42 protein-coding genes are annotated in these 48591 nt (G+C 67.3%); 13 read left to right on the top strand and 29 right to left on the bottom strand.

Translation table 11 applies throughout. The annotated features are described in order from the left end of the window. Together DMB80_RS22995 and DMB80_RS22990 are read right to left on the bottom strand one after the other, a co-directional pair. Positions 1–143: 2-oxoglutarate dehydrogenase E1 subunit family protein (locus DMB80_RS22995; RefSeq protein WP_420812214.1), on the bottom strand; the 143-nt coding region annotated here is incomplete at its 3' end. A 267-nt stretch (positions 144–410) separates the two neighbouring features. Continuing rightward, on the bottom strand, positions 411–1154 hold the full coding sequence (locus tag DMB80_RS22990; RefSeq protein ID WP_046362654.1) for a hypothetical protein: 744 nt from the start codon (positions 1152–1154) through the stop codon (positions 411–413). A gap of 154 nt (positions 1155–1308) precedes the next feature. Between DMB80_RS22990 and DMB80_RS22985 the strand changes: the two genes are divergently transcribed. Together DMB80_RS22985 and DMB80_RS22980 are read left to right on the top strand one after the other, a co-directional pair. After that, on the top strand, positions 1309–2580 hold the full coding sequence (locus DMB80_RS22985) for a multidrug effflux MFS transporter (protein ID WP_052765192.1): 1272 nt from the start codon (positions 1309–1311) through the stop codon (positions 2578–2580). A 65-nt stretch (positions 2581–2645) separates the two neighbouring features. Continuing rightward, positions 2646–4328 carry an MFS transporter gene (locus DMB80_RS22980; RefSeq protein ID WP_111511976.1) on the top strand — a complete coding sequence of 561 codons (1683 nt, stop codon included), beginning with the start codon at positions 2646–2648 and terminating at the stop codon, positions 4326–4328. On the opposite strand, the gene DMB80_RS22975 is transcribed toward DMB80_RS22980, so the two are convergent. The 4 genes from DMB80_RS22975 to DMB80_RS22960 all read right to left on the bottom strand — a co-directional run bounded on the left by DMB80_RS22975 (position 4325) and on the right by DMB80_RS22960 (position 11219). Further along, positions 4325–5716 (bottom strand): NAD(P)/FAD-dependent oxidoreductase, encoded by a 1392-nt coding sequence (locus DMB80_RS22975; RefSeq protein WP_111511975.1) that lies wholly within the window; start codon positions 5714–5716, stop codon positions 4325–4327. The genes DMB80_RS22980 and DMB80_RS22975 overlap by 4 nt on opposite strands. Positions 5717–5743: 27 nt before the next feature. After that, positions 5744–7102 carry an FAD-binding oxidoreductase gene (locus tag DMB80_RS22970; protein WP_111511974.1) on the bottom strand — a complete coding sequence of 453 codons (1359 nt, stop codon included), beginning with the start codon at positions 7100–7102 and terminating at the stop codon, positions 5744–5746. Beyond that, complete coding sequence (locus DMB80_RS22965) at positions 7099–10530, bottom strand: TM0106 family RecB-like putative nuclease (protein WP_111511983.1); 3432 nt, start codon at positions 10528–10530, stop codon at positions 7099–7101. Before DMB80_RS22965 ends, DMB80_RS22970 begins: the two co-directional genes overlap by 4 nt. Before the next feature lie 116 nt (positions 10531–10646). Then, entirely contained in the window at positions 10647–11219 is a 573-nt protein-coding gene (locus DMB80_RS22960) for an LppP/LprE family lipoprotein (protein ID WP_111511973.1), read from the bottom strand. A gap of 79 nt (positions 11220–11298) precedes the next feature. Between DMB80_RS22960 and DMB80_RS22955 the strand changes: the two genes are divergently transcribed. Continuing rightward, positions 11299–12999 carry a DEAD/DEAH box helicase gene (locus tag DMB80_RS22955; RefSeq protein WP_111511972.1) on the top strand — a complete coding sequence of 567 codons (1701 nt, stop codon included), beginning with the start codon at positions 11299–11301 and terminating at the stop codon, positions 12997–12999. A gap of 6 nt (positions 13000–13005) precedes the next feature. Continuing rightward, complete coding sequence (locus DMB80_RS22950) at positions 13006–14139, top strand: acyltransferase family protein (protein ID WP_111511971.1); 1134 nt, start codon at positions 13006–13008, stop codon at positions 14137–14139. On the opposite strand, the gene DMB80_RS22945 is transcribed toward DMB80_RS22950, so the two are convergent. From DMB80_RS22945 to pcaH, 7 genes are all read right to left on the bottom strand, one after another. Further along, entirely contained in the window at positions 14126–14692 is a 567-nt protein-coding gene (locus DMB80_RS22945) for a TetR/AcrR family transcriptional regulator (RefSeq protein WP_111511970.1), read from the bottom strand. The genes DMB80_RS22950 and DMB80_RS22945 overlap by 14 nt on opposite strands. Next, on the bottom strand, positions 14689–15930 hold the full coding sequence (locus DMB80_RS22940; protein ID WP_111511969.1) for a cytochrome P450: 1242 nt from the start codon (positions 15928–15930) through the stop codon (positions 14689–14691). Before DMB80_RS22940 ends, DMB80_RS22945 begins: the two co-directional genes overlap by 4 nt. 252 nt (positions 15931–16182) lie before the next feature. Beyond that, positions 16183–16728, bottom strand: coding sequence for a hypothetical protein (locus DMB80_RS22935; RefSeq protein WP_111511968.1), 546 nt, complete (start codon positions 16726–16728; stop codon positions 16183–16185). 321 nt (positions 16729–17049) lie between these two features. Beyond that, the gene (pcaDC, locus tag DMB80_RS22930; protein WP_111511967.1) at positions 17050–18207 is read right to left on the bottom strand and encodes a bifunctional 3-oxoadipate enol-lactonase/4-carboxymuconolactone decarboxylase PcaDC; all 1158 of its coding nucleotides are present in this window, start codon (positions 18205–18207) and stop codon (positions 17050–17052) included. Continuing rightward, complete coding sequence (locus DMB80_RS22925) at positions 18204–19415, bottom strand: lyase family protein (RefSeq protein WP_111511966.1); 1212 nt, start codon at positions 19413–19415, stop codon at positions 18204–18206. The genes pcaDC and DMB80_RS22925 overlap by 4 nt, the downstream gene beginning before the upstream one ends. Beyond that, positions 19412–19972, bottom strand: coding sequence for a protocatechuate 3,4-dioxygenase subunit alpha (gene pcaG, locus DMB80_RS22920; RefSeq protein WP_111511965.1), 561 nt, complete (start codon positions 19970–19972; stop codon positions 19412–19414). Before pcaG ends, DMB80_RS22925 begins: the two co-directional genes overlap by 4 nt. Beyond that, the gene (gene pcaH, locus DMB80_RS22915; RefSeq protein WP_240431346.1) at positions 19969–20727 is read right to left on the bottom strand and encodes a protocatechuate 3,4-dioxygenase subunit beta; all 759 of its coding nucleotides are present in this window, start codon (positions 20725–20727) and stop codon (positions 19969–19971) included. Before pcaH ends, pcaG begins: the two co-directional genes overlap by 4 nt. 179 nt (positions 20728–20906) lie before the next feature. Here pcaH and DMB80_RS22910 point away from each other — a divergent pair, with 179 nt between their 5' ends. Then, positions 20907–21653, top strand: a complete 747-nt coding sequence (locus tag DMB80_RS22910; RefSeq protein ID WP_111511963.1) for an IclR family transcriptional regulator — start codon at positions 20907–20909, stop codon at positions 21651–21653. A gap of 17 nt (positions 21654–21670) precedes the next feature. On the opposite strand, the gene DMB80_RS22905 is transcribed toward DMB80_RS22910, so the two are convergent. Beyond that, positions 21671–22846 carry a 4-hydroxybenzoate 3-monooxygenase gene (locus DMB80_RS22905; RefSeq protein ID WP_111511982.1) on the bottom strand — a complete coding sequence of 392 codons (1176 nt, stop codon included), beginning with the start codon at positions 22844–22846 and terminating at the stop codon, positions 21671–21673. 225 nt (positions 22847–23071) lie between these two features. On the opposite strand from DMB80_RS22905, the gene DMB80_RS22900 reads away from it, so the two are divergent. Genes DMB80_RS22900 through DMB80_RS22885 form a run of 4 tightly spaced genes read left to right on the top strand, consistent with a single transcriptional unit; the run spans position 23072 to position 27489 of the window. Continuing rightward, on the top strand, positions 23072–23353 hold the full coding sequence (locus DMB80_RS22900) for a hypothetical protein (protein ID WP_240431345.1): 282 nt from the start codon (positions 23072–23074) through the stop codon (positions 23351–23353). Next, on the top strand, positions 23353–24882 hold the full coding sequence (locus DMB80_RS22895; RefSeq protein ID WP_111511961.1) for a solute symporter family protein: 1530 nt from the start codon (positions 23353–23355) through the stop codon (positions 24880–24882). The genes DMB80_RS22900 and DMB80_RS22895 overlap by 1 nt, the downstream gene beginning before the upstream one ends. A gap of 40 nt (positions 24883–24922) precedes the next feature. Continuing rightward, positions 24923–26524: a thiamine pyrophosphate-dependent enzyme gene (locus DMB80_RS22890; protein WP_111511981.1), complete on the top strand. Its 1602-nt coding sequence runs from the start codon at positions 24923–24925 to the stop codon at positions 26522–26524. Between the two features lie 29 nt (positions 26525–26553). Next, positions 26554–27489, top strand: a complete 936-nt coding sequence (locus DMB80_RS22885) for a malate dehydrogenase (protein ID WP_111511960.1) — start codon at positions 26554–26556, stop codon at positions 27487–27489. A 14-nt stretch (positions 27490–27503) separates the two neighbouring features. On the opposite strand, the gene DMB80_RS22880 is transcribed toward DMB80_RS22885, so the two are convergent. Then, the gene (locus tag DMB80_RS22880; RefSeq protein ID WP_111511980.1) at positions 27504–28262 is read right to left on the bottom strand and encodes an IclR family transcriptional regulator; all 759 of its coding nucleotides are present in this window, start codon (positions 28260–28262) and stop codon (positions 27504–27506) included. A 158-nt stretch (positions 28263–28420) separates the two neighbouring features. On the opposite strand from DMB80_RS22880, the gene DMB80_RS22875 reads away from it, so the two are divergent. Further along, positions 28421–29911 carry an aldehyde dehydrogenase family protein gene (locus DMB80_RS22875; protein WP_111511959.1) on the top strand — a complete coding sequence of 497 codons (1491 nt, stop codon included), beginning with the start codon at positions 28421–28423 and terminating at the stop codon, positions 29909–29911. An 82-nt stretch (positions 29912–29993) separates the two neighbouring features. On the opposite strand, the gene DMB80_RS22870 is transcribed toward DMB80_RS22875, so the two are convergent. From DMB80_RS22870 to DMB80_RS22860, 3 genes are read right to left on the bottom strand one after another with little or no spacing between them, the layout of a single operon-like run. Continuing rightward, positions 29994–30641 (bottom strand): 3-oxoacid CoA-transferase subunit B, encoded by a 648-nt coding sequence (locus tag DMB80_RS22870; protein ID WP_111511958.1) that lies wholly within the window; start codon positions 30639–30641, stop codon positions 29994–29996. Beyond that, the gene (locus DMB80_RS22865) at positions 30638–31294 is read right to left on the bottom strand and encodes a 3-oxoacid CoA-transferase subunit A (protein ID WP_111511957.1); all 657 of its coding nucleotides are present in this window, start codon (positions 31292–31294) and stop codon (positions 30638–30640) included. Before DMB80_RS22865 ends, DMB80_RS22870 begins: the two co-directional genes overlap by 4 nt. Beyond that, positions 31294–32508 carry an acetyl-CoA C-acetyltransferase gene (locus tag DMB80_RS22860; protein ID WP_111511956.1) on the bottom strand — a complete coding sequence of 405 codons (1215 nt, stop codon included), beginning with the start codon at positions 32506–32508 and terminating at the stop codon, positions 31294–31296. The genes DMB80_RS22865 and DMB80_RS22860 overlap by 1 nt, the downstream gene beginning before the upstream one ends. A 73-nt stretch (positions 32509–32581) precedes the next feature. On the opposite strand from DMB80_RS22860, the gene DMB80_RS22855 reads away from it, so the two are divergent. Next, a complete protein-coding gene (locus tag DMB80_RS22855) occupies positions 32582–33487 on the top strand; it encodes a LysR substrate-binding domain-containing protein (protein ID WP_111511955.1) in 906 nt (301 codons plus the stop codon). Between the two features lie 174 nt (positions 33488–33661). Here DMB80_RS22855 and DMB80_RS22850 read toward each other — a convergent pair whose 3' ends face one another. From DMB80_RS22850 to DMB80_RS22835, 4 genes are all read right to left on the bottom strand, one after another. Then, on the bottom strand, positions 33662–35320 hold the full coding sequence (locus DMB80_RS22850) for an AMP-binding protein (protein WP_111511954.1): 1659 nt from the start codon (positions 35318–35320) through the stop codon (positions 33662–33664). After that, positions 35215–36135 carry an NAD(P)H-dependent flavin oxidoreductase gene (locus DMB80_RS22845; protein ID WP_205538859.1) on the bottom strand — a complete coding sequence of 307 codons (921 nt, stop codon included), beginning with the start codon at positions 36133–36135 and terminating at the stop codon, positions 35215–35217. The genes DMB80_RS22850 and DMB80_RS22845 overlap by 106 nt, the downstream gene beginning before the upstream one ends. Positions 36136–36264: 129 nt before the next feature. Then, positions 36265–36951, bottom strand: coding sequence for a TetR/AcrR family transcriptional regulator (locus tag DMB80_RS22840; protein WP_111511953.1), 687 nt, complete (start codon positions 36949–36951; stop codon positions 36265–36267). Beyond that, positions 36948–37859 (bottom strand): fumarylacetoacetate hydrolase family protein, encoded by a 912-nt coding sequence (locus DMB80_RS22835; RefSeq protein ID WP_111511952.1) that lies wholly within the window; start codon positions 37857–37859, stop codon positions 36948–36950. The genes DMB80_RS22840 and DMB80_RS22835 overlap by 4 nt, the downstream gene beginning before the upstream one ends. Positions 37860–38038: 179 nt before the next feature. Between DMB80_RS22835 and DMB80_RS22830 the strand changes: the two genes are divergently transcribed. Further along, a complete protein-coding gene (locus DMB80_RS22830) occupies positions 38039–39427 on the top strand; it encodes an alpha/beta hydrolase family protein (RefSeq protein ID WP_111511951.1) in 1389 nt (462 codons plus the stop codon). On the opposite strand, the gene DMB80_RS22825 is transcribed toward DMB80_RS22830, so the two are convergent. The 7 genes from DMB80_RS22825 to DMB80_RS22795 all read right to left on the bottom strand — a co-directional run bounded on the left by DMB80_RS22825 (position 39378) and on the right by DMB80_RS22795 (position 47486). Next, entirely contained in the window at positions 39378–40172 is a 795-nt protein-coding gene (locus tag DMB80_RS22825) for a DUF1906 domain-containing protein (protein ID WP_111511950.1), read from the bottom strand. The two genes, DMB80_RS22830 and DMB80_RS22825, sit on opposite strands and share 50 nt — an antisense overlap. A 59-nt stretch (positions 40173–40231) precedes the next feature. Beyond that, complete coding sequence (locus tag DMB80_RS22820) at positions 40232–43051, bottom strand: MMPL/RND family transporter (RefSeq protein WP_111511978.1); 2820 nt, start codon at positions 43049–43051, stop codon at positions 40232–40234. A 77-nt stretch (positions 43052–43128) separates the two neighbouring features. Continuing rightward, positions 43129–43563 carry an MmpS family transport accessory protein gene (locus tag DMB80_RS22815; RefSeq protein WP_111511949.1) on the bottom strand — a complete coding sequence of 145 codons (435 nt, stop codon included), beginning with the start codon at positions 43561–43563 and terminating at the stop codon, positions 43129–43131. Next, complete coding sequence (locus DMB80_RS22810) at positions 43560–44045, bottom strand: MarR family winged helix-turn-helix transcriptional regulator (protein WP_240431344.1); 486 nt, start codon at positions 44043–44045, stop codon at positions 43560–43562. The genes DMB80_RS22815 and DMB80_RS22810 overlap by 4 nt, the downstream gene beginning before the upstream one ends. A 121-nt stretch (positions 44046–44166) precedes the next feature. Further along, positions 44167–45534: an FAD-binding oxidoreductase gene (locus DMB80_RS22805; protein ID WP_111511948.1), complete on the bottom strand. Its 1368-nt coding sequence runs from the start codon at positions 45532–45534 to the stop codon at positions 44167–44169. Between the two features lie 10 nt (positions 45535–45544). Further along, a complete protein-coding gene (gene tap, locus DMB80_RS22800; protein WP_111511947.1) occupies positions 45545–46780 on the bottom strand; it encodes a multidrug efflux MFS transporter Tap in 1236 nt (411 codons plus the stop codon). A 28-nt stretch (positions 46781–46808) separates the two neighbouring features. Then, positions 46809–47486, bottom strand: a complete 678-nt coding sequence (locus DMB80_RS22795; protein ID WP_111511946.1) for a sensor domain-containing protein — start codon at positions 47484–47486, stop codon at positions 46809–46811. A 128-nt stretch (positions 47487–47614) separates the two neighbouring features. On the opposite strand from DMB80_RS22795, the gene DMB80_RS22790 reads away from it, so the two are divergent. Further along, positions 47615–48445 (top strand): uracil-DNA glycosylase, encoded by an 831-nt coding sequence (locus tag DMB80_RS22790; protein ID WP_111511945.1) that lies wholly within the window; start codon positions 47615–47617, stop codon positions 48443–48445. Positions 48446–48591: the final 146 nt, after the last annotated feature.

The following is a 48591-nucleotide window of genomic DNA, read 5'->3' as shown; positions in this document are numbered from 1 at the left end:
GGACCGGACGAGCGGGTGGACGACCCGTTCGCGCGGGCTGGGGCACTGGAGGCGTCGGTGGTGGGCTCGGGGGAGTAGTCGACGAGGAACTCGTGCCAACTCGGGTCCACCGACGAGGGATCCTCGCGGAACTTGCGGTACATCTCTTCGACCAACCACTCGTTCTGACCGAATGGTGAAGGTGAATTCACGGCTGCTGTTCGCCTCAATTCTTCGTTTCCGGCCAGTGCTCCGCGGCAGCCGGCCACCCCTTGATTGAACCCGGTGTGCGGTCACCCGCAATTCCGCCTCGTCAAGGCTAGCGCTTCGGCGACCGGCGGGACCAGGCAACGTGGGTATGGGTCGTTGTGGTCATTACGGACATGGCCGACCGGTGAACGACCGGCGACGCGCCGGTGCGCCGGCGCCGCTCAGGTGGGCGGCGCGGGCAGCAGATGTAACGGTGACGGCCAGCGCGGGGGCGGTGGCCCGAAGGCACTGTGGGCGTTCTGCACGATCTTCTTGCTCATCATCCGATTGCCGACACCCCCGACGACGGCGCCGATGCCGACGGGCAGCATCTTGCCGAACATCATCGCGCCTCTCTTGAGCGTGTAGCGCTTGACGAAGTACTTCAGCAGGCGGTTGTTGAGCTGTGACACCGCAGGCAGCGGCAGCGACGCGGCACCGTCGGACAACCAGCCGCCGCTGGTCCGTCCGCGGCCGAGCAGATCAGCGATCGCGCCCTTGCTGTCGTCACCGACGAGCACGGCCAGCACGAGGGCGCGGCGCCGCTCGCGTTCTTCGGCGGGTACACCGTGCACTTCGGCCACCGCCAGCACGAACACCGCGGTGGCCTCCAGGAACACCACCGTCTCCCCGGCGACCGCGGACATCGCGACCAGGGTGCCGATGCCGGGGAAGGCGGCCGCGGAGCCGACCGCCGCTCCGCTGGCCATCACCGCGGCCACGTAGTGCTTCTCCAGCTTGGTGATGATCTCGGCCGGGGTGGCCCCTGGGTTGCTCTCGCGCAGTCGCGCCACGTAGGCGCGGACCGCCGGACCCTGCACCCGGGCGCCGCGTTCGATGATCTGGCTGAGCGCCTTCGCGGCGGCGCTGGGATCGTCCTCCTGGACTGCGGGCTCTTTGCTCTTCGCCCGTGACCATGCACTCATCGATCGGCCTCTCGTCGAGTGGACTCGTTCCCAGGTTAATGCCTGGAAACACCTGGGAAACGATTCACCACCCGTCCGGGGTACCCAAAGGTGACGGCGATCACTGTTCGCCGAGAGGGGAAGAATTCACTGGGAAGCCGCGCTAACCAATTGCATGGCAGTATCCCCAGACGTGGACCTGACGCCCCTCGAGACCGACGCGAGTCGGGGAGTGGGTGAATCGCCGGCGACCCCTCCCAGCCGCCTGAAGATGATCGTGGTACTCGGCCTGCTGGTCGCGCTCGGCCCACTGACCATCGACATGTACCTGCCGGCGCTCCCGAGGATCGCCGACGAGCTGTCGGTGACGTCGTCGGTGGCGCAGTTGACGTTGACGGGCACGCTGGCCGGTCTGGCGCTGGGCCAGCTGATCATCGGTCCGCTGTCCGACTCTCTGGGCCGTCGCAAGCCGTTGATGGCCGGCATCGTGCTGCACATGCTGGCCTCGCTGCTGTGTCTGTTCGCGCCGAACATCGCGGTCCTGGGTGTCGCCCGCGGCCTGCAGGGTGTCGGCGCGGCTGCAGGCATGGTGGTGGCGATCGCGGTGGTGGGCGATCTGTATAAGGACAACGTGGCGGCCACCGTGATGTCGCGGCTGATGCTGGTGCTCGGTGTCGCGCCGGTGCTCGCACCGTCGCTGGGCGCGGCGGTGCTGCTCAACGCGTCCTGGCATTGGGTGTTCGCCGCCCTGGTCGTGTTGGCCGGCGCCATCTTGGTGATGGCCGTGCTGGCCCTGCCCGAGACGCTGCCCGTCGCGCACCGGCGACCGTTGAAGGTCGGCGGGATCGCCCGGACCTATGTCGAGCTGCTGCGTGACACCCGGTTCGTGATCCTGGTGTTGGTCGCGGCGCTCGGTATGAGCGGATTGTTCGCCTACATCGCGGGCGCCTCGTTCGTCCTGCAGGGCCGGTACGGCATCGGCCAGACGGCATTCGCGCTGGTGTTCGGCGCCGGCGCGATCGCGCTGATCGGGTCGACGCAGTTCAACGTGGTGCTGCTGCGCCGGTTCTCCCCGCAGCGGATCATGGTGTGGGCGCTGGCGGCAGCGTCGCTGTTCGGTGTGGTGTTCGTCGCGCTGGCCGCTGCGCACGTGGGCGGGCTGGCCGCGTTCGTCGTGCCGGTGTGGGCGATTCTCGCCGCGATGGGGCTGGTGATCCCGAACGCACCCGCGGTCGCGCTGACGCGGCATCCGGATGCCGCGGGCACGGCAGCGGCACTGCTCGGCGCGGTCCAATTCGGCCTGGGTGCAGCTGTTGCGCCCCTGGTCGGGGTGCTGGGCAACGATGAGCTGGCGATGGCCTCGGTGATGGCCACCGGCGTGGTGGTCGCGTTGGCGGCGCTGCTGCTGACCGGAGCGCACCGCGCACCTGCACCCGACTTGTCGTGAATGGCGCCGATCCGTAGCGTCGGCGCGGTCCATCTCCCACCTGTCATTGCGGATTGTCTTAGACCATGCTCGATTTCGTGACGCCACGCGCCCCAGGGGCCAATCCCTGGCACGCCCTGTGGGCGCTTCTCGTCGGCTTCTTCATGATCCTGGTCGACGCGACGATCGTCGCCGTCGCCAATCCGGCGATCATGGAGGCGCTCGGCGTCGGATACGACGCGGTGATCTGGGTGACCAGCGCCTACCTGCTGGCCTACGCCGTGCCGCTCCTCGTGTCCGGTCGCCTCGGTGACCGCTTCGGTCCGCGCAACGTCTACCTCGTCGGATTGTCGGTGTTCACGCTGGCCTCGCTGTGGTGCGGATTGTCCGGCAGCATCGGCATGCTGGTCGCCGCCCGGGTGCTGCAGGGCGTCGGTGCCGCGCTGCTCACGCCGCAGACGTTGTCGGTGATCACCCGGACGTTCCCCGCCGAACGGCGAGGCGTCGCGATGAGCGTATGGGGTGCGACGGCCGGGGTGGCCACGCTGGTGGGCCCGCTGGCCGGAGGCGTGCTGGTCGACCACCTGGGTTGGCAGTGGATCTTCTTCGTCAACGTGCCGGTGGGCGTGATCGGTCTGGTGCTGGCACTGCGGCTGGTGCCGTCGCTGCCCACCCAGAGCAAACACGTCGACCTGCTGGGCGTGGCGCTGTCCGCGGTCGGGTTGTTCCTGATCGTCTTCGGTCTGCAGGAGGGGCAGGCCCACAACTGGGCGCCCTGGATCTGGGCGGCGATCGGGGTCGGGATCGCGGTGATGGCCTGCTTCGTGATGTGGCAGTCGGTCACCCGCGGCGAGCCGCTCGTACCGCTGGCGATCTTCGGCGACCGCGACTTCTCGATGTCGAACCTCGCGATCGCGACGATGGGGTTCGTCGCGACGTCGATGATCCTGCCGCTGATGTTCTACGCCCAGGCCGTCTGCGGTCTCACGCCGACGCGAGCGGCGCTGCTGACCGCGCCGATGGCCGTGGCGACCGGCGTGCTCGCGCCGATGGTCGGCAAGATCGTCGACCGCGCGCACCCGCGCCCCGTGATCGGATTCGGGTTCTCGGTGCTGGCCATCGGGCTGACCTGGCTGGCGATCGACATGACCCCGACCACGCCGATCTGGCGACTGGTCGTGCCGCTGACGCTGATGGGCGTGGGCATGGCGTTCATCTGGTCACCGCTGGCGGCGACGGCCACCAGAAATCTGCCACCGCATGTGGCCGGGGCCGGCTCCGGGGTCTACAACACCACCCGCCAGGTCGGCTCCGTGCTGGGCAGTGCGGGGATGGCCGCGTTCCTGGCGGCACGGCTGGCGGCGGAGATGCCGGGCGGGGCCGGCGGCGGGGGAGCATCGGAGGGCGCGGTGGCGCAGCTGCCGGGCTTCCTGCACGCCCCGTTCTCGGCGGCCATGTCGCAGGCGATGCTGCTGCCGGCGTTCATCGCGCTCTTCGGCGTCATCGCAGCGCTGTTCCTCACCGGCGGGGTGGGGCGGCGGTGGGCGCCGGCTGAAGACACGCGAGCGGACGCCCGAACCGACACCGGCGAGGACGGGGATTGGGTTGATGACGACTGGGTCGATGACGACGACTACGTCGAGTACCTCGTCAACCGGGATGTCGACCGGGATGTCAGCCGGGAGCCTGACCGCGACACGTCCGACACTGATGTGCTGGACCGGGTCCTCGCCGAACCCGACAGCGGAGGGCGCCACGCGCGCGGCTAACCGCTCTCCATCAGCGCGCTCAACTGGTCGTTGGTCTTGGTCAGCGCTGTGGTCAGGGCGCCGAACGCGCGATCACGCACGCGAATCTTGTCGCCGAAATCAGGGAAGAGGTCGCGCAGCACATTGAGCCGGGAGGTCTTCAGCCAATCCATCAGCTCCGGGTCTTTCAACCAGCGCACCTGAGCTTTGTTGTCCGACAGCAGGATTCGTAGCCAGTCCAGCGGAGCGTCGGGGTGCGTGATGGGTGCGCACAGGTCGTTGCGGACGGCGTCGTCGGCGTAGGCGGCCTCCACGTGGGCGATGAACGCCGAACTGAACACCTGCTGGCATCCCCGCACGCTCTGCAGCGTGATCCGGTCGCCGTCGAACACCGGCACCGACTGCGGACGGGGCAGTCCCTGCGTCGTGCAGTCCACGTACAGCGACGGCGTCGATACCTCGATCTCTCCGTCGCGCAACACGATTCGGTCGTGCTCGGCGCGTTCGAGGTGGCCGAGCCGGACCACGTCGTCGATCAGGCGAAGCTGGTCCAGCTCACGGGAAGACACGATCGCGCAGTGATACATCGTCGGCGTGACGGCGGGGTCGAGCCGGAACAGGGTCGCGTCCGCTTCGAGGCGGGCGAACAGGTCGTCCACCGAGGTCGCCTCGGCGATTGCGGCCATCCGCGAGGCGATCGATTCGCGAAAGCTCTTCACGAACTGCCCGCCGGGCTGGATGTGGGCCCGGTTCATCAGCCACGAGTCCCGCGGCATGATCCACCGCACGTTCTGCGGGGAGACACCGGAGCGCAGCAGCCACAGACAGCAGTCCATGCCGGTCTTGCCGCCGCCGACGACCGTGTAGTGCCCGCGGCCGGCCGCGCGGCGCGGCAGATCGTTGGGGGTGATCGCCTCGATGCCGTCGGCGACCGAGAACGGTGCCGAGCGCATCGACTGCACCACGGTCAGCAGGTAGGTCGCGTCGACCACGCGGCGACGCACCGTCACCTGGTGTTCGGTTCCGTCGAGAGTGCGAAACCTGTTGTCGCCCACATGGTGCGAGGACGGGAAGTAGTGCAGCCGGCCGGTGGGCAGCATCTGGTGACGCATCACCTGGTCGTAGTAGGAGCACACCTCGTGGCCGGTCGCCAGCTCGAAGAACCCTTCGTTGGGCCCCGACTGGTCGATCCAGTCCTCGTTGCCCAGCGCCCGCGAATTCACCCCGTAGTAGGACGAGGGCTGGTGCAACCGCACGAACGGATACACCCAGTTCCAGTGCCCGCCCGGCTGGTGGTTCTCGTCGACGAGCACGACCGTCGCATCGGTTTCGGTCAGCAGCGTGTCGACGAACGCCATCCCCATCGCGCCTGCGCCGATCACCAGGTAGTCGGCCTCGATGCTCGTCATCGCCGCCACGCTACGGGACATCGGCGCTCAGCCGAACAACACCGCGGGGTTCAGATACCCGGTGGGGTCGAAGGCGGCCTTGACCGCCCGCATCGCGGCGATGTCGGCGTCGCTGCGCGACATCGAGACGTAGTCCCGTTTGCGGGTGCCCACACCGTGCTCGGAGCTGACGTTGCCGTCGTGGCGGGCGATCAGCGCCATCATCGCGGTGTAGAGCGCGTGCTCGGGCTCGCCGGTCAGTGCACACCGCACGATGTTGAGGTGCAGGTTGCCTTCGCCGACATGCCCGAACAGCACCGGGATCGCGTCGGGCGCATGCTCGGCGACCAGCGCCACCGCGTCGGCGGCGAACGCCTTGATCGACGAGAGTGGCAGCGACACATCGAATTTCAAGGGCGGACCGTAGACGCCGAGCACGTCGGCGACCGCCTCGCGGACCTGCCAGAGCCGCTGCTGCGCTCCCGTGTCGACGCCGACGGCGGGTTCGCCGACCAGGTCGGCGTCGGTCAGAGCGTCGGCCAGCCGCTCGGTCAGGTCGGTCTCGCCGGCCAACTCGATCAGCAGCAACCAGTCACCGTCGACGGGGGCGGCGACACCGACGTGTTCGGCGGTCAACGCGCTGGCCCGGGCGTCGATGAGCTCCAGTGCCGCGATGCCCGCCATGTCCCGGAACACCCGTGCGGTCGCGAGCAGCGCATCCAGATCGGCGTAGCCGCAGATCGCCGTGACGCGGTGGCCGGGGGCGGGGTGCAGCCGCAGGTCCAGTCCGGTGATCACCCCCAGCGTGCCCTCGGCGCCGACGAACAGAGACGCCAGGTCGTATCCGGTGTTGTCGCTGCGCACCTGGCTGTGCCGGTGCACGATCGACCCGTCGGGCAGCACGACGTCGAGGCCCAGCACCTGTTCGCCCATGTTGCCGTAGCTGACGGTGCGTAGCCCGCCCGCATTCGTCGAGGCCATCCCGCCGACGGTCGCCGAGTCGCGGGCGGCCAGGTCGACTCCGAACACCAGGCCGGCCGCTGTCGCGGCCCGCTGCACCTCGGCCAGCGTCACCCCGGCGCCGACGTGCACGCGGCGCTCCGCGGTGTCGACGTCGCCGATCTCACGCAGCCGCTCCGTCGAGAGCAGCACGTCGTCATGCTCGGGCACAGTGCCCGCCACCAGCGATGTGCGCCCGCCCTGCACGGTCACGCTCACCCCGGCGTCACGGCACGCGGTTAGCACCGCGGCCACTTCGTCGGCGGAGCCGGGACGCACCATCACTGCCGCCCGGCCCCGGTAGCGCCCGGTGTAGTCGGTGCTGCGGCCGCTCAGCACGTCGGCGTCGGTGCTCACCTGCGAGGCGCCGACGATCGCCGCGAGCTGTTCTGTCAGCGCTTCGGTCATGGGCCCGGTGTATCACATGCGGACAGCGACAGGAACGCGCCCAATTCGACCAGGCGATCGGGCGTACCGGGCAGGTATCCGGTGAGCTGCGGTGACCGTACGATCACGGCCAGGTACTTCGCCCGGCTGACCGCGACGTTGAGCCGATTCCTGTTGAGCAGGAAGGCGATTCCGCGAGGAGCCTCGTCGATCGAGGACGCCGTCATGGACACGAACACCACCGGCGCCTGCTGACCCTGGAACTTGTCCACGGTGCCCACTCGCACGTCGGGATATCCGGCGGCGTCGAGGTGGTTGCGCACCTGCACGACCTGCGCGTTGTACGGGGTGACGACGAGGACGTCGCGCTGCGCGAGCGGGCGCGTGCCGTCCTCGTCGGTCCACTCGGCGCCGAGCAGGTCACCGATCGCGGCGACGATCGCCGAGGCCTCTTCGGGGCTGTCGGTGACGTTGCCGTGGTGGGGGACGGCCAGCGTGCGGATACCGGGCGCGACGCCGGCGAGCGTGCGCGCGGCGGTCACCGGTTCGTGGGACTGCAGCCGGTTGTCGTAGGACAGCCGCGACACCCCGCGGCACACCTGCGGATGCATCCGGTAGGAGCAGTGCAGGAAGTAGCCGCGCTCAGGAGGCAGGGTGTGGTGGCCGTCGACGAGCCACGCCAGTGCCGAGCCGTCCACCGGTTCCGGGTGGGTGCCCTGGCTGACCTGCGGCAGCTGTTGCGGATCGCCGAGCAGCAGCAGACTGCGCGCCGCGCGGGCCACCGCGATGGTGTTGGCGAGGCTGAACTGGCCGGCCTCCTCGACGACGAGCAGGTCCAGCGAGCCGGCCGGCACCTTGGTGGCGCTGGCGAAATCCCACGCGGTGCCCCCGACCACGCAGCCCTTGTGACCGGCGATGAAGTCGGCGAACTGCGGGTTGGTGATCTCGGTCCAGGCGCCGTCGCCGGAGCTGAGCTTCTTGGCCACCCGCGTGCCGTCGACACCGGCGCGCAGGATGCCGGCGAACAGGTTCTCCACGACCGCGTGCGCCTGCGCCACGACCCCGACCCGCCAGCCGTGGTCGTCGATCAGCCGGGCGATCACCTGGGCGGCGGTGAACGTCTTGCCCGTGCCGGGCGGACCGTGCACCGCGAGGTAGGACGCGTCGAGATCCAGCAGCGCGGCCGTGATGTCGTCGACGACGACGCCGGAGTCGGGCAGCGCAGCGCCGCTGCGGGTGCGCGGGGCGCGGCGCAGCAGCAGATCGGTCATCGCGCCGGGGTGCACTCGGGGCAGCGTGGCGGCGACGTCTGCTGCGGTCGCGGCGATGGACTCCGATAGCGGTTTGGTGCTGATCGGCGGCCCTGGCGTCAACGCGAACGGCACCTGCGTGAAGACGTCGCCGTCTTTGGGTTGGCGCTCGATCACGGTCACCTCGGTGGGCGCGTCGACGTTGTCGCACTCGATCACCGACACCGTGGCGAACCCCCGACGATCGGGGTCGTCGGCCAGGCCCGCGGGAGCCGGCGGATCGTAGAGCGCGTACATCTCGCGAGCCAGGTCCCCGTTGGCGATCTCACCGCGAAGCACGATGCGTCGCTGGGGTTTACGGGCCCGCGGCGGTGTGTGCCAGTCCTCGGCGATTCCGGCGCTCTCGACCAGGAACACCCCGCTCGCATCGGCCCACTCCTCGACCGGATTGTTCACCCGGTCGAAGTGGCCCCACCAGAACGGCTTGTCCTCCCGCTGGTGAAAACCCTTGGCCGCGGCGATCATCGCGATCGCCGTCTGCTCGGGCGTTCGCTGGTCCACACCGTCGCCGGCGAACTTCAGCAGTCGGCGTTCGACCGCATCGGGCGCGGCGGTCTGTACCGTCGCCCCGTCGACCGGCACGGGTCCGCGGGGCGGGACTCCGGCTTCGATGGCGCGCGCCACCAGCCAGTCGCGCAGCCGGCGCGTCGAGCGACAGTCGTAGCGGTTGTACTCCTCAATCTCCTTGAGCACCGTCGCGGCGTCGTCGGCGCGGCCGCCATCCCGTAGCTCGCAGTAGTGGGCGTACTCGGTGATCGACGCGGTGGCGGTGGTGACCTCACCGTCGCGCAGCTCGTTGCCCATGTAGAGCGGTTCCAGGCTCTTGATGCTGTAATTCTCGGTGCCGACCCGAATGCTCTTGCGCACCAACGGATACAGGTCCACCAGCACGCCTTCGCGGAGCAGCTCGTCGACATCGCGTTCGCCGACGCCGTAGCGGCCGGCCAGCCGCAGCAGCGTGCTCTTCTCGTAGGCCGCGTAGTGGTAGATGTGCATGCGGGGGTAGCGCCGCCGGCGCTTGCGCACCATGTCGAGGAACGCGATCAGCGCCGCGCGTTCGTCGGCGCGGGTGTGCGCCCACAGCGGCGAGAACTCGTCGGCGACGGTCAGCACGCCCCACAGGTATTCCAGACCCCATTCGTGGCCGTCGGCGGTCCACAGTGGATCGCCCTCGAAGTCGAAGAACAGATCGCCTTTGTCGGCGTCGGGCAGCACCATCAGCGGCTGCGGATCGACGACGCGGTAGGGCGGTTTGCCGTCGACGCGGTCGGCGAGCTGAAGGCGGGCCTGGCCAGTCAGCGCGGCGACGGTGCGTGGTGGCAGGTCGGGCACGGCGCCCTGGTGAGCGGCGAGTTCGCGCACGGTCGTGACGCCCGCGTTGAGCAGCCGGGCGCGCTGGCTGACCCGCATACCCGCGACCAGCAGCAGATCGTCGTGCGCGCGGACCTGCTCCTCGCAGTCGGCGCAGCGGAAACACGCGCGCACCGACTCGTCCTCCCACGACGCCGGGGTCCCGCCGGCCTCGTGCCGGTCCAGCAGCTGCTGCAGCGCGGCGCGGCGGGGTCGGTACACCGGCAGGAGCTCGTCGACCGGATAACTGACGATCGCGCCGTCGCCGAGGACCAGGTCGACCTCGGGCGCGACGGGGACCCCCGCCGCGATGAGGGTGTCGACGTAGGCGGCCAGCTGCAGCAAGGCCTCGACCTTCACCGAGCGGGCCAGCTTCGTGTCGCGTAGGCGATAGCGCGGGCCCTGCTCGGACTCTTCGAGCAGGAGGAAGTCGGCGAACCCGACAAACCGGCCGTCGAACATCGCGGCCTGGTAGATCACCGGCGCCCGCCGCTCGATCGCCCGCAGAGTCTGCTCGGCCGCCGCGGTCAGGCCTGCGAGTGTGTAGTCCGGCCGGCCGATGACGGTGATCTCGGCCTCGTCTTCGGCATCGTCACGCAGCGCGTCGAGGTGGCGCCGCTCGTGCTCGTCACCCAATTGCGATGTGCGGACGAGCATCTCGTCATCGCCGGCGACTGCCGTGGCGCGGCCGAGCTTGACGTCGAACGAGCGCAGCAGCGCGTACTCGCAGCGGGCGGCCGCGGCGAGATCGGAGGCGCTGTAGACCACCCGGCCGTCGATGACGAACACGCCGCCACTGTAGGGCAGCCCACCGACGCCCACCCCCGCCGCGGAACTTCATTCCCGGTCGTGGTGGAGCCGAAATCGCAGCCCTGGCTTCTCACTGGCGGCTACGGCCGACGACCTCAACGCGGCGTGTTGCCGATCAGCTCCACCCCGCTGCCGTTCCATCGGAACTTCACGATGCTGTCGAGCCCGGGCATGCCGCCGGAGTACTTCAGCGCGACCGTGTCGCCCGTGGTGCCGACGCCGTCGATCCCGTTGAAGCCGTACGTGTCGGGCACCCCGGTGGGGATGAACTTGCCGCGGTGGAACAGCACGGCGCGAGTGTTGGGGTTCTGCGAGTTGGTGTTGGCCTTGACGATCACCGCCGAGAGCTGAGCGCATTCGTTGTAGTTGCCGGCCACCGGTTCGGGGTTCCAGCCCTGCTTGCTGCGCGGGTCGCGGGGGAGTTCGGACACCGCCTTGGCGATCTCGGGGGAGGCCAGGTCGGTCGCGCAGGGGTCTGCTGCGGGCGCAGGCCCCGGCGGCGGCCCAGCAGGTGCCACCGTCGGCGGCGGTGCCGCCGTCGACGCCGCCGAAGCCGTCGGACCCGGGGTTTTCGACGCGGTCGAATCACCTGACCCGCAGCCGGCGAGAACCAGGGCCGCGGCACCCATCACAGCTGCCCACTTCACAACAGGCGACCGTACCGGCATCGCGGCGGCACCGGCCGTCAGGCACGCGGCAGGACATGAGGAGGGAGAGAGGCGGAAAGGGCACTAGACTGCCACCACGATGACCTCCTCGGATGTGACCCCCGCCAGCACGGATCTGCCTGTCAGCCCGACCTTCGCCGACCTGCAGATCCACCCCTCGGTGCTGCAGGCGGTCAGCGACGTCGGCTACGAATCGCCGTCGCCTATCCAGGCTGCGACGATCCCGGCGATGCTGGCCGGCTCCGACGTCGTCGGTCTCGCCCAGACGGGAACCGGCAAGACCGCCGCGTTCGCCATCCCGATCCTGAGCAAGATCGACACCTCGAGCCGCGCCACCCAGGCGTTGGTGCTGGCCCCGACACGTGAGCTCGCGCTGCAGGTGGCCGAGGCATTCAGCCGGTACGGCGCGCACCTGAACGTCAACGTGCTGCCGGTGTACGGCGGCAGCTCCTACGGGCCTCAGCTCGCCGGCCTCAAGCGGGGCGCGCAGATCGTCGTCGGCACGCCGGGGCGCGTGATCGACCATCTGGAGAAGGGCACGCTCGACGTCAGCCACCTCGACTACATGGTGCTCGACGAGGCAGACGAGATGCTGCAGATGGGCTTCGCCGAGGACGTCGAACGCATCCTCGCCGACACCCCGGAGTACAAGCAGGTCGCGCTGTTCTCGGCGACCATGCCGCCGGCGATCAAGAAGATCACCAACAAGTACCTGCACGATCCGGTCGAGGTCACGGTCAAGTCGAAGACCCAGACGGCCGAGAACATCACCCAGCGCTACCTGCAGGTGTCCTACCCCCGCAAGATGGACGCGCTGACCCGGCTGCTCGAGACCGAGCAGGGCGACGCGATGATCGTCTTCGTCCGGACCAAGCAGGCCACCGAGGAGGTGGCCGAGAAGCTGAAGGCCCGCGGGTTCGCGGCGGCCGCCATCAACGGCGACATCCCCCAGGCGGTCCGTGAGCGCACGATCAACGCGCTCAAGGACGGGTCGATCGACATCCTGGTCGCCACCGACGTCGCCGCCCGCGGTTTGGACGTGGAGCGGATCTCGCACGTGGTGAACTTCGACATCCCGCACGATCCGGAGTCGTACGTGCACCGGATCGGGCGTACCGGCCGGGCGGGCCGGTCGGGCACGGCGTTGTTGTTCGTGACGCCGCGCGAACGGCATCTGCTGGGTGCCATCGAGCGGGTGACGCGGCAGAAGCTGGTCGAGATCGAGCTGCCGTCGGTCGAGGACGTCAACGAGCGTCGTGTGCAGAAGTTCCGCGATTCGATCACCGAGGCGCTGGCGGCACCGGGCATCGAGTTGTTCCGAACCTTGATCGAGAACTACGAGCGCGACCATGACGTGCCGATGGCCGACATCGCTGCCGCGCTGGCGCTGCAGAGCCGCGACGGCGAAGCATTCCTGATGACCGAGCCGCCGCCGGAGAAACGCCGGGACAAGAAGGACCGACCGGATCGTGCCGACCGTGACGACCGAGGACCGCGTAAGCAGCGGGAGCGGCGCAGCGATCTGACCACCTACCGCATCGCGGTGGGGAAGAAGCACAAAGCCATGCCGGGTGCGATCGTCGGCGCCATCGCCAACGAGGGCGGTCTGCATCGCAGCGATTTCGGTCACATCGCGATCAAGCTGGACTACTCGCTGGTGGAGCTGCCGGCCAATCTCTCGCGGGAGACGCTGAAGAAGCTGGAGAACACCAGGATTCAGGGTCAGTTGATCAATCTGGAACCCGATCGCGGGCCGAAGGCGCGCCGCAAGACGCACTAGCGCCCGATGACGCTGTCACGAGACGCCGACGCTCAGGGTGGCCTGGAGTCGGTGACCCCGACCGGCCGGGTCGACTCTCTGACCGGTATCCGGGCCGTGGCGGCACTTCTGGTGGTGCTGACCCATGCGGCCTACACCACCGGTCACTACGGCCAGGGTTACGTCGGGCTGATGTTCTCCCGCATGGAGATCGGGGTGCCGATCTTCTTCGTGCTCTCGGGCTTCCTGCTCTTCGCGCCGTGGGTGAACGCCTGCGCTGCAGATGCGCCCGCCCCGTCGGTGACACGCTATGCGTGGCATCGGGTGCGCCGCATCATGCCCGCGTACGTGGTCACCGTCGTCGCGGCCTACCTGGTCTACCACTTCCGTACGGCCGGGCCGAATCCTGGGCACACCTGGGAGGGTCTGGCCCGCAACCTGACGCTGACCCAGATCTACACCGACAACTATCTGTATTCCTATCTGCACCAGGGACTCACGCAGATGTGGAGCCTCGCCGTCGAGGCGGCGTTCTACGTCGCGCTGCCACCGATGGCCTACCTGCTGCTGGTGGTGTTGTGTCGCGGACGTTGGCGGCCGTGGCTGCTGCTGGCCGGACTGGCCGCGCTCGCGGCTTTGTCGCCGGCCTGGCTGTGGCTGGTGCACACCACGTCGTTCCTGCCCGATGGCGCGCGGCTGTGGCTACCGGGGTACCTGTCGTGGTTCGTCGGCGGCATGGTGCTCGCGGTGCTGGCGGCCATGCGGGTGCGCGCCTACGCGCTCGCGTGCCTGCCGATCGCGGTGGTCAGCTACCTCATCGTGTCCACACCCATCGGCGGGGAGCCGACGACATCGCCTGCGCTGTTGTGGGAAGCGTTGGCCAAGAGCGCGTTCTACGCAGTGATCGCCACGCTGGTCGTGGCTCCGCTGGCGCTGGGCAACACGGGTCTGTACGCGAAGGTGATGGCGAGCAGGCCGATGGTGTTCCTCGGCGAGATCTCCTACGAGATCTTCCTGATCCACCTCGTGACGATGGAACTCGTGATGGTCGAGATCCTGCAGTATCCGATCTACAACGGTTCGGTGTGGTTGCTGTTCCTCGGGACGATGGTGGTGACGGTGCCGCTGGCGTGGCTCCTGCATCGCTTCACCCGGGTGTGACGACACGGGGTACGACGAACTCTGCGAGCATCTCGGCTTCGTCGCCCTCGTCGCGGCCGGGGAAGACCAGGAAAGAGGTCAGCACCCGCACCAGCCAGCGGGCTCGCTGTTCGACACGGTCTCCGAAACCCAATGAGCCGACGAACATCTCGGTCAGCGTTGCGATCACCGGTGACTGCTCGGCCATCTCGCCGCCCAGCGGACGCGCGGAGGCGGTGAACCAGGATGCCAACGCGGGGTTCTCGCGAACCATCCGCAGGCAGCGGAGCATGCCCTGCACGAGGCGCTGTTCCGGATCGGTGATCGAGGCGAGCTCATCGGTCAGCTCGCGGTAGATCCGGTGCGTCTCTCGGTGAACGTAGGCGGTGTGCAGCGCTTCGCGGTTCTCGAAGTATCGGTAGAGGGTTGCTCTCGAACACCCCGCTGCCGAGGCGATCTCGTGCATGCCGACCGTCGCGGCGGGCTGGCCGGCGAACAGTTCGCCTGCTGCGTCGAGGATGCGTTCGGCAGCGATCTCGGTGCGCTGCGCGGCCAGCCAGTCGCGGCCGCTCACCGGGTCACCGTGATCGGCACGGACAGCGGTCGGCGCACGTAACTGCCGCCGGCCCAGACGATGCCGTCCTCGTCGACGGTGAACTCCGGTATCCGGGCAAGGAGTTCGGTCAGTGCCACTCGCGACTGCATCCGGGCTGCCGCCGAGCCCAGGCAGAAGTGCGCGCCGTGGCTGAACGTGAGGATGTTGCGCGGGTTGCGCGTGACGTCGAGTTCGCCTGCATCAGGACCGTATTCGCGTTCGTCGCGGTTGGCCGAACCGTAGAGGAGAAACACTTTGCGGCCTGCGGGAATGGTGCGGTCGCCGATCGTGACGTCGCGGGTGGTGGTCCGGGCCAGACCCTGCACCGGGGAGGTGAGCCGCAGGAACTCGTCGACGGCGCCGGGGATCAGGCCGGGATCGTCGACGAGGAGGAGGCGTTGATCGGGGCGCTGGTGCAGCAGTTGCACCGAGCCGCCGAGCATGCCCGTGGTGGTGTCGTTGCCGCCGGTGACCATCGTGAAGGTGAACGCGAGAACCGAGAGCACGCCGGCGATGTCACCGTCGGCGCCGACTCCGGCGGCCACCAGGTGAGAGACGGTGTCATCGGCCGGTTCGACGCGGCGACGCTCGATGAGTGCGGTGAAGTACGCCATCATCTCGCCGAGTGCGTCGCCGAGCCCGTCGAGTGAGCCGCCGATGCCACCGTCGGCGGTGTTGGCCGCGACGATCGCCTCGGTCCAGCCGTCGAACTTGCCGCGGTCGGCCTCGGGTACGCCGAGATAGTGGGCGACGACCATCGACGGCAGCGGCTTGAACAGTTGGGCGACGATGTCGCCGCCGCCGTTGGTGCGCAATCTCTCGATGCGTTCGACGACGAACTGGCGCACCGTCGGCTCGATCGCCTCGACCTGGCGCGGGGTGAAACCGCGTGACACGAGCTTGCGGAACTCGGTGTGCGTCGGGGGATCCCGCATCACCATCGGTGGGTTGTCGGCCAGGCCGATCATCTCGAGTTCGCCGTAGTTGACGGTCAGCCCCTGTGCCGAGGAGAACGTCTGATGGTCGCGCGCTGCGGACCAGATGTCGGCGTGCCGGGAGAGCACGTAGTAGTCGTGATCGGGCCGGTCGGTGGGGACGACGTGGTGGACGGGGTCGTGCTCGCGCAGCGCGCGGTACATGGGCCATGGTTCGGCCCAGGTGTCAGCAGTAGCCAGGGTGAAGTGGGCCGGGGCTGCGTGAGACAAAAGCGCTGACATGTCTCGTGTCTACGACAGATAGCGCCCAGTGTCAATATCCATCAAAAAGATTGATCTGCCCACTGTGTGTCCTGTTTCGGTCAGGTTTGACAGTAAGTGGGACGAGAGCCGACAGCCGCCGCTGACAAGACAGTGCGTGGGTGCACGAGATGCAGGCCTCATTGTTGAGGCCGCAGTTCGTGCCTGCGGCGCCCCGCGTTATCGGTCTGAGGATTCACCTCAGGGCGCGGTGGTGGTGTGGGTCTCGGGAGACTAGGACTCCGAATGGCGCTCGGGGACGTGGGAACGTGCCCAGTGCGCGAGCACGGCGGACAGCAGGGCGAACTTGATCAGTGCTGCGCGACGGGCACGTACTGCGTGCGTTCGGCGATCCCGGCCCCCCAAGATGTTCAGCAGCGCTACGCCCTCTGCGGCGTCAGCGGCCACCGCCGCCCCGCAGGCGAGCTGAGCCCACGGAAACAGTCGACTACCCGAGCGTCGCCGTGCGAGTCGGCGATCGGCGCCTTCTGCGAGCAGCACCGCGAATGCTCCGTAGGTGGTCATGTAGCCGAAGTCGAGCCACAACGAGGTCCGTGCAGCGGCAACACCCTTCGGCCCCCAGCTGTCGATCATCGAGCTTGCCCGGTCCGGGGTCCCGGCCAACTCGAACGCGATGATTCCCGGACCGCCCGTCGCGCGCATCACGCGCTCGAGCCGCAGCATCACCACTGTCGTAGCCAGCCACAGCCCACCCGCCCATCGGGTGGCCGTGCGTACCTGACCGTCAGTCACCGAATGCACCGACCATGAGAACGCCATGGGAGATGTTAACCCCGAGCCGCAGACCGGAAATCGCTGGTGTCGTGGCAATCGTCTCGAATCTCAGACGTCGACAGGAGGCATTGAGACGCGCTCATGCCGCGAGACGTGGTGCCGAAAGATGGCAAAACTCTAGGACGAATCCGCCATGACAGACCCTGGGACACATCACATCGCCGCAGTTCGCTGCTCGATCAAATGACAGCGAAAGCGGGAATCTGCACAGGAGAAAGACCCGGGGAGAACCGCCGGCTGTTCCACGCGCGAAGCGCGATAGGTCAGATTCACGTTGCTGTGCAACGTGATTCGATGGCCGGCGCGTCAGGGTTCGCTGAGGACTTTCGAGGCGATTCGGAACGCGGTGTTGGCGTCAGGCACGCCGCAGTAGATCGCGGTCTGCATGAGCAGTTCCTTTATCTCGTCTTCGGTGAGCCCGTTGCGGCGGGCGGCGCGCACGTGCATCGCCAGCTCTTCATGATGACCACGGGCGACCAGCGCGGTCAGGGTGATCATCGAGCGGCTGCGGCGGTCGAGGCCGGGCCGGGTCCAGATCGTGCCCCAGGCGTATTCGGTGATCATCTGCTGAAAGTCGGCGGTGAAGTCGGTGGTGGCCTCGACGGCGCGGTCGACGTGGGCATCTCCGAGCACAGCGCGCCGCACAGCCATGCCTGCGGTGTGTACCCCAGCGGTGGTCTCGTGGCGGACGGTGTCGACACCGCAGTGCACGGCGATCAAATGGGCCACCGTCGCCGGTGATTCGGCGGGTGCCAGATGCCCGATCCCGTCGAGCACCACCAGACGGCCGTCGGCCACCCCGGAAGCAATGTGTTGCAATGACTCCGGCGGCGTCGGGATGTCATGAGTGCCCGCTACGGCCAGCACGGGTGCCTCGATCTCCGCAAGCCGGTCGGTCACGTCGAAGCCCGCCAAGGCTTCGCAGGTCTGGGCGTAGCTCTCGGCATCGGTGTCGCGCAAGGCGGCGAGCAAGGCGGTGGCACGGTCGGTTTGGCGGTCGGCGAACCCGGGGCCGAACCAGCGTTCGGCTGAGCCGGCCAATAGGGCCGTCGTCCCGCCGCTGCGAACGGTGGCGGCGCGGTCGTGCCAGCCGTCGGGGGTGCCGATCTTCGCTCCGCTGCACAGCACCGTGGCCGAGGTGACCCGGTGTGGTGCCTCCAGCATCAGTTGTAATCCCACGGCCCCGCCGACGGAGTCGCCCGCGAAGTGGAACGTCTCTGCGCCGAGCCGGTCCGCCAGCGCCAACACCGCAGCGGCGAGGTCGGTCACGGTGAACGGTTCGCCCGACGGGCTGCGACCGTGCCCGGGAAGGTCCCAGGCGACGACGCGTAGGTGGGTCCGCAGATGGCGGGCGGCCGGTGCCCACAGGGTGTCGGCCGAGGTGCCCAGCGACGGTCCGAGGAGCAGAACGGGTGCGTCGACGGGACCTCCGGCGTCGGTGCCGACGAGTCGGGGCAGGGTCATGACACATCCTTGAGGCGGTGGGCGGCGAGGTGTCGGGCTGCGCGGTCCAGTGTGGCCTCGACCAGCCGGTCGGTGATGCCGAGGTAGGTCGAATCTGGTTGTCGGCCGGCGAGTGTGGCCATGGTGCGTTGCTCGGCGCGTAGGTCGCCCGCAGCGGCGAGGTTGGCCGCGGCCCGGTCGGGGTGGACCCGTAGTCCGGTGATCAGATCCGTGGCGTGGGCGGCGGCGACGACGGTGCGCCGCGCAAGGGTGGCAATGGTTGCCCATTCGGCGTGCCAGGCGCCGTCGGCGCGTTCGTCGACGCTGAGGGCGGCCGCGGTGTGAAGGGTGCCGGCCAGCGGGCCGGCGGTCAGCGCGGCGCGGCGGATCAGTACCGAGCGGACCGGGTTGCTCTTGTGCGGCATGGTCGACGAGCCCCCGCCGCTGCCCTCGGCGAATTCGCCGATTTCGGTGCGACTTCCGGTGGCGACGTCGGCCGCGAGGTGCCCCCACGCGTCGCACAGCCCAGCCAGTGCGTCCCCGATCCGGGTCAGGGGTGCCCGCGTTGTCTGCCAGGGCGGCGCGGCGGCCAATCGGAGCCGGCGGGCCACGTGCTCGGTGAGGTGGAGTGCGTTGTCGGCCGAGCCGGTCAATTCGACGACCGCGGCCAGAGTTCCGACCGCACCACCGAACTGGACGGGTAGTCGGGTCCGAAGGGCGACCATCGCGTCGGTCGCGTCGAGTAGACCGCTCAACCACGCGGCCACCTTCGCCGCGACGGTGCTGGGCAACGCGGCCTGTGTCAGGGTGCGTGCGGGCATCGGCGCGTCACGGTGGGTGACGATCAGCGCCGCGAGGACCTGGATCTGAGTCGCGATCTCTTCGCTCAGCCGTGTCAACACGTCGCGGAGGCACAGCATCAGCGCGGTGTCGACGACGTCCTGGCTGGTGAGCCCGCGGTGCAGCCACCGTGACGTCGGCTCCGGGGTTCGTTCGCGCAGTAGGTTCACCAGCCCGGACACGGGGCTGCCGTCAGCGTCAGCGAGGAGGGCGATCCGCTCGACGTCAACGGCGGTGTCCAGGGTGAACTCGGCTTCGGCAGGCGCGACCCCTGCCTCGACCAAGCCGTCGAGCCACGCTTGCTCGACGGCGATCATGGCGCGCAGGAACGCAGCCTCGCTCATCGCGTCCCCGGCGAGGTGGTCGCCGGGCCAGAAGAGGTCGGTCACGCCTGATGGCTCGGGTAACGCAGGAATACCGTCTCCCGGGGGCCCTGCAGGCTGACGTCGAACCGCAATCCGTCTCGATCCGGTGTGGCGATCAGGGTGTCGCGTCGCTCGCCGGGCAGGGAGGCCAGTAGCGGATCCTGGTCCAGGTGATCCCCGGGGAGGTAGGCCCGCGTGAACAACCGGTTGAGCAGGCCCCGGGCGAAGATGGTCACCAGGATGAACGGAGCTGCAGTGGGCTTCGTCGCACCGGGTGGCACGGTCGAGAAGGAGTAGTGGCCCTCATCGTCGGTCGCGGCGCGGCCCCAGCCGGTGAACGTCCAGCCGTCTCGATGCAGGGCACCGCTGGCGGTGGGCACGCTGCCGTTGGCGTCGGCCTGCCAGATCTCCAGCAGCGCGTCGGTTACCGGGGCTCCGTCGCCGTCGGTGACCACGCCGTGGAAGCGAATGGCCCCTGGCGAGCCGGGCGGCACCAGTTCCGAGCCTCGGTCGAACGGCAGCGTGTAGCCGAAGAACGGTCCGACGGTCTGGCCGGGCGTCGCAGTGAGCACAGTGGTCATCCTTTCGAATCCTCCATCGGTGTCCGCGACGCGCCGGTCAGCACGATGTCCCAGCGGTAGCCGGTGGCCCATTCGTGGGTGGTGACGTCGTGGTCGTAGGCGGCGACCAGTCGGTCGCGGGCCTTGCGGTCGGTGATCGCCTGATAGATGGGGTCCAGGGCGAACAGTGGGTCGCCGGGGAAGTACATCTGGGTGATCATCCGCTGGGTGAACTCGGTGCCGAACAATGAGAAGTGGATGTGCGCCGGGCGCCACGCGTTTCGATGATTCTTCCACGGATATGGTCCCGGCTTGATCGTGGTGAATCGGTAGTTGCCGTCGTCGTCGGTCAGGCAGCGGCCGGTTCCGGTGAAGTTCGGGTCGACCGGCGCGGGATGCTGATCGCGCTGGTGGATGTAGCGCCCCGCGGCGTTGGCCTGCCAGATCTCGACCAACTGGCGGCGCACCGGATGGCCGTCGCCGTCGACGATGTGGCCGGTGACCACCATCCGCTCGCCGATGGGCTCACCGTGCTGGCCGATGGTCAGGTCCGATTCCAGGGCCCCGACGTCGCGCGGCCCGAAGCACGGGGTCCAGAGCTCCACCCCCTCCGGATCGGCGTGGTGCAGGTCCTTGGTCGGGTACCGCAGCACGCTGCTGCGGTAGGGGGCGTAGTCCCTGCGTGGTTGGGTCTCCTCGACCCCCGCCCGCTGGTAGGCGGACTCGATCGCCTTGATCTCCGCACTCACCTCGGCCTGACTGCTTAGAGGGTTCACGCTGTCATGCTGACGCGTTTGCGTGATCGAGGCTACAGTGCCTTTTCACTGAGCGGAAGCAGCGCGAGGGCGGTACGCGCGTCTGGTTGGGGACGCGATGTTGTCCGAAATGCCCCGGCGGCTCAGCGGGCTGTGCTTTCATTCAGTGGAAGCGCTGGAGTCGGAGCGGAGGTGACGGCGTGGCGGGCAACGTGTCGCACCCCGGCCAGTCCGTGGCGTCGCGCACGTTGTCACTGCTGGGCACCTTCGACACCACCCACCGCCGGCTCACGTTGACCGACATGGCGCGGCGCGCCGATCTACCCGTGCCAACGGCATATCGGTTGGTCAACGAACTCCAGGAATGGGGCGCGCTGACCCGAACTCCATCCGGCGAATACGTCATCGGACGCCGTCTCTGGGACGTGGGACTACTGGCGCCGACGCAGACCGGTCTGCGCGAGATCGCCTCGCCGTTCCTGCACGACCTGTACGGAGCGACGCTGGCCACGGTCCACCTCGCCGTCCGAGAGGGCACCCAGGCCCTGTACCTCGACCGGCTCGCCGGCCATGCGTCGGTCCCGGTCGTGTCCAAGATCGGATCACGACTTCCGTTGCACGCCACCGGTGTCGGCAAAGTGCTCTTGGCTCACGCCCCGGCGGCTGTCCAGGAAGACGTGATGTCGCACCTGCAGCGCGTGACTGCTCGCACCGTCGTGCATGCCGGCGTATTGAAGGCTCAACTGGCACGAGTGCACCGAGACGGCTACGCCACCACGGCGGAGGAGATGACGCTGGGCGCGTGTTCGGTGGCAGTGCCGGTGTTGCGGCAGGAGACTGCCGTGGCGGCACTGGGTCTGGTGTTACCGACTCTCAAGCGCGACAAGCTGCGCTTGGTAGCGGCATTGCACGTTGCAGCGCAGGGGATCTCGCGCAGCCTGTCTTGAGCCGTCCCCGCGTGCGGTCAGTCGATGTGCAGCGGTAGCCCGGCGTAGTTCTCTGCCAGGCCCATCGCCGCGGCGCGACTACTGCACACCCATCGAAGCTGCGCCTGCTGGAGCTGCGCCTCGAACGGGTCGTCGCTGATGTGCAGCATGCTGGTCATCCACCAGGAGAAGTGCGTGCAGCGCCAAACCCGCTGTAGTGCGGTGTGCGAGTAGTTGTCGGCGAGCGTGGGGTCGTTCTTCTTGATCAGCGCAGTGAGCGCGGGCGCCAACACCGAAACGTCGGCGATCGCCAGGTTGAGGCCCTTGGCGCCGGTTGGCGGGACGATGTGGGCGGCGTCGCCGGCCAAGAACAGCTGCCCATGGCGCATCGGAGTCTGCACGTAGCTGCGCATGGGGAGCACGCTCGACTCGGTGATGGGGCCGGTCTGCAGCGACCAGCCGTCGATGCCGGCCCCCAGTCGGGTCGACAGTGCGTCCCAGATCCGTTCGTGCGACCACGATTTCACGTCGGTGTCGTTGGGTACCTGCAGGTAGAGCCGACTGACGGTCTCCGAGCGCATGGAGTGCATCGCGAACCCGTCGGGATGCCAGGCGTAGACGAGCTCGTCGGTGGACGGTGCGACGTCGGCGAGCACACCCAGCCACGAGTAGGGGTAGACCTTCTCCCACACCTGCTTGACGGTCTGTGGGATCGCCGCGCGGCTGGGGCCGAACGACCCGTCGCAGCCGGCGATAACGTCGGCGTCGAGGCGGTGCGCCGTCCCGTCGGCGGTGAAGGTGACATAGGGCCGCTCGGAGGCGATGTCGTGGATCGCGACGTCGCCGGCTTCGTAGACGATCTGCTGGCCAGCCGCCCGCCGTGCGGCGACGAAATCTCTCTGCACGTCGGTCTGCCCGTATACCCACACGCTGCGTCCGACCAGGTCGACGAAGTCCAGATGATGACGTTCCCCCGGTGTCTGCAGATAGATGCCGCGGTGCTCGATTCCTCTGTGCGCCAAGCGGTCACCGAGGCCGGCCGAACGCAGTAGCTCCACCGACGAGTGCTCCAGGATGCCGGCCCGGATCCGTGAGAGGACGTACTCCTCGGTGCGCGCTTCCACGATCACCGAGTCGACGCCGTCGGCGGCGAGCAGTTGGGACAACAACATGCCGGCAGGGCCGGCGCCGATGATGGCGACTTGGGTGCGCATGCCGCCAGTGAACGGCACCGGTTGGCCGTTCACCCACCCTTTGCTTTCACTCACCGAAAAGGCGCGGCATCGGTCCGGTCAGCCGGTCACGGACGGGTTTTCCGCATGTTGAGAGAAGCACTTTCGACTCGCGCACGCCACGAGGCATCGTGTGTGAGCCGCAGTACACCCGGTATGCGGATGTGTCTCGACACACAACTCGCGATTCTCACCCGGAGACAACCCATGATTCCTCCAGCCGTTGACCAGGGGGTGCGGGCGCCTCGCACTCTGCCGCCCGAAACGCGCACGCAGATTCGACGAAAACTGCTCAGTGGTGGGGGAGCCTTCGCGCTGCTCCTGGTGCTGACGATACTCATGCTGTTCACCCCGGTCTTCGACGGCCATGTCGGCGGTGTGGGCATCGGCTACATCGTGGCGTTCTTCAATTTCCTCGTGGTCTTGACGATCGCCATGGAGCACTGCGTGCGCAGCAACCGACTCGACGATGACGGCGGGGCCGCCTGATGCATGCGTTGTCGATGGTCATCGTGGCGGTCATCGTGGTTGCCACCCTGGGGCTGGCTGCGCTGGCGGCGCGGCGTAATTCCGATGCCGGGGACCACTACGTGGCCGGCCAACGTGTCAGCGGGTGGCAGAACGGGCTCGCCATCGCTGGCGAGCAGCTTTCGGCGGCCTCACTGTTGGGCATCACCGGAGCGGTGGCGTTGACGGGGTTCAGCGGTTTCTATCTCGCCATCGGTATCCCGACCGCCTTCCTGCTGGTCCTGCTCATCGTGGCCGAACCACTGCGCAACCTCGGCAAGTACACCCTCGCCGACGTCGTGTCGTTTCGGTTCGATGGTCGACTGCTGCGGGCATCTGTGGCGGTCACCACCCTGGTGATCAGCGTGATCTACATGATGATCCAGTTCGTGGGAGCCGGCATTCTCGCCGAACTCCTTCTGGGCGTGCCATTTTCGGTGGCGGTCGTGGTCCTGGCGGTCCTGATGACCGTGTACATGTTGCTCGGCGGAATGGTCGCCGCCACCCATATACAGGTCTTCAAGAGTGTCCTGCTCCTCGCCGTCGTCTTCATTCTCCTGTTGTTCGTGATCTCCCGGACGGGATGGAATCCCGTGGGCCCCCTCGTGGAAGCGTCCGCCAAGTTCGGCCCCGAGGTGGTCAGCGCGCATCGGCTCGACTCCGCCTCGGCCTGGAACAACGTGTCACTGATCATCGGCCTTGGCCTCGGCGTGATGGGGCTGCCCCACGTGATGCTGCGGTTCCTGACGACGAAAAACGCCCGCGCGGCACGGACGTCCTCCCTGATCGCGATGTCCATCTTCTCGGTGTTCTTCCTGCTGTTGCCGATCTTCGGCTACGCCGCCCTCAACGAGGTCGGTCGCGAGAGAATCGTGGCCGACAACAAGGGCGGCAACTTGGCAGTCGCCCGCCTCGCGGAGGCCGTCAGCGGCAACATGCTGCTCTCGGTGCTTGCCGGTGTGGTGATCGCCACCATCCTCGCGGTCCTCGCCGGCATCGCCATCGCCGCGTCGGGTGCAGCGGCACATGACCTGTACACCAACGTCATCAAACGCGGTGACGTCAGTCCTCGCCGGCAATTGATCGTCGGTCGGGTCGCCGGTGTCGTCATCTCGCTACTGGCGATCGTGCTCGCCCTCGGGGCGCAGAATCTCAACATCGGCTTCCTCGCAAACGTCGCCTTCGCGATCGCCGCTGCCACCCTGACGCCGGTCCTGGTACTCACGATCTACTGGCGCGGATTCAACAGAACCGGTGCCCAAGCCGCCATCACCGGTGGGCTGTTGCTGAGCATCGTGCTCGTTGTGATCGGCCCGAACGTGATGGGCGGCGGCGCAATCTTCCCGCTCAGCATTCCGGCAATCGTGACCGTCCCCGTCGCGTTTGCGCTCGCCTGGCTCGGCACCTTGGCCGGGCGCCGGAACGGCGATGCCCACGGACGTCCGTACGACGAGATCGCAGTCCGTGCGTTCCCACCGCGGCGCGGCGTCGCGACGTCCGACGCCCGATGAGTTCCTCGCCGATTTCCTTCGAAAACTGGAGTTACAGCTGATGACCACTGTTCGTGACCAGACGTTCGACATCTTCCGCCGGTTGGGGATGACGACGATCTTCTCCAACCCCGGATCCACCGAGGTGTCTCTGCTCACCGACCTCCCCGACGACCTCGACTTCATCCTGGGCTTGCATGAGGCGTCCGTGGTCGGAATCGCGACCGGGCACGCACTGGCCGCCGACCGCCCCGCTCTGGTCATCCTGCACACCACGGCCGGCCTCGGCAACGCCGTCGGTGCACTGGCCACGGCACGGTGCAACCGGGCGCCGCTCGTGGTCATCGTGGGCCAGCAGGACCGACGTCATCTGGCGCTGGAGCCATTTCTGGCCGGCCACTTGTCCAACCTGGCGGGTGATTACCCCGTCTGGGTGGATCAACCGGCCCGGCCCCAAGACGTGCCCGGGGCGATCGCGCGAGCCTGGCACGAAGCCAGGATCGGTCGCGGCCCGGCGTTGGTCATCGTCCCGATGGACGACTGGCTTGCCACCGCGGCCCTGGACGAGGTCGCCGCACCGGTCCGGATGCTCGTCGATCGGCTGCCGCGACCCGATTCGGTGACAGAGGTCGCCGAGTTGACTCGCAACAGCAGCAATCCGGCGCTCGTCGTCGGAGCCGGACTGGACAGCGCCGCCGGGTGGCGGGCGGCCACCGCACTGGCCGAGCGACTCGGCTGCCCTGTCTATCAGGAATCCTTTGGTGCCCGTGCGGGTTTCCCGCAGGATCACCCGCAGTTCGCCGGGCATCTCCCGGCCGGACGGTCCCGGCTCAGAGAGGTACTCCGGCCGCACGACCTCGTCGTCACCATCGGCGCGCCGGTGTTCCGTCAGTACCCGTTCGAGGACGGACCCCTGGTGCCCGACGGCACATCGGTGGTCGTGGTCACCGACGACGGCAACGAAGCTGCCCGCAGCCCAGCCGATCTCGCGATCCTGGCCGATCCGGCCGAATTCGCCGCGATGCTCGCCGCGGAAGTGCCGACCCGTCCCCAGATGGCGGCTCCGGCCCGCCAGGCGCAACGGCCCGCCCCGGTGCAGCCCGGCTCGGCGCTGCGCGCAGCCGACGTCCTCACCGCGCTCAGTGACCGGCTGCCGAGCAACACAGTTGTCGTAGAGGAAACCCCTTCGAGCCGACCCGACCTACACCGGCTGCTGCCCGCCCGCGAACCACTCGGTTTCGTCAGCGCCGCCATGGGCGGGCTCGGTTTTGCGATGCCGGCGGCCATCGGGTTGAAGATGGCTGCCCCGGAGCGTCCGGTGGTAGCAGTACTCGGCGACGGCTCGTCGCTGTATTCCATCCAATCACTCTGGAGCGCAGCGCGATACGACGTCGGTACCCTATTCGTCGTCCTGGCCAACGGCCGCTACGCGATCATGGACCGGCTCGCGGAGAAGGAAGGCACCGGACCGGCGCCCTGGCCTGCGTTCGAGGAAGTCTCGGTCAGCGGCCTGGCCACCAGCCTGGGTTGTCCGGTCAGCCGCGCCGCCGGGCTCGCCGACCTTCTCGAGATCCTCGACGAAGTGATCCCGACCCTGTCCACCCGTAAGAGCCCACTGGTCCTGGAAGTCGCGGTCCAGGCCGACCGAGACTTCCAGCCCTGACCTCCACCATCCCGATCAGAAGGAACCCCATGAACGACACTCCAGTAAAGGTCACGATCTTCGGCGGTGCAGGCGGGATCGGATCCTCCGTCGCCTTCAACCTGCTTCGCGGGCGCGCGACGTACGACATCGTCATCGTCGACACCAAGCCCAACATGGTGACCAGCCACGTGATGGACATGCAGGACATGGCCGGCATCGACGGCTTCTCGACGGTCCGGGGCGGCACCGCCGACGACGCGGCCGATTCCGACATCGTCATCCTCAGCGCCGCCGTCCCCCTGCGCCTGAACACCTCCCGATCGGTGTTCCTGAATGACAACGCCCGGATCGTCGACGAGCTCGCCGTACCGCTGCTCACGTCCGGCTGGGACGGTGTGCTCGTCATGCTCACCAACCCGGCCGACGCGCTGGCCACCTGGCTGCATCAGCGCACCGGGTTCGATCGGCGAAAACTGCTGGGTTACACACTCAACGACAGCCTGCGGCTGCGGACCGGTCTGAGCCGGGCGTTGGGCGTCTCGGCGCACCGCGTCGAGGCGTGGGTGCTCGGCGAACACGGTGCCGGGCAGGTCCCGCTCTATGACAACGTGCGCGTCGACGGATCACCCGTGCGGGTCGATGCGGAGCAGCGGGCAATCGTCAAGGAGTACGTCGACTCCTGGTACGTCACCCATGTGGCACTGGATTCCGGACGGACGTCGACCTGGAGCACCGGCCGCGGAACGGCCCTGCTCGTCGAGAATATGCTCGCCGAATCTGCGCAGCCGGTACCGGTCTCGGTGGTTCTCGACGGCGAATACGGCATCGAGGGTGCGAGCGTGACCGTTCCTGCGCTGCTCGGCGGGCACGGGGTGCGTGAGATCGTCGAGTGGGACCTGTCCGCCGCCGAACTCGACGGGCTCCGGACCGGCGCCGAAACCGTCCGGGCAGCCGCGGAGAGCATCGAGCTCAGCCGAGTGTGACGGGGTCGCCCCGATCAGCGCCTGCCGTCCTGGCGAAGGCTGCGGGAGACGACGGCGGCGGCCACCCGGACACCCTGGGCGAGGCCGGCCAGGTTCGGGTGGACGGCCGGCACGACGACGGAGATCGCGGCGACGACGCTGCCGTCCTTGCCGAAGACCGGCGCGGCCGCCGAGGCATTGCCCTCGGTCATCTCGTTGCGCGAGATGACGAATCCTGTGGTGCGGATGTCGGAGAGGACCTTGCGCAACACATCCGGGTCGGTGATGGTGCCCGATGCCATCTTCGGCAGTTCATCGGACAGCACCGCTTCCCGCAACGTCGGCGTACCGAAGGCCAGCAACACCTTTCCTGGTCCGGTCGCGTGCAGTGGCAGTCGGTAGCCCACCTGTGACGAGACGGCGGCGCCCCTACGGGACTGGGGTGCGAGTCGCTCGACGTAGAGCGCACGACTGCCGTCGAGGACGACCAGATGCACTACTTCGTGCGTTGTCTCGAAGAGGTCTTCCAGTACCGGGAGTGCGACGTCGCGCAGCTGGCGCTCCTTCGGGGCGAGGGCACCGAGCTGCCACAGTCGGGTTCCGACGGTGTAGGTGCCGCGCCCGGTCCGGTCCAGGCCGCCCCACTTGACGAGTTCAGCGAGGTATCGATGCGCGGTGGCCGGCGGGATCTTCGTCTCGTCGACGATCTGGCCCAAGGTCTGCTCGGGTCGGTCTTCGCTGAATGACTCGAGAATGGACAGCGCTCTTGCCAATGAACTTATGGACTGGCTCATCGATCGGTCCTTCGCCTCGTAACGGGCCAAACGTACGTCTTCCACATGGTGAGAGGAAGCATTGCCCACATGTTGACCATGATCGACAGTGACTCACAACACTTTGATCCCGTTACCGGTGTTGGGTCACGGAGGCTGAGGAACGAAACGGAGAAACGATGACAAGCACAGAAAAGCTCCGCCAGACCACGCGGCTACTGGCCCATCCGGTGTGGGAGTCCCGCATCTTCATGGGGGAGTGGGTGCGCGGCAGCGCTGCCGACCACGCAGTGGTCGAACCCGCGACGGGGCGGCAGCTGTCAACGGTCGGAATGGCAACCGGTGCTGACGTTGCGCGTGCCGCCGAGCGAGCCGCGCGTGCTCAGGTCGACTGGGCCGCCCGGCCCTTCACCGAACGGGCCGAGGTTCTGCGCCGCGCCGGCATGCTGTTCGAGCAGTACGCCGACGAGATCGACGAGTGGGTCATCCGCGAGTCCGGCAGCGTCGCGGCCAAGGCCCGCATCGAAACACATACGGCCGCCGAGGAATGCCACAACGCCGCCGCACTCGCCGGCCACCCCTTCGGTGAGGTGTTGCGCTCGGAGCAGTCACGGCTGAGCTTCTCGCGCCGTATCCCGGTGGGCACCGTCGGCGTCATCGCACCCTTCAACTTCCCGATCATCCTGTCCATCCGCGCCGTGGCACCGGCGTTGGCGCTCGGCAACGCCGTCATCCTCAAACCGGATCCGCGCACCGCGGTCTGCGGCGGCATGGTGCTCGCCCGCGTCTTCGAAGAAGCGGGGCTCCCTGCGGGACTGCTCAGCGTGTTGCCGGGCGGAGCCGAGGCCGGCGAAGCCGTTGTCGTCCACCCCACGGTGCGGGTCATCGCATTCACTGGGTCGACCCGCGCGGGACGCGTCGTCGGTGAACTCGCCGGTAGACACCTCAAGCGCGCGCACCTCGAACTCGGAGGCAACAACGCGCTGATCGTGCTTGCCGACGCCGACCTCGAAAAGGCCGTATCTGCAGGAGCTTTCGGCTCGTTCCTGCATCAGGGCCAGATCTGCATGGCGGCGGGCCGCCACCTCGTACACGAGAGCGTCGCCGCTGAGTACGCTGCGCTGCTCGCCGAGCACGCCGACCGTTTGCCTGTCGGTGATCCCAACACCGGCGACGTCGCCCTTGGCCCCATCATCGACGCCAAACAGCGGGATCACATTCACGCGTTGGTCTCCAAGAGCGTGGAGGCCGGCGCCACGCTGGCCGCCGGCGGCCGTTATGACGACTTGTTCTACCGGCCCACCGTGTTGGCGCAGACACCGGTGACGGCCGCCGCCTTTCAAGACGAGGTGTTCGGCCCCGTTGCCCCGGTTGCGTCGTTCGGCTCGATCGACGAAGCCGTCGCGATTGCCAACAGCTCCGACTATGGGCTGTCGCTGAGCATCCTGACCGCCGACGCCATGAAGGGCCTCGAAATCGCAGAGCGCATCCCCGCCGGGCTGGTGCACGTCAATGACCAGACCGTGGGAGACGAGGCAGTAGCACCATTCGGAGGGGTCGGGTCGTCCGGCAACGGTGGGCGGGTCGGAGGCATCGGCGCGAACCTGGACGCGTTCACCGAAACCCAATGGGTCACTGCGCAGAGCACGATCCCCGTGTTCCCGTTCTGACCGTCGAGCGGAGGGTGGGGTAGGGCGCTGTTCTCGAGGTAAGTTCAATTGGCTCGAGCGGGGTTCTCGCGCAGTGCATCCCCTACGGATTGGATGCAGGATCGAGCAGTGGCACGTCGAGGCAATCGGCGAGCTCAGCACGGCTGATGCCGTAGATGTCGCGGACGGTCACACCTTCGGCGGTGATGTCGAACACCGCCAGATCGGTGTAGACACGGGACACGCATCCCAGACCGGTCAGCGGATAGGTGCACGACGGAACGAGTTTCGGCGAGCCGTCCTTGGCGAAAAGCGTCATCATCACGAACACCTGCTTGGCGCCGATGGCCAAGTCCATGGCACCGCCGACCGCGGGGATGGCTTCGGGAGAATTGGTATGCCAGTTGGCCAGATCGCCGTTGGCCGACACTTGAAACGCACCCAGCACGCAGACGTCGAGGTGGCCGCCACGCATCATGGCGAACGAATCGGCGTGGTGGAAGTAGGCGGCTCCGGGAAGCTCGGTGACCGGGATCTTGCCCGCGTTGGTCAGGTCGGGGTCGATCTGATCGCCAGCAGCTGCGGGTCCCATGTTCAGCATGCCGTTTTCGGTGTGCAGCACGATCCCGCTGCCGGCGGGGAGGTGGTCAGCGACGGTGGTGGGTTGACCGATCCCGAGGTTGACGTACGAACCGGCGGGTATATCGCGTGCGACAAGGGCGGCCATCTGTTCTTTTGTCAGCGCGCTCATACCGCCACCACCTTGTCGACGAAAATGCTGGGGGTGACCACGGCTTCAGGGTCGAGGGCACCTGTGGCGACCACCTCGCTGACTTGAACGATGGTCGTGGCGGCTGCCGTTGCCATCACGGGCCCGAAGTTGCGAGCGGTCTTGCGATACACCAGATTGCCCATCCGGTCGGACTTGTATGCGCCGATGAGTGCGACGTCACCGGCCAAAGGGTATTCCAAAATGTAACTCCGGCCGTCGATCACACGCTCTTCTTTGCCTTCGGCCAACGGGGTTCCCACCGCAGTCGGGCAGTAGAACGCGCCGATGCCGGCGCCGGCGGCACGCATCCGTTCGGCCAGGGTGCCCTGCGGCACGACCTCGAGCTGGATGTCGCCGGCGTGGTAAAGGCCATCGAACACCCAGGAATCGGACTGCCGGGGGAACGAGCAGATCACCTTGCGGACACGTCTGGCGGCCAACAGTGCAGCCAGGCCGGTATCACCGTTACCGGCATTGTTGGATACGACGGTGAGATCCGTTGCGCCGTTGCCGATCAGCGCGTCGATGAGCGCAACGGGCATGCCGGCCATTCCGAAACCGCCGATCAGCACGGTGCTGCCGTCTTCGATGTCGGCCACCGCGTCGACGGTGGTGTCACAGATGATCGCCATCAGGCCACCGCCTCGAACACCGCGGCCAAGCCCTGACCGCCGCCGATGCACATGGTTTCCAGCACCGTCCGTGCACCACGGCGCCGCGCCTCAAACGCGGCGGTGGCCAGAACTCGGGCACCGGTCGCGCCGATCGGGTGCCCCAGTGAGATCCCGGACCCATTCGGATTCAACCGGTCATCGAGGGCGTCGACCTTCCACTCAGCCAGTACTGCCAGCACCTGCGCGGCGAAGGCCTCGTTGACTTCGATCAGGTCGATGTCGTCGAGTGTCAGTCGAGCACGCTTCAGCGCTGCGGCGGTCGCAGAGACGGGACCGATGCCCATGATCTCCGGTCCGCAGCCCGTGACGGCCCATGAGCGCAGCTTCAACAGTGGTGTCAATTCGAGCCTTTGGGCGTGGCTGGCGGTGGTCACGACACACATCGCCGCGCCGTCGTTCTGGCCCGAGGCGTTACCGGCGGTGACCGTCGACTCGGCATCGACCTTGACTCGGATCGGTCGCAACTCGGCCAACTTCTCGACAGTGAGGTCGGGGCGCGGATGCTCATCTCGATCGACGAGCACGCCGGGTTCACCGCGCTTACCCGGGACGGTGACGGGCACCAGTTCGTCCTCGAAGCGGCCATCCTCGTAGGCGGCGAGCGCACGTTGGTGCGACCGAAGCGACAACTGGTCCTGATCGTCGCGGGAGATACCGTACTCACGCCGCAGATTCTCCGCGGTCTCGATCATGCCACCTTCGATGAAATACGAAGTGCCCCCAGCAGTTTCGCGAGAACGGTCCAATCGATCCAGCAGCGCGATGCCACCTTGCCGGACACCGGTTCGCAAACCGAGGGCGTAGTGCTCGACATTCGACATCGATTCGGCCCCGCCGGCAATGACCACATCGGCCGCCCCGGTGGCGACCTGTCCAGCCGCGTACAGGATGGCCTGCAAGCCGGAGCCGCACCGCCGATCGATCTGCAAACCAGGCACCCCTGTACCGAGACCAGCATCGAGAGCGGCGATGCGCCCGATCGCCGGCGCCTCGCCATTGGCGTAGCCGTTACCGAGAACGACGTCGTCGATGTCGCCCCCGCGAAGGCCGGTGCGCTCGATCAAGGCCCGCAGCGCCGCGGTGGCCAGGTCGGTGGCGGACAGCGCCGCCAGGGCGCCGCCCATCCGACCGACCGGAGTGCGGACGGGACTGCAGATCACCACATCGGTCATGCCTCGACGATAGGACGCACCGACGATACTCTGAAATACTTAAATCAGCAGAATTGATAGGTGGAAAATCTTAATGGAGCTGCGGCACCTGCGCTACTTCCGATCCGTCGCCGAAGAACTCCACTTCGGCCGCGCTGCGCAGCGACTGCACATCGCCCAACCTCCACTGTCCCAACAGATCCGTCAGCTCGAACGCGAGTTGGGTGTCGCCCTGCTGACCCGCTCCACTCGCAGTGTCGAGCTGACCCCCGCCGGCCAGGCGTACCTGGACCGCGCCATCGCGATCCTGGCCGCGGTGGACGATGCCGCCGACGTAGCCCGCCGCGTTGCAGAGGGCACCACCGGACGGCTCACGATCGGGTGTGTCGGCTCGGCCACCTATTCAGTGCTGCCGCAGCTCGTCCGCGCGCTACGTGAACTGCTTCCCGATGTCGACGTCCGCGTGCGCGGTGAGATGCTCGCCCCGGCGCAGCTGACGGCGCTGGCGGCGGGGCAGATCGACCTTGCGCTGCTACGCCCTCCGGTGGTCGATCCCGGACTGTGCACCGAGATCGTCCGCCGCGACTCGCTATTGGTGGCGCTGCCCGAGGGGCATCGTCTGAGCCGGCGAAAGGGGTTGGCGATCGGCGATCTGCGCGAGGAGGAGTTCGTCGCTCACGTCGGTGGTGGTCGGTCAGTCATGGGTACCGTCGTGACGAGCCTGTGCGCCGAGGCCGGCTTCACTCCTCTGGTGCGTCACGAAGTGCAGGAGACCTCGACCCTGGTGACGCTCGTGGCCGCCGGTCTCGGAGTAGCGATCGTGCCTGCACCGACAGCTGCCTTGGACGTCGCCGGCGTCGCGTATCGGCCGCTGCGGCCGCGCGCCCTCGGCGTCGATCTGGTGGCTGCCTGGTCCGCCTCGGCACACGACCAGCTAATTCGGAGGGCCACCGCGACGCTTTGTGACATTGCGTCGGAAGGCGCGACGTCCAGGCCGTAACCGATATGTCGTACTGAGCCAAACCATCGGTGATCGAATCTGGTGGCCCAACACGATTCGCCGCGATCCCCATCGCCACACTCGAGAGTCCGTCATGACAGGTTCTCGGACACTGCGACTCGCTGCAGTGAGGCGTTGTCGAAGATCAAAGTGAAAGCGGGAGCCTACGAGAGACTATTCGGCGCGCGTTCCGTTGGCTGTTCCGCGACCGGTGTGTAAATGCGTGCTCCGGAGTGCCTTCTTGTCGACCTTGCCCAGCGCCGTACGCGGCAGGACGTCGGTCACCAGCAACTGCTTGGGTGTGTGCAACGAGCCCTTGACGTCACGAACATGGCTGATGAGCGTGGCCGGGTCGGAGACGGCGCCGGGTCGCAGGACGACGGCGGCCACCACGATTTCACCCCAGTGGTCGTCGGGGACGCCGAAGACGGCGGCTTCGGCGACATCTGGGTGAGACGCCAGTGCGTCCTCCACCTCGCGGGGATACACGTTGAATCCGCCGCTGATGATCATGTCTTTCTTGCGATCGACGACGCGCAGGTATCCGCGGCCGTCCACGGTCGCCATGTCGCCGGTCAGTATCCAACCGTCGCGTGTGGGTTCCGGTTCCTGCTGCTTGAAGTAGGACTCCATTGCGGCCGGGCCGCGGACCGCCAGTTCACCAGCCGCGCCCCGCGCAACCTCGTTGCCGAGGTCGTCGAGGATGCGTACCTCGGTGGTCGTGGTCGGAACACCGCAGGAGCCTGCCAGCGTCGGGTCTTGGTGATCGCTGCGGGAGAGATAGCTGATGGGGTGGTATTCGGTCTGCCCGTACAGCTGGGCGAACACGGGGCCCAGGCGACGGTGCCCCTCGGCGAGGCGCGAGGGTGGCATCGGCGCGGCGCCGTAGAGCAAAACCTCCAACGCGGACGTATCGGTGTGACCCAACATCGGATGGTCGAGCAGCGCGTAGATCATCGTCGGTACGAGCAGCGTGATGCTGATTCGTTCGGCGGCGATGGCGCCCAGAACGGCAGCGGGATCGAACCCGTGGTGAAGGTGGACCGTGCCGCCTCGCGCCAGGACCGGCAGAATCATCGACCCGCCCACGTGACTGTTGGGGGCGACGGCGAGATAGCGTGGAGATTCGGGTATCTCGAAGTCTGCCAGTATCGCTGCGGCTGAGGCCACCAACGGTGCGTGGCGTCGCAGCACACCTTTCGGCCGACCAGTCGTGCCCCCGGTGTAGTTGATGATCGCGACGTCGCCGGCGTCGGCGCAGTCGTGTGGTGCCCGCGGTCCGACGCCGGCGGCAGCCTCGGACAGACCGACGCCGTAGTCCGCAGCGCCGAAAGAGAATGCAGCATCCAGGTCACGACCACGTCGACCGAAGTTCTGCTCGTCGACGATGACGGCATCGGCCTCGCTGTGCTCGATCTGAAAGCGCTGGTCCTCGATGGATGCCAATGGATGTAGCCACGTCACCGTCATTCCGCCGGCCTGCACGGCGACGGACGCGCACCAGGACTCCATGCGGTTGGCGCTCAGAATTGCCACGCACGAGCCTCTTTGGAGGCCGTGTTCGCTCAGAACGGCTTGGTAGCGGCCGATGAGTTCGGCCGCCGCGGCATACGTGGTGTGCTTACCCGAAGGATCGACGAATGCACTGCGTTGCGGATGTCGGGCGAGCGCGCGCAGGGCCGACCCGCCCACCGTCGGTGAGGTCGTCAGGGATCGCGTGGCCGTCGTCACTTCGCCTCGAATTCCAGCGCGAGTTGATCGATGAGATCCGATACGTCGCTTGTCCGTTCGATGGCCGAGACGGTGTGCCCGGCGCTGAAGATGTCCTGCCATCGCCTGGGTCCGCCATGGTCGGTCTTGCCCCCGTACAGTTCTGTCGCGTTCGCCGCCGTGATCTGCTCGTTCAACTGCGCCGGGTCCAGACCGGCGGCGCGGATCGCCGGACGTAACATGCTGCACGGCAGTCCCGTGAACGCACTCGTCAGCATGACATCGTCGATCGTGGACGTCACCAGCATGTCGCGGTACTCCTGCGAGGCCCGGCTCTCCGTGGTCGCGATGAAGCGGGTTCCCATGTATCCCAAGTCGCAGCCCAAGGAGATCGCTGCCCGCAGGGCGTGCCCGTCGCTCATGCCGCCGGCCAACACCACTGTCCCGTCGAAGAATTCGCGGACTGCACGGACGAACGCGAATGGGTTCATCCACCCGGTCTGGCCGCCTGCGCCTGCAGTCAGTAGGACAAGGCCGTCGACCCCGGCGGCGACGGCCTTGCGCGCGTGGTCCAGCGTCGCGACGTCGGCGAGAACGAGTGCCCCGATGTCGTGGAGCGGTTGCACCACGGGCGCGGGGGAGCCCACGCTCGTGATCACGATCTCCGCGCGGTGCTCGATCAGACACGCCACGTGGTCGGCGAGCGCCGGTTGTCTGATGATGAGGTTCGCGCCGTAGGGCGTGGTGATGCCTGCAGTGGACATCATGGTCAACCATTCGTCGAGTTGCTCGACACTTCGAGCGTTGGCAGTGGGAAATGCGCCGATGACGCCCGCGCGGCAGGCGGCGATGACCAACTCCGGGCCGGAAATTCTCAGCATCGGCGCCGCGATCAACGGTAAGCGCAACCGGGATGCCAGTGCTCCGGCCAGGGCCATCATCGGGCTCCCATTCGTCCAAACAGGCAACCAGGTGCCACCTGTTTTCTAATTCATATTAAATCGCGAGGCCGGGCGAATCAATACCTTCCGCCTGGCAGGCGGTGTCTCCCGCGTTGCCCCCACGGGTCAGTGACCCTGCGCCGCCTTGACCAGCGCGAGGATTCCGCCCTCGGCGAAGCGCAGGAGAGCCTGGTGGCGCTCTTCGATGTCGCTGGTGTGCAGGCGCCCGTCGGTCAGGCTGTCGAGGCGGAGGTTGTTGGAGTAGGTGTGCATGGTGGCGGCGACCATATGTAGGTAGGCATCGTGGATGGCGGCCTCATCGGCGGACGGGAAGATGGCGTGAAGGCGGGTGATGAAGTCAAAGGCGATGGCGTTGTAGTCCTCGGCGATCAAGCGCTTGATGGGGTGGCCGGAGTTGGCCAGTTGCGCGATGAACCGAAAGTAGTTGTCCCACAGTGGGTCGCCAGCTCGTTGGTGCATCGGTTCGGTGAACGCGTCGATCAGTGCACGCAGCCGCCGTGCCTGGCTGCCGCGGCTGGGCACAGCTGCGAGGCGGGTTCGGCGGTCATCGTTGAGCGGCTGTATACGGCGCAGCAGGACTGCCCGGAACAGCGCTTCCTTACCTCCGAATCGTTCGCTGACTGCCGCGAGGCGCGTGCCCGCGTGATCGGTGATGTCGCGCACGCTGACGCCGAAATAGCCGCGGTCGGCGAAAAGTTCCTCGGCACTGTCGAGTAACCGGTTCTGGAGGTCCTCCCGGTTGGCCGCCCGCGAGGCGCGGTGGGTCCGGTCGGCTGCCGGAAGGCCGGTCATGACTCGATGATGGCGTGTTCGATGCAACCGATGCCGTCGATGGCGAGTTCCAGCGTGTCCCCCGGGTGCAGCCAACGCCCGGTTTCCATGCCGCTGCCGCCGGGAAGGGTGCCGGTGGCGAAAAGTTCACCCGGATAGAGATGTTCGGAGTGGGAGGCGTGCGCGAGGACGTCGCCCACACTGTGTTGCATACCGGCGCTGGACACTGTCGACACGACAGAACCGTTGATCGAGACCGTTCCACGAAGAGCATCGATGCGAGGAAGAATCTCGTCGGCGGTGACGGCAACCTCCGAGAGTGAACTGGCGAAGTGTTTGGCCTTCTGGGGGCCGAATCCGCTGTCCATCTCGGTGCGCTGAACGTCGCGAGCGCTCCAGTCGTTGAGCACGACGAACGACCCGATCGCGTCGAGCGCCTCGGCCGGAGTGGCGTTGAACAGGCCCCGCGCCAGCACGAACCCGATCTCCAGCTCGTAATCCAGGGCGTGACTGTATGCGGGCGTGGCAATCGGCGTCCCCGACGGAACGAATGTCAACGCGTTGGACACGTAGTACATGGGCTGGGAGTAGAAGAGGGGCTTAGGTTTCAGCAACGGAAACGTGCGCCGTGTGATGGTCTCGACCGTCTCGACGAGCCGGTACTGGCGCGGGTGGAATCGCCGGACCAAACCGCGGCTGGCGTCGAGCACGTGCTGCTCGTAGAGCATGAAGTCCCGAAACGACACCGGCTGAAACGGCAGGAGCGCGGTGCTGTGGCGAAGCTGTTCGTCGGCGCGGGCCACCTCCCACTCGTGGTCGAAGATTCGCCCGCCCAGGGGTGTTCGGTCGTCGGTGGGCTGCCAGGGGTCATCATCGACTCGAGCCTGCAGCTCCACGCCATGGGTGACGCGCACACGTCTGAGCTTCATCGACCAACAATCCTCCCGCGAGCACCGGAACAGTCGTTCCACATTATCGCAAACCAATGCTAGTCTCGGAACAGTCGTTCCGGAATGTTGGGGAGTCAAGCGTGCAGGAAGTTGCCGACGACGTGTTCTGCAACGAGCCGTGACACCGTCCCCAGCGCTACGAACTGAAAGGAACCCCGATGGCCGAGGCCCGTCTGCCGCAGAAATTCTTCGTGACGGCGTGTGCGTTCACCCGTAGCACGAATGTGGCTGCCCGCTTCGTCGGCGCCGCGCCATTCCTTCCGGCGCTGTTCGTGCTGCGCTACGCCAACATGGGTGGACTCGACCATGCCTCGTTCGCCCGGCAGATCAGAGACGCCCGCTCATTCCGCGACGACCGCTGGTGCCGTCACTGGAACGCCATCGCCGAGGCGCATGCCCGGCGAGCCGCTGACTTCCTGCGGGAGTTGGCCGGGGGCGACTCTGCCGTGCCTGACCTCACCGACCCGAACCTTGCCGCCGCCGAGCACTCCGACGGACTTGCGGCGTGGATCGCCCCCGCCGCGGAACTGTTCGCCGATCACGGGCCGCAGGCCGACCCGCGCACGATCGTCGAACTCGTGGAGGAACACGTGCCGAGCGGCGATCGCGAACGCATCACCCTGGCATTCAGAGTGATCGACGCATGGGTGAAGGCGATCACCTATTACCAGGTCAGCGCCTTTCCAGGTCACGACCCTCAACGGATGCAGGCATATCGGCGCTCACGGAACCTCTTCGACATCCTGGTCGCGGCAATGCTTCCCGCGCTCGGCCTGACGGTCGAGAAGGTCGAGATCCCGGTCGTCGGCACTGACTCCGCCCATGGCTACCTCATCCTGCCGCCGGGCCCTGGACCGCATGCGGTGGTGCTGACCACCAACGGGCTGGAGGGCACGGTCCAAGAGTTGGCGATCCCTCAATTGCGTTACCGCGAATCCGGCATGGCGATGTTCCTGATGGAGATGCCCGGCAGCTATGCCTACACCGACTCGATGGGGCCGCAATCAGAAGCGATCTATCACCACGTCATCGAGCACCTCGCTTCCGACACCCGGCTCGACGCCGACCGGATCGCGATGGTCGGGGTCAGCTTCGGCGGTTACTGGACTGCGCGCATGGCCGCCACGAGCGATCGGCTGGCGTGCGCGATAGCGTGCGGAGCGCCGACACACCGCTCCTTCCATGGGGGCGCGCTCGGCACACCTCAGATCATCCTGCACGCTCTGGCCAACACCGTTGGTGCGGCTCATCCCATCGACCTGATCAGCAGGCTACGAGCGCTGTCCATCCGGGATCGCTACTCAGACATCACCATTCCGCTGTTGGTGATCAACGGGGACCATGACACCCTGTTGGATACCCAGGACAGCCGTGACCTCGCCGCGGCCGCCGGCAACGCCACCCTGCTGCTCTATCCCGACGACGACCATTGCGCGATGGGCCATTACCGCCAATGGCTGGATCACTCCCAGCTCTGGCTGCTCGAGCACCTGGCGGTCACTGATGCAGGTTCCACTGCCCGACGTCGCGGGCCATCACGTCGTTGACGTCCACACGCATGCCGCCGACCAGCGGGCCCGGGTTCGACGCTGTGTCGACGATGCGTTGGTAGAGCACCGCTTGCGGATGGATGCGATTGCCGGACCACGCCTTGGTCTGCCAGGCCCACCGATAGCCAGGAACGCTGGACGCCCCGACGACGCCATCGGCAATCGCCCACTGGCACGCATCGATGCCGCCGTAGATACCGGTGCGCTGCACCCCCAGGACTGAGTTGATCCCGCGAAACCAGGGCAGGGCAACGGTGTTCCAGGTGTCGCGGCTGATGTCTTCGTCGATCGTGAAGAAGATCGGCGCGCTGCGGCCGCCTCCGGCGGCGGTGTGCAGTCCCCAGCCGGTCTTGGCGTCGGCGACGCCGCCGGCGAACCCGCGGGTGAAGTCCGATGGTGCAGTGCCGCCGGGCTTTCCGTACTGATAGTTACTGACGATGACGAGCCCCTGCGCATTCAGCGAGCGCGCGTAGGGCAGCGTGATCGGCTTGGCGCCGAAGTTCGATCCGGGCCGCGACAGGGACACGTAGTTGACGACGCCGGCATGGCCGGCCGCTCGAATCGCATCGGCCGGGATCTGTGCGGCGGCGAAATCGATCAGCGTGGGCGCGGCCGCCGACGCCGTGGGCGCACCGGCGCCCAGGGCGGCGACGCCCAGGCCGGCGGATGCTGCAGCGGCGAAGCGCAGCGCGTCGCGGCGCGACACCGCTCGGGTGCGCCGGACGTCAGGCAGATCGGGCACCGCGTGATGGTAACCGTGTGACTCCTGATCACCGAGTTGCCACGCGGGACGGGAGCGACTCAGCCTCCGACAGGCACCGGGGCGGTGTCGTCGTCCCGTGCCGGCGCCGCCGGTGGCAGGAAATGGTTGTCCCCGCGCGGGTAGACCACCTGCGGCCACCAGAACCAGCGACCCAACAGCGTCGCGATCGACGGCATCAGGAACGACCGGACCACCAGCGTGTCGACCAACAGGCCGATCGCGATCGTCGATCCCATCTGCGCCAACACAGTCAGGCTGCTGCCCAGCATCGCTGCCATCGTCGCAGCGAACACAAGGCCCGCCGAGGTGACGACCCCACCGGTGCCGGCCATCGACCGGATGATGCCGGTCTTCAGGCCGGCGTGGATCTCCTCGCGGAAGCGGTGCACCAGCAGGAGGTTGTAGTCCGCGCCGACGGCCAGCAGGATGATGACCGACATCAGCATGACCAGCCAGTGCATCTGGATGCCGAGCAGATCCTGCCAGATCAGCACGGAGATGCCGAACGACGCGGCGATCGAACTGGCCGCGGTGCCCACGATCGTGGCCGCCGCCACCACGCTACGGGTCAGGATCAGCATGATCATGAAGATCAGCGTCAGCGCAGAGACCACGGCGATCAGAAGGTCGTACTTCGCCCCGTCGGACATGTCCTTGTAGGTGGCTGCGGTCCCGCCGATGAGGATCTTCGCGTTTGACAGTGAGGTCATCTTGATCGCGTTCTGCGCGGCTTCACGTTCGGCATCCACGCGCGAGATGCCCTCCACCGTCGCAGGATCGCTCTGGTGGGTGATGAACAGTCGGGCCGACTTCCCGTCGGGAGACATGAACATCTTCAGGCCACGCTGGAAGTCGGGATTGCTGAACGCTTCCGGCGGCAGGAAGAACAGGTCGTCGTTCTTGGCGGTGTCGAACGCCGCGCCCATCGCGAGCGCGGTGTCGTTCATCGCGCCCATCTGGTCGAGCAGCGCCTTCTGCGAGTTGTAGGACGCCCACGTCATCGCCAACGTCTGCTTCGACGTCGCGATGGTTTGGGGCAGCAGCGCCGTCAGCTGGGGAGCCAGGTCGGCGAGTTGATCGGTGTTGCCTTGCACCTCACCTTGTGCGTCGGTCAGCTGGTCGATCCCGTCGAGTGAGTCGAACAGCGACCTGATGGCTGCGCACATCGGGATGTCGTAGCAGTGCGGTTCCCAGTATAAGTAGTTGCGCATGGGCCGGAACTGGTCGTCGAAATCCGCGATGTGGTCACGGAGCTGCTCGGTGATCTGCAACAACTCCTTGGATTTCTGCGCCGAATCCTGGGTGATCTGAGTCTGTTTGAGTGAGAGCTGATATTGCTTCTCCATGATGTCGATGTTGGCCTGGGTGGCCTCTGCCATCTTCTTCATGTTGTCCAACTGCGCGCGCTGGAACGGCAGGTTTTGGTTCTGTACCTGACCGGACACACTGGTCTGGAACGGAATCGAGCTGTGCTGGATCGGGATGCCCAGCGGCCGGGTGATGCTCTGCACCATCGCGATACCCCTGGCCTGCATCACGTTGCGGCCGATCGCGTTCAACACGAGCATGTCGCCGGGATTGCGCATGTCGTGGTCGGCTTCGACCATGATGATGTCCGGATTCATCCGGGCCGGGGTGAAATGCCGGTCGGCAGCCGCGTAGCCGATGTTCGCCTGGGCGTTGTCGGGCAAGTAGTAGCGGTCGTTGTATGCCGGTTTGTAGCCGGGTATCGCGACGAGCCCGATGAGCACGATGAACGCGCTCGCCACCAGGATCGGACCGGGCCAGCGCACGACCGCGGTACCGACCCGACGCCAGAAGCGGCTGCGCGCATCGCCTTTCGATTCGAACAGGCCGATCTTGCTGCCGAGGAACAGCACCGCGGGGCCCAATGTGACGGCCGAGGCCACGACGACGACCATCCCGATCGCTACCGGCTCACCCATGGTGGAGAAGTACGGGAGCCGCGCGAACGACAGGCAGTAGGTGGCGCCGGCGATCGTCAACCCGGAGCCGATGATCACCGGGGTCACTGAACGGAAGGTGGTGTGGTAGGCCGTTTCCCGGTCTTCACCGGCACTACGCGCCTCGCGGTAGCGACCGAACAGGAAAATGCCGTAGTCGGTGGCAGCGGCGATGGCGAGCATCGTGAGGATGTTGCCTGCGAACGTGGTCAGGCCGAAGGAGCCGTTGTCGGCAAGCACTGCGACGACGCCGCGCGCGGTCAGTAGGCCGATCGCGGTGAGGAACAGCTGGATCAGGGTCGTGACGAGCGACCGGAAAACCACCAGCAGCATGAAGAAGATCGCGAGCAACGTGAAGGCGGTGATTTGGCCGAGGCTCGCGTTGCCGATGACGTGCATGTCGTCGGTGAGTGCCGCGGGTCCGGTGACGTAGGCCTGCACGCCCTGTGGGGCCGGCGTGTTGGCGATGGCTTCTCGTACGTGCTGGACACCGGTGTTGGACAGCGTCTGGCCCTGCTCGCCGGCCAGGTTCAGCATCACGTAGGCGGCTTTGCCGTCGGAGCTCTGGGCGCCGGCGGCGGTCAGGGTGTCGCCCCAGAAGTCCTGGATGTGCTGGATGTGCTCGGGGTCTTGGCGGAGCTTCTTGACGATCTCGTCGTAGTACTGGTGGGCATCTGGTCCCAGTGGCTGCTGACCCTCGACGATCACCATGACGGTGCTGTTGGAATCGAACTCCTTGAAGTTCGCTCCCATCTCTTTCATCGCCTGAACCGAGGGTGCGTCGTTGGGGGTCATCGGCGCCGAGTGCTCTTCGCCCACCACCTCGAGCTGGGGGGCAATGACGTTCACCAGGACTGCGATGGCGATCCACGCCAGGATGACCGGTACGGACATGATGCGCAGAACGTGGGCCACGGGGTGTCCCTTGGTGTGCTTCTCCGGACGGTGCGCGAACCGCTTGCCGTGTGTGATCACGCGGATTTCACCAAGCAGTAGGTCTGGGCGTCGACACCGTCGGCCCGGCGTTCGTCGAGGACTGTCCCGTTGACGGTGACGCGGCAGCCGATCGAGTCCGCGTCAGCCCGCGCCATCAGATTCGCGCTGACCGACGGGAGCGTCGTCGACAGCGAGACGGTCCAGGGCAGCGTCGCGGTGAGCGTGTGCACGTTGGCGTCGGGATCGAAGTAGCTGATCTCTGCGGTCGACCCTGGCGCGCCAAACACCTCGTACACCATCACTTTCGGGTTGAACTGCACGATTTCTATTCCTGCGCCCGCGTTGGCGTTGAGGTCTGTGGACGCGAACTGGCGGTGCAGTCGCGAAACGACCAGACCGGACACGGACAGCACCACGATCAACACGAGCGGGATCCACATCTTCTTCAGTCCTCTCCGCAGGAGTCTCATGTCAGTCCCTGTTCGTCGGCGGTATCCAGGCAGAGGGTGTCGGCGGTGGCGGCCAGCGACTGGAGGACGGGAAGCGCGACACGGGCGGCGAGCGTCAATGCGTCGCGCTCCTCGTCGCTGATCGCCGCGAGCAGCTTCGCGAGGCGCTCGCGCCGTGCGGCGGCGCGGGCGTTCATCAGCGCGATCCCGTCCTCCGTGACGCCGATCAAGGTGGCCCGCCCGTCGCCGGGATCGGCGACCTTGGCCACCAGGCCGCGCCGCTCGAGCCGCTGGATCAGCTGCGTCATCGACGGCTGGCTGACGCCCTCTTTGGCGGCGAGCGTGGTCAGCCGGGTGGGACCTTCACGGTGCAGCCGGTTCATCACGAAGCCGGCCGACGCGGTCATGTCGGCGCGGTCGCTGAGGTGTCGGACGAGGAGATCGGCAGCATGGTCGACGAGGGAACCGATGCTGTCGACAGCGGGAGCGGCGCGGTCGGGCACTGGGTATATATATCACTACGGTTATGTAGTTGCGAGATCTAGGTGGGAGGCAGGACCGTGAACTTCGCTTAGCGAAAGCTTTGCATAGCCCGGATGATGTAACTCCAGTTATGTCGGCGCGTCAGATTGCGGCGCCGGGGTTGAGGATGCCGTGCGGATCCAGTGCCGTCTTGATCCGCCGATTGAGGTCCATCACCTCGGGTCCGAGCTGACCCGCCAGCCACGGTCGCTTGAGTCGGCCCACGCCGTGCTCGCCGGTGATCGTGCCGCCCAGGGAGACGGCGAGGTCCATGATCTCGCCGAATGCCTGCTGGGCGCGCTGCTCCATCGCCGCATCCGTGGGATCGAAGACGATCAGCGGGTGGGTGTTGCCGTCGCCGGCATGCGCGATCACCGAGATCATCAGGTCGTGATTGGCGGCGATCTTCTCCACGCCGCCGACCAGATCGGCCAGAGCGGGCAGCGGTACGCCGACGTCTTCGAGCAGCAGTGACCCCCGGGCTTCCACCGCGGGGATCGCGAACCGCCTGGCGGCGACGAAGGCTTCGCCCTCCTCGGGATCGGAAGTCGAAAACACCTCCGTGGCACCGTGTTCGGTGAACACCTCGGCCATGTACTCGGCGTCGCGGGCGCCGGCAGGTCCGCGATCATCGCTCGCCGCGACCATCATCGCGGCGGCGTTGCGGTCCAGGCCCATGCGCAGTTTGTCTTCCACCGCGTTGATCGCCACGGCATCCATGAACTCGAGCATGGACGGCCGGATCTTGCCGGTGATCGTGACGACGGCTCGCGCCGCCGCCTCGACCGAATCGAAGGACGCCACCACGGTGCAGGCGCCCTGCTGGGCGGGCAGCAGTTTCAACGTCACCTCGGTGACCACACCGAGGGTGCCTTCGCTTCCGACGAACAGCTTCGTCAACGACAGTCCTGCAACGTCTTTCAATCGGGGACCGCCGAGTCGCACAGCGGTCCCGTCGGCCAGCACCACCTGCATTCCGAGCACGTAGTCGGTCGTCACGCCGTACTTGACGCAGCACAGACCACCCGCGTTGGTGGCGATGTTCCCGCCGATGCTGCAGATCTCGTAGGACGACGGGTCGGGTGGGTACCAGAGCCCGTACTCGGCGACGGCCTTCTTGACCTCGGCATTGAGAAGTCCGGGTTGGACGACGGCGGTACGGGTCACCGGATCGATCGAGATGTCCCGCATCTTCTCGGTGGACAACACGATGCCGCCGTCGAGAGCTGTTGCGCCGCCCGACAATCCGGTGCCCATGCCGCGGGGGACCACGGCGATCCGGTGCGCACTGGCCCAGCGCAGCACGGTCTGCACCTCGTCGGTACGCAGCGGCCGCACCACGGCCATCGGCGTGCCCGCAATCGGATCGGCGGCGCGGTCCTGCCGATACGACGCCACGATGTCGGGATCGGTGACGACGGTGCCCTCGGGCAGCGCTGCGGTCAGTTCGTCGAGCACGTCAGAAGCCACGTGCTCGATGCTACGAGCTTTGTTCGGCGTGCGGCCCGGGATCGAGCTCCCGTAATGGGCGCAAGAACACGGTGGCCACGCCGAGCACGAGCATCGGCAACGACAACGCCAAGAACGTGGCGTGCAACCCGGCCGAATCGGCCAGCGGCCCGGCGACGATCAACCCGAGCGGGCCCGCGGCGTAGGCCAGCGACCCCATCACGCCCACCACGCGGCCCCGCAGGTGCGGCGGCGCCTGGGTCTGCATGACGTAGTTGTAGATCGGGGCGATCGGGCCGTAGACGAAGCCCACGACCGCGCACAAGACCAGGATCAGCGGCAGCGGCGGCAGGAACGCGATGATCGTCATCGCCACCCCCAGCGTCAGCACCGCGGTCATCATCACGGTGCGGCGCCGGGTGAACCGGGACAGCACCGCGTAGCCCAGGGCGCCGACCAGTCCGCCGATGCTGAGAGCCATCAGCACCCAGCCCAGCTGGGCGGGCTCGTCGCGGTCGGTGAAGTACTTGGGGAACAGCACGCTTTCCATCGGCATGTAGAGGCCCGTCGCTGCCAGGTCGACGAACGCCAACGTGCGCAGTACCCGGTGGCGCCACACGAAGCGAAGCCCCTCGACGATGCCGGCCCACACCGACCCGTCGCGGGTCGACGGATCGGGCGTCCCCGCGCCCTCGAGGCGCAGCACCGCGATCGCGACGATCGAGAGCATGAAGGCTCCGGCGGTCACCCACATCGTGTTGATCCCGCCCAACGTGGCGATGAGCAGACCGCCGATGCCCGGCCCGACGATGTAGGCCAGGTTGAAGGCCGCCTCGTAGAACGAGTTGGCGTGGTCCAGAGTCCAGCCGGCCCGCTGGGCGGCCTCGGGCAGCATGGTCTCGCGTGCGGTCATCCCGGCCGGGTCGAAAAATGCGCCGAGAGCGGCCAATCCGGCCAGCACCGCGACGTTGACGGCTTGCGCCCCGAACAGCAGGGCCAGTACCGGGACCGTCGCGACCGACAGGGCCGACAGCGCATCGGAGATCATCGACACGCGCCGGCGGCCCAGGAAGTCGACGGCGGCACCGGCGATCAGCGTCGCGGCCAGAAGCGGTAGCGTCCCGGCCATCGCGACCACCGAGGCGTCGAGCGCCGATCCGGTGTGCTGCAGGACCAGCCACGGAAACGCGACCATCGAGATGCCGTTCCCGGCGCCCGCCATCAACGCGGCGAACAGGATCAGTAGCAGGGGGCCGCGCCGGCTCATCGCCGCACGGTAGCAAGCTCCCGGTCGATCACCACGTCGCCGCGACGTTGGCGGCGATCTGCTGAGCGATCTTGACCGCGGTGTCGGCCGGATCGGCGCTGCAGGTGTTGACGTCGACGATCACGTTGTTGGCCTGGGCCAGCGCCCGTCCGCACCCCCAGCCCGGTGCCGCGGCCTCGTTCAGGGTGGACACCGTGCTCAGGACGTGGTCGGCGGCTCGGATCTCGCCGACGGTCCACTCGGTTCCGCTCTGGGTGTGCGTGTACTGGTGGCAGGCGGACCACTGCTGGACCGAAGCGTCGAAGAACGCGGTGGCCTTCTCGAGGTAGGGGAACAGCACCACGGCCTGCTTGGAGTAGTGCTTGAACGCGTCGCCGTCATTGAGGCTCTGGTCCCGCTCGGCGGTGAAGCCGCTGGCCGAGTAGACGGCCGCCTCCGCGGCACCGTCGAGGGCGAGGCATTCCGGTGGCGCCATGATCGAGCTGTTGTCCGACATCGCCGATTGCGCTTCGGTGACCGTCATCGGGGGCGACGCCATCGCCTGGGCCACCTGTTCGGGGGTCAGCAGGAGCTTGGGGAGTTCGCGCTCGGTCAACGGCCGGGGGATCATCGTTCTGGGTGCGGGCGACTCGGCGTTGCTGACGGTCGCGCCGCACCCCGTCACCAGAACGCAGATACCGATGACGGCCGCGTGTGCTCGTCGCATGTTTCTCCCCACCTCGCTCGGGTTCCCAGGCGATCCATGGTGAGCCGTACTGCCCGGAACGCGGGTGAGGTAAACGGTGTTTCGTGGTAACGATGAACCGTGCTTTCTGGTAACGAACAGGTCGAGCGGTGAGTTTGCCGCACCCCCGCACGGGTGGTCTGTTCGCTTCGCCGGTGCCCCCGGGTACGGGATGGCCGGGGGACCCGGCCACGAAGCGCACCCCGGCCGCGGATTCACCGGCCGAGGTCGTCGCGCTCGCATCCGCCGCCACGACGGTCGGTCAGCTCGACGCCGAGGTGTCGGTGTGCCGGGCGTGCCCGCGTCTGGTGGCGTGGCGCGAAGAGGTCGCCGTGGTCAAGCGGAAGTCCTACATCGATCAGCCCTACTGGGGGAGGCCCGCACCCGGGTTCGGCTCCGAGAAGCCGGGCATTCTCGTCGTCGGGCTCGCGCCCGCGGCCAACGGCGCCAACCGCACGGGACGGGTGTTCACCGGCGACCGGTCGGGCGACTTCCTGTTCGGGTCTCTGTACCGGACCGGGCTGGCCAGCCAGCCGACTGCGGTCGACAGTGGAGACGGATTGTCGCTCAACGGTATTCGAGTTGCAGCTGCGGTTCGGTGTGCGCCGCCCGGCAACGCGCCCACCCCGGCCGAACGCACCACCTGCGCGCCGTGGCTGGACGCCGAGTGGCGCCTGATCAGCCCCCACGTGCGCGTGGTCGTCGCACTGGGCGGGATCGCCTGGCAGGCGGCGCTTGCGCTCATCCGGCGCATCGGCGGCACCGTCGGCACGCCCGCCCCCAAGTTCGGGCACGGCGCGGCCGCGCCGCTGGACACGCCGACGGGAGAGGTCATGCTGCTGGGCTGCTATCACCCCAGCCAGCAGAACACCTTCACCGGCCGGCTGACCCCGGCGATGATGGACGACATCTTCGCCCGCGCCCGCGCGACTTCGGCGTGATTCTCGTCGCTGACCGACGTGTGGTGTCTCGGGACATCGCTGACATTTGTGTCGCGGGACATCGCTGACACTCATGATGGCGGTTTGGGTTCGCGGGTGCGGTAGGTACGGGCGGTTTTATCGGCCTGTTGGTAGCGGCGTGTGGG

The sequence above is a fragment of the Mycobacterium kyogaense genome, from assembly GCF_003254575.1.
GTDB classification, from domain to species: Bacteria; Actinomycetota; Actinomycetes; order Mycobacteriales; family Mycobacteriaceae; genus Mycobacterium; species Mycobacterium kyogaense.
Note: the sequence above shows the minus strand (reverse complement) of the source record. Positions and strands in the feature narration are given on the sequence as shown.

Excerpts from the sequence above, each read along its gene's own strand:
- DMB80_RS22935 (WP_111511968.1), bottom strand. The coding sequence starts at position 16,728 with ATGGCGTTCTCATGGTCGGTGCATTCGGTGACTGACGGTCAGGTACGC.
- DMB80_RS22990 (WP_046362654.1), bottom strand. The coding sequence starts at position 1,154 with ATGAGTGCATGGTCACGGGCGAAGAGCAAAGAGCCCGCAGTCCAGGAG.
- DMB80_RS22875 (WP_111511959.1), top strand. The coding sequence starts at position 28,421 with ATGACAAGCACAGAAAAGCTCCGCCAGACCACGCGGCTACTGGCCCAT.
- DMB80_RS22855 (WP_111511955.1), top strand. The coding sequence starts at position 32,582 with ATGGAGCTGCGGCACCTGCGCTACTTCCGATCCGTCGCCGAAGAACTC.
- DMB80_RS22950 (WP_111511971.1), top strand. The coding sequence starts at position 13,006 with ATGACGCTGTCACGAGACGCCGACGCTCAGGGTGGCCTGGAGTCGGTG.
- DMB80_RS22865 (WP_111511957.1), bottom strand. The coding sequence starts at position 31,294 with ATGGCGATCATCTGTGACACCACCGTCGACGCGGTGGCCGACATCGAA.
- DMB80_RS22830 (WP_111511951.1), top strand. The coding sequence starts at position 38,039 with ATGGCCGAGGCCCGTCTGCCGCAGAAATTCTTCGTGACGGCGTGTGCG.
- DMB80_RS22890 (WP_111511981.1), top strand. The coding sequence starts at position 24,923 with ATGACCACTGTTCGTGACCAGACGTTCGACATCTTCCGCCGGTTGGGG.
- DMB80_RS22900 (WP_240431345.1), top strand. The coding sequence starts at position 23,072 with ATGATTCCTCCAGCCGTTGACCAGGGGGTGCGGGCGCCTCGCACTCTG.
- DMB80_RS22880 (WP_111511980.1), bottom strand. The coding sequence starts at position 28,262 with ATGAGCCAGTCCATAAGTTCATTGGCAAGAGCGCTGTCCATTCTCGAG.
- DMB80_RS22840 (WP_111511953.1), bottom strand. The coding sequence starts at position 36,951 with ATGACCGGCCTTCCGGCAGCCGACCGGACCCACCGCGCCTCGCGGGCG.
- DMB80_RS22845 (WP_205538859.1), bottom strand. The coding sequence starts at position 36,135 with ATGGCCCTGGCCGGAGCACTGGCATCCCGGTTGCGCTTACCGTTGATC.
- tap (WP_111511947.1), bottom strand. The coding sequence starts at position 46,780 with ATGAGCCGGCGCGGCCCCCTGCTACTGATCCTGTTCGCCGCGTTGATG.
- DMB80_RS22850 (WP_111511954.1), bottom strand. The coding sequence starts at position 35,320 with ATGGCAGGACATCTTCAGCGCCGGGCACACCGTCTCGGCCATCGAACG.
- pcaDC (WP_111511967.1), bottom strand. The coding sequence starts at position 18,207 with ATGACCCTGCCCCGACTCGTCGGCACCGACGCCGGAGGTCCCGTCGAC.
- DMB80_RS22975 (WP_111511975.1), bottom strand. The coding sequence starts at position 5,716 with ATGACGAGCATCGAGGCCGACTACCTGGTGATCGGCGCAGGCGCGATG.
- DMB80_RS22980 (WP_111511976.1), top strand. The coding sequence starts at position 2,646 with ATGCTCGATTTCGTGACGCCACGCGCCCCAGGGGCCAATCCCTGGCAC.
- DMB80_RS22940 (WP_111511969.1), bottom strand. The coding sequence starts at position 15,930 with ATGTCAGCGCTTTTGTCTCACGCAGCCCCGGCCCACTTCACCCTGGCT.
- DMB80_RS22895 (WP_111511961.1), top strand. The coding sequence starts at position 23,353 with ATGCATGCGTTGTCGATGGTCATCGTGGCGGTCATCGTGGTTGCCACC.
- DMB80_RS22885 (WP_111511960.1), top strand. The coding sequence starts at position 26,554 with ATGAACGACACTCCAGTAAAGGTCACGATCTTCGGCGGTGCAGGCGGG.
- DMB80_RS22795 (WP_111511946.1), bottom strand. The coding sequence starts at position 47,486 with ATGCGACGAGCACACGCGGCCGTCATCGGTATCTGCGTTCTGGTGACG.
- DMB80_RS22985 (WP_052765192.1), top strand. The coding sequence starts at position 1,309 with ATGGCAGTATCCCCAGACGTGGACCTGACGCCCCTCGAGACCGACGCG.
- DMB80_RS22860 (WP_111511956.1), bottom strand. The coding sequence starts at position 32,508 with ATGACCGATGTGGTGATCTGCAGTCCCGTCCGCACTCCGGTCGGTCGG.
- DMB80_RS22960 (WP_111511973.1), bottom strand. The coding sequence starts at position 11,219 with ATGCCGGTACGGTCGCCTGTTGTGAAGTGGGCAGCTGTGATGGGTGCC.
- DMB80_RS22905 (WP_111511982.1), bottom strand. The coding sequence starts at position 22,846 with ATGCGCACCCAAGTCGCCATCATCGGCGCCGGCCCTGCCGGCATGTTG.
- DMB80_RS22955 (WP_111511972.1), top strand. The coding sequence starts at position 11,299 with ATGACCTCCTCGGATGTGACCCCCGCCAGCACGGATCTGCCTGTCAGC.
- DMB80_RS22820 (WP_111511978.1), bottom strand. The coding sequence starts at position 43,051 with ATGTCCGTACCGGTCATCCTGGCGTGGATCGCCATCGCAGTCCTGGTG.
- DMB80_RS22815 (WP_111511949.1), bottom strand. The coding sequence starts at position 43,563 with ATGAGACTCCTGCGGAGAGGACTGAAGAAGATGTGGATCCCGCTCGTG.
- DMB80_RS22870 (WP_111511958.1), bottom strand. The coding sequence starts at position 30,641 with ATGAGCGCGCTGACAAAAGAACAGATGGCCGCCCTTGTCGCACGCGAT.
- pcaG (WP_111511965.1), bottom strand. The coding sequence starts at position 19,972 with ATGACCACTGTGCTCACTGCGACGCCCGGCCAGACCGTCGGACCGTTC.
- DMB80_RS22970 (WP_111511974.1), bottom strand. The coding sequence starts at position 7,102 with ATGACCGAAGCGCTGACAGAACAGCTCGCGGCGATCGTCGGCGCCTCG.
- DMB80_RS22835 (WP_111511952.1), bottom strand. The coding sequence starts at position 37,859 with ATGAAGCTCAGACGTGTGCGCGTCACCCATGGCGTGGAGCTGCAGGCT.